Here is a 52,896-nt window from a genome sequence, read left to right as displayed (position 1 = left end):
ACGCTGTTCACCGACGTCACCGCCACCCATGTGCCGGCCGATGCCGAGCTGCACGCCTTGGATGCGGCGCTGCTGGATGTCGACAGTGACGGCGACCTGGATGTCGCGGTGGCGGTGGAGAACGGCGCCAACCGGCTGTACCTCAACGATGGCACCGGCAAGCTCAGCCACACGCCCGGTGCGTTCGGTTCCATCGCCGGCGACAACGAGCATGTGCGCGTGGCCGACTTCAATGGCGACGGCCACCTGGATGTGGTGTTCGTGGCCGAAGATACCGAGCAGCACAACCTGTTCCTGGGCGACGGCAAGGGTGGCTTTACCCGGGCCAGCGAGCGCCTGCCCGCCACCAGCCAGGCCAACGCAGTGGCGGTCGGCGATGTGAATGGCGACGGCCTGCCCGACATCGTGGTGGGCAACACCACCGAGGGAAAGGAGGGCGTGGCGCAGCCCTTCCTCTGGCTCAATGACCGTGCACGCCCCGGGTGGTTCATCGATGCCAGCACCTCGCACCTGCCCCCCATCGACGTGCAGGCACAGGGCATCGTGCTGGCCGATCTGGATGGCGATGGCGACCTGGACATGGTCATTGCCAGCCAGGATCCGAGCAACCGGCTGCTGTTGAACGATGGCGGCGGGCACTTCACCGATGCCACCGACCGGTTGGGCCCACAGATCCCGACCGAGACCCGCGAAGTGCATGCCCTGGATGCCAACGGCGATGGCCGGCTGGACCTGGTGTTCTTCAACCTCACAAGCAACAACCGGGACTGGGACAAGGACCCGCAGACGCGGTTGCTGATCAACCAAGGCAACGCGCGCTTCAAGGACGAAACCCGTACCCGCCTGCCCACCCACCGCTTCTCAAGCTGGGGCGGCACCGTGGTGGACTTCAACCACGATGGTCATCCCGACCTGGTGGTCAGCGCCATCGACGTGCCCGGCTTCGTGCCGCTGCAGGTACGTGCGTGGCAGAACGATGGGAAGGGCAACTTCAGCGACGTCACGGCCTCGGTGATTCCAGCCGCCACTGTGGGCCGCAGCTGGAGCATGGCGCGCGGCGACCTGGATGGCGATGGCAACCCTGACCTGTTCATTGGTGGCTGGCAATCCCAGGCGCGGCTGCTGCTCAGCCGCCCATAAGCCCTCGACATTCCCACGGCTTTCTTCACAGAACCTGCTCTATATTCCGGACCACGCCGCCGCTCGCTGCGGCTGGAATGGGAGCTTGATATGAAAGCCGCACGTCTGATTGGCATTGCCGCACTTACCGTTGCCGCCTTGGCCGCAGCGCCTGCCTGGGCCGATCCGCCCCACCATGCACGCGGCAACGGCCCGCCCCCGCATGCCGGCGGCCCGGACAAGCGCCACGCACCGCCGCCGGGATGGCAGAAGAAGGCCTGGCACCGCGGCGACCGGCTCAGCTGGTCGGAGGTGGACCGCCGTTACTGGGTTGACGACTACTCGCGTTACGATCTGCGCGAACCTGGCCGCGGCCATCGCTGGGTGCGGCAGTCCGACACCGAGTACCTGCTCGTTGAGATCGCCACTGGCGTGATCATCGATGCCCTGCGCCGCTGACGCGGCGCCCTCTAGAGAAGGCCTGCGGCCGGTGCCCTTCCGGCCGCGTGGCAAGGACCGTTAGCGTTCCGAGTCATCTTCCTGCGCCGTCAACCACTCAAGCACCTCTTGGTGCAGTGCCTCGCTCTCCTGCGGGGTCGCCGTTCCCCACAGGCTGTGCCGCATGCCCGGAATTTCCCGGTAACGGAACACCACGCCCGAGCCCTGCATGAGCTCGGCCAACTTCCGTGCGGACGCCACCGGCACCGACCCGTCGCGTTCGCCGTGCACGACCAATAGCGGCGCCTTGAGGTCGCGCAGCACATTGGCCTCCACCGCATCCAGGCGGCTGGCCCATGTCGCGTAGGTGTTGGATTCCCCCATCCAGTCACGCGTGGGTACCGGCGCGGCGCGGATCTCGTCCATTTCCTTGCGCAGCGGTTCGCGGCACGCAGCAGTGTCCTTAGGCCCGGAGCAGACCATGGCCTCCATGGAATCCGCCATCCGCATTCCACCGCCAACGCCCACCAGCGCCACGGCCTTGGTCTGCGGGTAGTACGCCGCCAGCTGCGCTCCAATGCGTCCCCCATCGGAGAAGCCCCACACCAGCAGCTCCCCGTTCCACCAGCTGGCATGCCGGTTAAGGTGCTGCAGCGCTCGCAGATGGTCAATCACGCGCTGGTCGATGGAATAGTGCTGCCGAAACTCCGCACTGCATTGGAAATCTTGTCCGATTTCGATATTTCCCTCGGCGTTGAGCGCCGGGATGGTTGGGCCCGGCTTCTCGGTCACGGCCAGCGCGAAGGGATGGGCACCGTCACTCTTTTCCAGCAACCAGGCAACGCTCTCGTTGTAGGTGGAGGGGATGCAGAGCGAGCCGTCGATGTAGACCAGCAGTGGCACTTTCCCGGCTGTGGACGGACGCTGCAGATGCACGTCCACCAAAGTTCCATCAACGCGCGGCACCTTCAGACTCTCGGAAAACGCTGCGCTCCCCGCTTCAGCCGGGGAAGAAACCAGCGCTAGAAGCAGCACCAAACCCATTCGGCCCACGAAGGGCGTCATGACGTGGGCGATTCCTGCAGAGGGCGCTTATGCGCCTCCTCAATGATGCGCTTATTGAGAATGCGCACCGTGCCGACCATCAGCAGCCGCATGTCGCGAACGATGTAGTCAGCAAGCGCATCATCACTGATGTCGTCGCCTTCGATATCCAGCCGGAACTCCTGGCCCTGGATACCGCCACCGTTGCTGAACTCGATTTCGAAATCAAAGCAGACACGCTTTTCCATTCAAGCCTTCCGATCCATGCGGCCGAGGTCTGCCGGATTCTCGCACGACACCCCGGCCAGGGCGACCGTCGAATTGCCCACCGCTACGTACTTCTACTGGTCCCGCCCGCACTCGCGCGCAGGTCACTTCGACTTCACCACTGCGCAACGATCCCGGCGGTACGTTTCCTGCGCCTACACCGCCTCTGGCAGGGCGCAAACACTTCAGGAATCAACCATGCGTACATGCATCGTTCTGGGTCTGTCGCTGTTGGTCGCTGCCCCTGCATGGGCCGCCGACGTCACCTGTGAATCCAAGGGCCGTGGTCGAACCGAGTGCCCCATGGACACCCAGGGGGATGTGCAGGTCAAACGGCAGTTGAGCAAATCGCCCTGCACCGAAGGGGTGACCTGGGGTTTGAGCAAGCATGCCGTGTGGGTCGAACAGGGCTGCCGTGCCGTCTTCTCGAATGCATCGGATAGCGCGGCCGCAGCTCCCGCCGCCAGCGGGGGGCTGCCGTTGTTCAACGCCACCTGCCCCGGCGGCCTGGATGTCCATGGCGACCAGGGCGGCCCGGTGTACGTCAACGGCAAGGAGGCCACGCTGAAGAAGTCCAACGACAACTACTACGAAGCCAAGGACGCCGCCACGGGTACGGTCATCTCGCTGAGCAAAAACCCGGACGGATCGCTGTCGGTGTCCTACACCGGCCGCAAGGGCGCCAACGGCATCTGCCAGCTGCGGTGACCCGCGAACCTCACGCTTTGCGGGCGGACAGCAGGATGACCACGAACACCGGCAGTGGCGAGAGCATCATGATGATGCCAAGCCCGATGTTGGCGCCGCCGCCGGTGTTCATCCATCCATCGGCGTAGTACCAGCCCCACAACACAAGCGACGCCAGTAGGCCGGCGATGAAGCCTCGGCCCACGCGAGGTGGGCGGCGAACAACTACCCAGAGAGAGAACAAGGCGAACGGTGCCAGGGCCAGAGCCGTGCGCACCCAGCGTGGCTGCAGCTCTGGCCCCATTCCAAACGTGTGTGAGCGCAGTGAATCGAGCACCCACTCAATGCCCCACACAATGGTGAGCGCGTAGACCACGGAAACCAGCAGCAGCGCTGCGCCGGAAATCCTTCTGGTATCAGACGGCATGGATGTCTCTCTGGATACATGCGGCAGCATGCGATTCCAATGAAAGCACAGGCCGAAGTCTGCTCGCCACCCGCGATGTAACTGCCCCTCGTTCAGCCATCGGTGGAGCGGGTAACGCTCTCCCAGAGCACGAGGTCATCCAGAGCAGTCATGTGCTTCTCGCGAACCAGGGCCAGGGCATCGCTGCCAAGCAGCAGGTGCGCGGGCGGCGCTTCGCTGTCCATCAGGGCCAACATGGCCTGCGCGGCCTTCCGTGGGTCGCCGAGCTGCTTTCCACTGACCTCCTGCCGACGCTGGCGGATCGGGTCGAACACCGCGTCATAGTCGCTCAGGGTTCGCGGTGAACGCACCATCGATCGGCCTGCCCAGTCGGTCCGGAACGAGCCCGGCGCCACCGCCGTCACATGGATTCCCAGGTCACGGACTTCCTTGCCCACCGCTTCGCTGATGCCCTCCAGCGCGAACTTGCTTCCACAGTAATAGGCAATGCCCGGCATGGTGATGATGCCGCCCATCGAGGTGATGTTGAGGATCCGCCCCGCGCGGCGGGAGCGCATTCCGGGCAGTACGGCCCGCATCATCGCCACGGCGCCGAACACGTTGACGTCGAACTGCCGGCGCATCTCCGCCAGTGGCGATTCCTCCATTACGCCTTCATGGCCATAGCCGGCATTGTTGACCAGCACATCGATCGGCCCCAGTTCCGCCTCCACCGCGCCGACGACCGCGCCGATGGCCTGCTCGTCGGTAACGTCCAGCAGGCGTGCATGGGCGCGCCCGGGCGCCAGCGCCTCGAGCGCCGCGATGCCGTCGGCCTGGCGCAGCGTGCCAACCACCTCGTGGCCAGCGGCCAGGGCTTCGCGGGCGAGCGCAAGGCCGAAGCCGCTGCTCACACCGGTAATCAGAATTCGCTTGGGGTGCGTCATGGGGTGCTCCATCAGGGGATGGGGTGCACAATAGTTCCACCACCCGGTCCCTCTAAGGCGCAATTCACTCCGTTTATTGCCTAATCCTATGACACCCACCAACGCCATCTCCCACTCCGCACCGGCCAGCCCCCTGCCGCTGGCACCGCTTGTGCTCGCGTTGGCACCGGTGGAGGGCTACAACTTGACCGCGCTGCCAAGCGTGCGCGTGCTCCGCTCCGACCGCCCGCTTTCGCGAACCCCGGTGCTGTACGACCCGGGCATCGTGATCGTCTGCCAGGGCTGCAAGCGCGGCTACTTCGGTCAACGCACGTACGTGTACGACGCCAACCAGTACCTGGCCGTCTCCGTGCCGGTGCCGTTCACCATGGAAACGGATGCATCGGCGGAATCCCCGCTGCTGGCGCTGTACCTGCACCTGGATTTTCCGCTCGCCGCCGAGCTGATGCTGGAGATTGACCGCCACGGCATCAGCTCACACGTGGCACAACCGCAGAGCATGATGTCCAGCCCATTGGATGACGTAATGCAGCTCACCCTGGAGCGCCTGCTCCGCGCGCTTGCCGATCCCGTGGAATCGATCCTGTTCGGCCCCCATCTGCTCCGTGAGCTGTACTACCGCGTGCTCACCGGCCCGCAAGGGGCCGTGCTGCGCGCGGCACTCTCCCAACAGGGAAGGTTCGGAAAGATTGCCAAGGCGCTTGAACGCATCCACTCGGACTACGCCCAAGCGCTGGATGTCGCACGGTTGGCCCAGAGCGCCGGAATGAGCACGCCCTCGTTCCACAGCCACTTCAAGGCGGTGACCTGCACCTCGCCCATGCAGTACCTGAAATCAACGCGTCTGCATCAGGCACGCCTGCTCATGGCGCGCGAGGGTATGACCGCTGCTGCGGCCTGCCACGCGGTAGGGTTTGAAAGCACCTCGCAGTTCAGCCGCGAGTTCAAGCGGCTGTTCGGGCTGACACCTGCAAAGGAAGCACAGCGCATGCGCGAGAGCTTCGCCATTCCGCAGGCATGGCCCGGCGCAAGCTATGTTTCATCCCACTGACGGAGAGCTCCTGGAGGCCATCCGCCGCTTCATTTGAAGGCCAATGTAAGGCTGCACAGCGAAGTGTGTCCCGCTGTACCCATCAAGGCGGTGGCCACCCGAGATGTCGGTTGTTTGGATGAAATCTTTCGATGGGTCGATGCCTTTGACTTCTTCAATCCGTATGAAATCGACGACAGACAACAGTAAGGAATCGGGGAGCTCCTTCTGAAGGCGCCGATTCAGCATCATTGCGTCATCTTGATTAATCGTTCGCGCTTTCGCTTGATCGATCGATAAGTCCATCTCCTCAGCGTACCCCTTCAACCCGGCGTCATCTGTCTTCGCATAGGCGTCAGGAGTAAGGAGGGCGGGGACGGCCAGGGCCGCAATCAACGACAGGGATAGGGTTACGTATCGCATCGGTACTCCTTTCAATTGCTTGGGAGAGCAAATCCATGTTCGCAGAGCTTTTCCCGGATGCCGTGCGGACAACTCCAACCATAGGCCTAATGACCCTCGTTGGTGGCCCCGGGTTCAGGCACTCGGCTTGGTTGCGAACCTCTCTATCACCGACTGACAAGCACGCTTCGCAGTGGGCATTGCCCATGCCACGGCCGCCTGTACGTCAGGCTCAAGCTCAGTCAGCGCCGCCTTCGACCAGTGCTGCCGATCATTGCCGATCGGTAACCCTTCGATCTCGCTGGAGATCATCGAGAAGGTGACAAAGTCGGAATCCCGCTCGTCCACCTCCACTTCCCATCGCAACGACGAGAGCAGATGGCACCCTTCCAGCACGCCGACCGACCCATCCAGAATGCCGGCGCAGGTTCTCACCGCTTCCCCGCGCACCTGGAGCACGTAATCTTCGTGACTCATGTGATCAGTCATCGGTGCATTCCTAGTCTCAGCCCTATCCATTGCTCCGCCACCCGGCAGTCACCATCGCGCTGGCGCCAGCTCCTCCGCAATCATAGCCGCCACCCGTTCTGTGGTCCTCCGGCCCCGGTCTTTCAGCCCTCCGCCTCGGCAACCACCCGCCGCACCACCGAATGGCACCCGCGTTCCGTCATGGCCCGTGCCCGAGCGGCTATCTCCCTGCCATTCGGCACCGCCTTGGCCAGCTCTTCTTCCGACCAGTACCTGCGCCCTTCCCAAGCACCCAGGCGGTCAAACTCTTCTGACATGTCAGCGAACACGGCGAAGTCCCTGTCCCATTCGTCAACGCCTGCCGCGCGCCGCAGCAACGTGAGCCGGTGGCAGCCTTCCACCACATCCACCAACCTGACCAGCATGCCGGCGCAGATGCGCAGTGCCTCCCTTCGCGCCGGCGATACGTACCGTTTCTGACGCTCGTGCTCAGCCATGGGTGTTTCCTCCCGACACGCCACCAAAGACGCTGTCTTTCCATTGGCACTGCCGCTGGTACAGCGCTTCGACATCCCGCTCGTCGCGCTGCATGTGCAGCGGCCGCGTCAGTCTCGCCACCGCTTCGGCAGCAACCGGCACGGCGTTGCCAGGCCGCCTTGCCACGGAATCGGCAGGCGCGCCCTGCACCGCCACGTACGCCTGCATCAGCTGCCGCAGCACCGTGGCTGCAGGCAGGAAATTGCGCGCCGCCGCAGCCTGGAAGTTGGCGCGCAAGGTGTCTTCCATCTTCGCCCGCATGAGTACGCGCCTGCTCATGACAACCTCCTTGTGTGGGCCAGCTCCGGCTGCACTTGGCGGGGACCCTTCGGAGCCACCGGAGGCGGCGTTTCGATCACCGTGAGGGTGATGGAGCCCTCCTTCACCTCAACAGCCACCCTGGCACCGATCTCGAAGCCGACATCCCGCAACCAGCGGCCAGTCAGCTTGAGACAAGGAACGCGTTCGTAGCGCCCCATCCCGCCAGGCAGTTCGTACCAATGCCCACACATCCTGTAAGCGCTTGGCGGGCGGGAAAAGGCTTTGCGCTTGGGGCGCAGTTCGTCTTCGTAGGGCGTAGCAGCCCGCGATCTAAGCATGTTGGACCTCCGGCACGTGTGGCTCTCGTCGGAGTGACAAGAGCGTCGGGAGGCTAGGAACCGTTAAGCAGAAGAAACGGCGGGCGTATTTCCCCGAGGGTGTTGTATTAGCCACCCTCCCGACAAAGGGACGTCCAACATTCTGCTTGTTTAGAGTTCCTAGGCTCTGCGCAACACCATGCAGGATGATGCGGATGCTGGGAAATCGTTTGTATCTCTTGATCTGGCGATCTTGGTTGACGAAACCTAATTGATGACGCAAGTGGCCTTACTTACTCATCAATCAGCGAATTCATTTCACACTTCCGCATGAGAACTGCACATCACCTAACAAGAAGAACATCAAGAAATCTACAGAGAGTGTGTCGGAAACTACCGCTTCGGACGACTCGTCATATCAAGGCCGGCCGCGATCGTGGATGCCTTGCTCCTGGCTGGATCCCTGAGTATTCGGTATGCCGCAGTCTTGGCCGCCGAGAACGTCGGGTAGCAATACCGGGGCTGAGACAAGTACAAACCCGCAGCCACTCTCGCCTTCTTACTGTTCTCCGGATCGTGCAACACCTTGGAGACTGCCATTGCCACCTGACGAGAAGTTATTTCATCTTTCACTTTGCACCTCCTGAGCATGTTTGATCAGTCCAACAGGTGAAGGATCGCGCACCGCAACGAGCACGATCAATACAAGAAGAACTGAAAAAATGGCCGCTCCAACAACGCCGGCTGCCACATTGGCAACAAACTTCGGCCAGAATCTGTTGCTTGACCGGATCTCGGCAACAACGACCCCGTCACGTATCGATGCTCTATAGCTTTCGTCGATGGAGCGCGAAACGTCCTCGGAGTAGCCGTTCAACACGCCTTCCGCAGTGCTACGCGCCCGATTCAACGCCGAAACAGGCTGCTGCTCGTACCAATTGCAGACCTGCTCGCTGGTAGGAAGACATCCCGATCTGTTTTCAACGTGACGCATCCACTCGATCCGCTCCTGCTCAAGGACAGCGAAAGCCAACAGACCTAGCAGCCAGCCCTCGGGAGCGTTATCTACCAGGGCTTTATAGGCATCTTCCGAACCTGAGAGCGTATCCATGCAATTCCTGCTTCGAAGACCGATGCATCACACTGACTCACAACGGCGACGACGGGAAATCGTTTGTTCCTGCTGATACCTGGAAATCCATCAGTTCCATCTACAGACGTGACGCGAACTGCACGCCTTGGCGATCTACTGTTCGGTCAGCTCGCGCGAGGTCGAATGCGTGCGATCAACTGGGCCAGATCGCGGCTGGCTACTTCCAGGTCATAGTTCATCTGGAGGTTCAACCACACCTGAGGGGTCGTGCCGAAATAGCGCGCAAGGCGCAACGCAGTGTCGGCGGTAACCCCACGACGACCGGCGATGATGTCCGAGATGCGGGCTGGAGTGACATCGATTGCCGCAGCCAAAGCCCGCGCAGACATGCCCAAGGGAGAGAGAAATTCCTCGGCCAGGATTTCACCAGGATGGACCGGCGGAAGCACGTGTGCAGTGCTCTTCGCGTTCGTGTTTTTCATCTGTACGGATATCGTTTTGGCTACACGCCCGTATCGTATACCGATACACGATACACACCAAGGAAAACAGTTGCGAACGCGGTCACGACCACAACAAAAAAGCCCCCGTTTCCGGAGGCTTTTTTGACTGAATCATGGTGGGCGGTGCAGGGTTCGAACCTGCGACCCTTGCCGTGTGAAGGCAATGCTCTACCGCTGAGCTAACCGCCCGATGCTGCTGAGCCGCTCATTATAGGGCGGCAAAATTTCGCGTCAACGGGTTTGCGTAAATTTCTTCACATCGTATGCGTGGGCTTGTCCGAGTTCAGGGTGCCGGCCAGCGCGGTCTCGATCTTGTTGCGCACGTTCTCGCCTTCCTGGCCATCGGCCAGCTGCACGCCGATGCCCGCCGCGCGGTTGCCCTGGGCGCCGGCCGGGGTCACCCAGACCACCTTGCCGGCCACCGGCAGGCGCTCGCTGGAGTCCGGCAGGGTCAGCAGCAGGAACACCTCATCGCCCAGGAAGTAGCGCTTGGGCGTGGGTACGAAGATGCCGCCGTTCTTCACGAACGGCATGTACGCGCTGTACAGCGACGCTTTGTCCTTGACGGCCAGCGACAGGATGCCCTGGCGGGCGTTGGTGGCGCTCATGCTCTATTCCCCTTTGCGTGCCGCTCGTTGACCTTGTTCCAGGCCAACAACAATTCCACCACCGCCAGGTCGGCGCGCACGGTGGTGCGCAACAGATCGCGGGTACGGTTGGCGGCGTCGAACCAGGCGCCCAGCTTGTGCAATCGCTCGGGATCGGTCAAGCCGCCCCCGGTGGCCTGGGCCAACGCCAGATCGGCGGCGTGGCGCAGGCGCAGCGCGGCGTGGTCATCGGCGGTCCAGCGCTGGGCCAGCTCCACCGCGCCGGCGCGCCCGGCCACCAGCGCCTCAAGGTCGCTGGCGACCTGCCGGCGCAGGGCCAGGCCGTCGTTGCGCAGCCAGTCGTCGGCCAGCCCGGGGTGGCCCCGGGCGGCATCCAGCGCTTCGCGGGCGCTGGCTTCGCTGTGGCCCTGGACCTGCAGCCAGGCCAGGCTTTCCTCGCGCGGCGGCAGTTTGAATTCCAGGCGCTGGCAGCGGCTGCGCACGGTGGCCGGCAGGCGCGCCGGGTCGCTGCTGATCAGCCACAGGTAGCGGCCGGGCTGCGGCTCTTCCAGGGTCTTGAGCAGGGCGTTGCAGGCGGCGCGGTTGATGGCGTCGGCCGGGTCCACCACCACCACCTGGGCGATGCCGTACTGCGGGGTGAGCGAGAGCTTCTGGGAGATCTCGCGCACCTGTTCGATGACAATCTCGGTGCGCAGCTTGTCGCCGGATTTGTTCGGAATGAACGACACCAGCTGCAGGTCCGGGTGGGTGCCGGCGGCGATCAGCTGGGCGGCGCGCTGGGCGGCGGCCGGCTCGCCCCGGGTCAGCACGTGGGTGGCCATGCGCAGCGCCACCTCGCGCTTGCCCAGCCCGGCGGGGCCGCAGATCAGCAGGCCATGGCCCAGCCGGCCAGCGTCGAGCGCGGCGATGGTCTGGTCATAGGCGCGCTGCTGCCAGGGGGAAAACTCAGCCATTACCGCCCTCCTTGGTGAGGTATGCGTTGATGGCATCCACCACCTGGGCGGCCACGCCGGCCTGATCCTGGCTGGCGTCGATCAGACGGAACCGCGTGGGGTCCTGGGTGGCGCGCTCGCGGAACACCGCGCGCACGCGCTGGAAGAAATCGTCCTGCTCGCTTTCGATGCGGTCCGGCCACAGGTCGCGGCCGTTGGCGCGCGCGCGGCCCACGGCCACGTCCACATCCAGCAGCAGGGTCAGGCCGGGCAGCAGGCCCACCGCGCGGCGTTCGAGCTCGGCGATCCACGCCGGCTCCAGGCCACGGCCGCCGCCCTGGTAGGCGTAGCTGGAATCGGTGAAGCGGTCGCTGAGCACGTAGCAGCCCCGGCGCAGGGCCGGTTCGATCACCTGGCGCACGTGCTGGGCACGGGCGGCGAATACCAGCAGCAGCTCGGCTTCGGCGCTGAGCGGCTCGGCGGCGATTTCCGCATCCGGGGTCAGCACCAGCGCGCGGATGCGCTCGGCCAGCGGGGTGCCGCCGGGTTCGCGGGTGAGCACCACCTCACAGCCCTGCGCCTGCAGGGCAGCGCGGATGGCGTTGAGCGCGGTGGTTTTGCCCGCGCCCTCGCCGCCTTCCAGGCTGATGAACCGCGGGTGGCGGCGCAGTGCGGGGCTCATTGCGGTGCCGCCTGCGGCTGGGCGCGCTGCTGGCGCAGCTGCTGCAGGTAACGCGCCACGGCGGCGTTGTGGTCGGTGTAGTTGGCCGAGAACACGTGCGCGCCGCTGCCATCGCCAACGGCCACGAAGTACAGCGCATCGCCTGCGGCAGGGCGTGCGGCGGCCTGCAGGGCGTCGCGGCCCGGCATGGCGATCGGCGTGGGGGTCAGCCCGGCGCGGGTGTAGGTGTTGTACGGCGTATCGGTGGTGAGGTCGCGCTTGCGGATGTTGCCGTCGTAGCTGCTGCCGATGCCGTAGATCACGGTCGGGTCGGTCTGCAGGCGCATGCCCATCTTCAGGCGGCGCACGAACACGCCGGCAATCTGCGGGCGCTCGCTGGGCAGCGCGGTTTCCTTTTCGATGATGGACGCCAGAATCAGCAGCTCATACGGGGAATTCAGCGGCAGGTCGTCGGCGCGGCTTTCCCATGCGGCGGCCAGTTCCTTTTCCATGGCGGCGTGGGCGCGCTTGAGCACGTCCAGGTCGGTATCGCCGCGCTGGTAGACGTAGGTCTCGGGCAGGAAGCGGCCTTCCGGGTGCTGGCCGGGGAAGCCGAGCGCCTTCATCAGCGCGGCATCGTCCAGTTCGTCGGTTTTGTGGATGAGCGGATCGGCGCGCTTGAGCGCGGCGCGCAGCTGGCGGATGTTCCAGCCTTCCACGATGGTGACGCGGTGCTGCAGGGTGCGGCCCTGGCGCATGCGGGTGAGCAGTTCGCGCGGGGTGAGCCTGGCGTCCAGCGCGTACTCGCCGACCTTGAGCTTGCCGGCGGCGTCCAGCTGGCGCGCGAGCAGCTGCCACTGGGTGTCGTTGCCTTCATCCACGCCGGCGTCGCGCAGCTTGCGCACGACAGTCTGCAGGCCATCGCCCGGGGCGATGACGACGCTGGGCTGGTCGGGGCTGATGGCGGTGTCGGCGAAGCCGCTCTGGCTGTGCCAGAACCATGCGCCGGCGGCGGCCAGCAGCAGTGCGCCGAGCAGCAGTACCGCCAGGACGGTGAGACAACCTCGTTTTACGCCTGCCATGCATTCCTCGGTGGGTGGTGCAGCCACGCAGGGCGTGGCTCTACGGGTTTATCGTTTCAGCGCGGACACGCATGGCGTGTCCCTACGCGTTCGCCCTACAGCATACCTTGGCTCATTCCTGGCGGCCGAGCGCGCGCATCAGGCCGCGGGCCTTGGCGCGGGTTTCGTCCAGCTCCCTGGCCGGATCCGAATCGACCACGATGCCGGCGCCGGTGCGGAAGGCGGCGTGGGTGCCGGCGACCTCGGCAGTGCGGATGAGGATGTTCAGGTCCAGGTCGCCATCGCGGTTCAGCCAGCCGAACGCACCGGTGTAGGCGCCACGCGCGGTCTGTTCCAGCTCGGCGATGATCTGCATGCAGCGCACCTTGGGGCAGCCGGTGATGGTGCCGCCGGGGAAGGTGGCGGCAATCACCTGGCCGGGGCTCACGCCCGGGCGCAGGCGGCCGCGCACGTTGCTTACGATGTGGTGCACGTGGGCGTAGCTTTCCACGCTCATCAGCTCATCCACTTCCACGCTGCCGGCGGTGCAGATGCGGCCCAGGTCATTACGCTCCAGGTCGATCAGCATCACGTGTTCGGCGCGCTCCTTGGGATGGCCGACCAGTTCGCGGATGCGTTCGGCATCGTCGTCGCCGGCGAAGCGCGGGCGCGTGCCGGCAATCGGGCGGGTCTGCACGTCATCGCCATGCACCGAGACCAGGCGCTCCGGCGAGGAGCTCACCACTGCCCTGCCCTGCGCGATGAACAGGCCGGCGAACGGCGCCGGGTTGGCCACGCGCAGCTGCGCGTACAGCGCCTGCGGTGACAGCGCCTCATCGAAATGCGCGACCCAGCGCCGCGACAGGTTCACCTGGAACACATCACCGGCACGCAGGTAGTCGATGACCTTGCCCACGCCGTCGGTGAAGCGCGTGGGCGCGTCCTCTTCCATCTGCGCCGGTGGCTGCCACTGCGGCAGCGGCGGCAGCGTGGCGGTGGCCGCCAGGTCCTGCAGCAGGGTGTCGAGCTGGGCGGCGTGGTCGGTTTCGCACACGGCGTGGAACTGGCCCAGCACGCGGTCGTGCAGCACGGCCGCCGGGCAGCGAAGCGCAAGTGCACTGGGCAGGCCGTCAGCGCGCGCCGGCAGGTGGAGCACTGTTTCGATCTGGCCGGCCAGTTCGTAGTCGAGCATCAGCGCCCAGCCGCCCCGGTACGGCAGGCCGGTTTCTTCGCGCGGCAGTCGCAGGGACTGCCAGTGCGCATCGAGCACGTCGAGGAAGCTGCCGGCGTGCGCGGCACCGACGTGGTCGCGCACCACGCCATCGGCATGCAGCGCCAGCGATTCACCGTTGCCCATCAGCAGCAGGTCCCAGCGCCCCTGCGCGGTGCCCGAGGCGGTGGATTCCATCAGCAGCGGGTAACGCTCCGGCGCCAGCCGCTGCAGCGCAAGCAGGTCGGTGGTGTCGGGCAGCAGGCGGGTCTGGAACATGGCAGGGCAACCAAAGTAAGTGCGGGGGCCAGATACACCAAGGCCGCCAAGATGGCGGCCCGGTGCGGTGACGTTGGGTGGCGCGCTCAGACGCGCTTGAACACCAGCGTGCCGTTGGTGCCGCCAAAGCCGAAGCCGTTGGACATCACCACATCCACCTTGGCCTCGCGTGCGGTGTTGGGCACGTAATCCAGGTCGCAGCCCTCGCCCGCTTCGTGCAGGTTGATGGTGGGCGGAATGATGTTGTCGCGCAGCGCCAGCACCGAGAAGATGGCTTCCACGCCGCCGGCGGCGCCGAGCAGGTGGCCGGTCATCGACTTGGTGGAGCTGACCATCATCTTGTAGGCGTGGTCGCCGAAGGCGGTCTTCATGGCCATGGTTTCGCCCAGGTCGCCCAGCGGCGTGGAGGTGCCGTGCGCGTTGAGGTAGCCCACCTGGTCCGGGGTAACGCCGGCATCCTTGAGGGCCATGGTCATGCAGCGGGCGGCGCCTTCGCCGTTCTCGCTCGGGGCGGTCATGTGGTACGCATCGGAGCTGGCGCCGAAACCGGCCAGCTCGGCATAGATACGCGCGCCACGGGCCTTGGCGTGTTCGTACTCTTCCAGGATCAGGATGCCGGCGCCGTCGCCGAGCACGAAACCGTCGCGTTCCTTGTCCCACGGGCGCGATGCTTCGGCCGGGGCGTCGTTGCGGGTGCTCATCGCCTTCATGGCGCAGAAGCCGCCAAGTGCAGTCGGCGAGGAGCCGCGCTCGGCGCCGCCCACCACCATCACGTCCGCATCGCCGTACTGGATCATGCGCATGGCAGTGCCGATGGAATGATTCGAGGTGGCGCAGGCCGACACCGCCGAGAACGACGGGCCCTTCAACCCGGTGATGATGCTCAGCTGCCCGGGCAGCATGTTGATGATGGTCTTGGGCACGTAGAAGGGCGAGATCTTCTTGCCCTCGTGGAACTCGATGGTCTGTTCCTCGATGCCCAGCAGGCCGCCGATGCCCGCGCCGAGGATGGCGCCGATGCGTTCGGCATTGCCGTCGGTGATCTCCAGGCCCGAATCGTTCAAGGCCATGAAGGCGGCACCGAGGCCGTAATGGATGAACGGGTCCATCTTCTTGGCATCCTTGCCACTGACCCGGAACTTGCCGAACTGTTCGTTGTCGGCGGTGATGTCGAAGTCCCTGACCTCACCTGCAATCTTGGTGGTGAAACGGTCCAGGTAAGCCTGCGAAACGTTGGTCAGCGGACCGATGCCGGAACGGCCTTCGGTGATGCCCTTCCAACTGGTGGCCAGATCATTGCCCAACGGCGAGACCATGCCCATGCCGGTAACGACGACGCGACGCTTCATTGCAGATTCTCCTGACCCGGGTAGTGCGGGGTTGACGCGGTGTAACGCTCAAAAGCACAGGGCCGCAAGCGCGGCCCCATGGGTTTGCTGCACGCGGTGGCGGTAAGCACCACTACCGCGCGCAAGCCGCCCGACATCACGCCTTGACGTGAGCCTTGACGTAGTCGATCGCAGCCTGGACGGTGCTGATCTTCTCGGCTTCTTCGTCCGGGATCTCGCACTCGAATTCTTCTTCCAGCGCCATCACCAGTTCAACGGTGTCCAGGGAGTCGGCACCCAGGTCATCGACGAACGATGCGGTGGTGACAACTTCTTCTTCCTTGACGCCAAGCTGTTCGACGACGATTTTCTTGACGCGTTCTTCGATGGTGCTCATTGGATATCGCTCCAGATGGAGTAGTGGTTCAAAAAGTGACGCCATCAAATGGCGATGGCCGTGGGATAGTGTAGTGGAAACCGCAGGGGCCTTGCATGGCTGCAAAACTCCATTTGGATCAACCACTTGCGGTGCAGTCCCTGCACCACATGCTTACGGCATGTACATGCCGCCGTTCACATGGAGGGTTTCGCCGGTGATGTAGCTGGCCGAGGGACCGGCCAGGAACGCCACCGCATTGGCGATGTCGGACGGCTCGCCCAGGCGTTCCAGGGCGATCGACTTGACCAGGCCGGTGCGCTGTTCTTCCGGCAACGCCTTGGTCATGTCGGTATCGATGAAGCCTGGGGCCACCACGTTGACCGTGATGCCGCGCGAGCCGATTTCCTTGGCCAGCGACTTGGAGAAGGCGATGATGCCGGCCTTGGCCGCGGCGTAATTGGCCTGGCCGGCATTGCCGGTCACGCCGATCACCGAGGCGATGTTGATGATGCGGCCCTTGCGCGCCTTCATCATGCCGCGGATGACGGCCTTGGAGGTGCGGAAGACGCTGGTCAGGTTGGTGTCGAGGATGGCCTGCCAGTCCTCGTCCTTCATGCGCAGCAGCAGGTTGTCGCGGGTGATGCCGGCGTTGTTGACCAGGATGGTGATGGCACCGAATTCCTTGGCAATGCCGTCCAGCACGGCCTCGAGCGCGGCCGGGTCGGTCACGTTCAGCGCGCGGCCGTGGCCGCCTGCGGCAGCCAGGCGCTCGCCGATGGCGGCAGCACCGGATTCGGTGGTGGCGGTACCGATCACGGTCGCGCCCTGCGCGGCCAGTGCATCGGCGATCGCCGCGCCGATGCCACGGCTGGCGCCGGTCACCAGTGCGATTTCACCCTGAAGGGGCTTGCTCATGCTCAGTTTCCTCGAACGGGACCGGTCCGCAGCGCCGGCCCGGGGGCTGGCACGTGGCGAACGCGGTCGAAAGTCATCAGGCGGCCCAGGTCTCGCGGGCCGTCTCGAAGTCGGCGGGCGTGGACAGTGTGCGCGCATCCAGGCCCTTGTCGATGCGCTTGATCAAGCCGCTGAGCACCTTGCCGGGGCCGCATTCGGCCACGCGGGTCACGCCGCGCGCGGCCAGGGCTTCGACGCAGCCGGTCCACTGCACCGGCAGGTACAACTGCTGGACCAGGGCGGTGCGGATGGCATCGATGCCGTCGTGAACGCGGGCATCCACGTTCTGTACCACCGGCAAGGCCGGCACGCGCCAGTCCAGGCCAGCCATCGTTTCCTGCAGGCGGTTGGCGGCTTCACGCATGAGCGGGGTGTGCGAGGGCACGCTGACGGCCAGCTTCACGGCCTTGCGCACGCCCTTTTCGGCCAGCAGCGCCAAGGCGCGGTCGACGGCAGCGGCATCGCCGCCGATGACGATCTGGCCGGGCGAGTTGTAGTTGGCCGGCACCACCACCTGGCTGCCGGAGGCCTGTTCACAGACTTCCTTGACGAGGGCGTCTTCGGCGCCGAGCACGGCGGCCATGGCGCCCACGCCGGTCGGGGCGGCGTCCTGCATCAGTTGGCCGCGCAGGCGCACCAGGTGCGCGCCGTCACGCAGCGACAGTGCGCCGGCGGCCACCAAAGCGGTGTACTCGCCCAGGCTGTGCCCGGCCAGCACGGCCGGCTGGGCACCGCCCACGGCCTGCCATGCGCGCCACACGCCGATGCTGGCAGCCAGCAGGGCCGGCTGGGTGTACTCGGTGCGGTTGAGCATCTCTTCCGGGCCGCCCTGCGACAGCGCCCACAGGTCCACGGCGGCGCCATCGGAGGCTTCGGTGAACGCTTCACGCACCTGCGGGTGCAGTTCAGCCAGTTCAGCCAGCATGCCCAGCGACTGCGAGCCCTGGCCGGGGAACACGAAAGCGAGATTGGAATCGGTCACGCGGAGTTCCGCCTGCAAAAATCGAACGGCGAATGATAAGGGGGAATACCGCGCTTCGTCTGTACTGGCGCGTATTGACCAGCCCCCGGCAGGTGCCGACCGTTGGTCGGCACGCCCTCAAACAAACAGCTGCAGAATGTCCAGGTCGCCATCGCTGAAGAAATCAAAGCAGATCGCCACCAACATCAACATGCCCAGCGTGGTCGCCCCGTGCACGATCACGATGGCGTGCGCCAGCGCGCGCGCCGAGCGCCCCATCTTCATGCTGTAGCGGGCCAGCCGCTGCAGCCGGCCGGAAATCTCGTGCGCATGCGCCAGCACCGGGGCGTCTTCGCCATCCATGGCCGCGGCCATCAGCGCCTGCAGCTGCTCGGGGCGGTGTTCGTAGTACTTGGCCACGCCATAACCGAACATCAGCCAGTCGCGGGCCTGGGCCTGGGCCAGGTCCATCACTTCCAGCGGATCTTCCTCGAAATCGATGAAGCCGATGGCCCGGCCATCCCAGGTCAGGTTGCGCGGCAGTGGCTGGCCGAAATAGGCGCCCTTGGCATGGGCAGCCACGATGGCCTCCATCGCCGCCGACACCAGTGCGTCGCGGCCGGCATCGTCGGCCTGGCGCAGGCAGGTGTTGAAGGAGCTGCCGTTGTCGCCCAGGACCAGGGAGGCATGGCCGCTGCCGATCACGTGCGGCACGTTCACCCCCTGCGCCTGCAGTTCGGCCAGGCGCCGCGCCTCGGTTTCCCGGGCGGCGTCACCGCCGCGGTGCGGCGGTGGGCGCAGCGCGTCCAGCTGGAAGCGGTTGGCCACGAAATTGAGCAGGCCCAGCGCGACCGCGCGGCTGCTTTCACCGTACTGCTTCAGCCAGGCGCGCTGGCCGTCGATGACAATGGGTTCGACCATGACACACCTCCAGAAATGCAAAACGGCCCCATCGGGGCCGTTTCGTGTGAACCGATTAACGTATTAATAACGCAGCAGCGCCGAACCCCAGGTGAAGCCGCCGCCGAAGGCTTCCAGCAGCAGCAGCTGGCCGCGCTGCACCTTGCCCGAGCGCACCGCCACGTCCAGCGCCATCGGCACCGAAGCGGAGGAGGTGTTGCCGTGCCTGTCCACGGTGACCACGACCTGGTCCATCGACATGTCCAGCCGCTTGGCGGTGGCTTCGATGATGCGCAGGTTGGCCTGGTGCGGAATCAGCCAGTCCAGGTCGGCCTTGGTCATGCCATTGGCGTCGAGGGTTTCATCCACGACCGAGTCCAGCGCCTTGACGGCGTACTTGAACACGTCGTTGCCCTTCATCAGGATCGCGCCGCGGGCCTGCTCGCCTTCGCCGAAGCCGGCCGAGACGCCCACCGGGTTCCACAGCAGCTCTTTCTTGCTGCCATCCGAATGCAGGTGGGTGCTCAGGATGCCGGTGTCTTCGTCGGCCTTGAGCACCACGGCGCCCGCGCCATCACCGAACAGCACGCAGGTGGTGCGGTCGTTCCAGTCGACGATACGGGTCAGGGTTTCCGCACCGATGACCAGCACATGGCGTGCATCACCGGAACGAATGAATTTGTCGGCCACGCCCAGCGCGAACACGAAGCCCGAACAGGCGGCGTTGACGTCGAAGGCAGGGCAGCCGCTCGCACCGAGCTTGGCCTGGATCAGGCACGCGGTGGACGGGAAGATCAGATCGGGGGTGGTGGTTCCCACCACGATCATGTCCAGCTGGGAAGCGTCGATACCGGCTGCTTCCAACGCACGTACCGCGGCGTGGTAGCCGAGGTCGCTGGTGGTTTCCGTGTCGGCGGCGATGTGCCGCTCACGGATACCGGTGCGCGTCTGGATCCACTCATCGCTGGTGTCGACCATTTTCTCCAGATCCTGGTTGGTCAACACTTTTTCGGGCAAGTAACTACCAGTGCCCGCGATCCTCGAGTAGATCCGCTTGCTCATTGCATTTCCTGTAACGGAAGAAAGGGTAAAGGCCGCTGCCCGACCGGGCAGCGGCCCTCACACAGATCAATCTTCTTCGACGGCCGAGTTCGACTTGGTCGTGATCACCTTCTTGCCGCGGTAGAAACCGTCAGCAGTGATGTGATGACGCAGATGCACTTCGCCGGTGGTCGGGTCGGTGGACAGCTGCTTGGCGCTCAGGGCGTCATGCGAACGGCGCTGGCCGCGGCGGGACGGGGTAACACGGGATTTCTGCACAGCCATGGGATTGCTCCAAACTCGGTTCGTTTTTGCTTCGTCGTATCGTCGCGCAGGACGCCAGCGCCCAGCACAGTCTTCGCTTTCGCCGCAGCCGCCGACGACAATCCGGCTGCTATTGTTTCTTCAGCGCCGCCAATGCCGCGAACGGATTGGCCTTGCTCTGTTCTTCTTCGGTCGGTGCCCAGTCCCGGTCCACCGCTTCACCCTCGGGCGACAGCGGCACCACCGGCACGGCCAGGACCAGTTCGTCCTCGACCAGGTCCAGCGGACGCAGGCTGCCGTCTTCGGGCACCAGCATCGCCTCGTACTCTTCCGGCAGCGACGACTCTTCGTCTTCGCTGCGGATCAGGCCGAGCCGCTGCTTGACCGACACCGGCAGCAGGAAGCGCTGCAGGCTGCGCTGACAGATCAGCGGCAGCGCGGTATCGATGGTCAGGTCCACATAGGATACCCGCAGGATGTCGTCGTGGCCGAATTCAAGCGCAAACGTGCACTTGCCCTCGGTATCGGCAACAAGGCCTTGCAGGCGGGTCATTTCTGCCAGTTCTACCTGACCGTCGAAGCACCTTCGTGCTGCGACCATCCGCCAGGCATCCAGCAATTCGGGCACGTTCGCGGACATAAGCCGCTGAATGTTAAGGATGCCGCCGGCGGTTGTCAATTACCCGCGACACGAGGGCGTGCGGTAGAGTGCCGCCCACCCCTGTCACCCCGGTATTGTCGCATGCTTCCCCTGCTGCTGGCCTCCACCTCCCGTTACCGCCGTGAACTGCTGGAACGGCTGGGCCTGCCGCTGGAGACGGCGCGGCCGGCGGTGGACGAGTCCCCGGCGCCGGGCGAAGCGCCGCGTGCGCTGGCCGTCCGGCTGGCGCGGGCCAAGGCCGCCGAGGTGGCCGCCCGCCACCCGGGGCGGTGGGTGATCGGCTCGGACCAGGTCGCGGACCTGAACGGGGCCCCGCTGGGCAAGCCCGGCGATGTGCCCGGGGCGCACGCGCAGCTGGCGGCCATGTCCGGGCAGACGGTGGCCTTCCATACCGCGATCTGCCTGGTCCGCGATGACCAGATGCTGGAGGCCTGCGACCTGACCGAGGTCCGCTTCCGGGCACTGGGCGCGGACGAGATTGCCCGCTACGTGGCGGCCGAGCAGCCGCTGGACTGCGCCGGCAGCTTCAAGTGCGAGGGACTGGGCATCACGTTGTTCGAGGCGATCGACAACCGAGACCCGACCGCGTTGATCGGCCTGCCGCTGATCGCCCTCGGCGGGCTGCTGCGGCAGGCTGGCTACACCCTGCCCTGACGCCGATCCAGGCGATCAGCGTGCCGGAACGATGAAAGATTGTTCCTGCCACTGCTCCACGCTGCCATCGTTGCCATACAGCGTCATGCCCAGCCAATGCTTGCCCGGCGCGAGCTGGCGGGTATCAAGCGTGGCATCGAAGGCCACGTGCGGGTGTTGGGGATCGGTGGAGATCTTCCACGCGGCCGTGATGTCACGCGCGCGGCCGTACACCGCATCGCCTACCGGCTGGCCATCGATCAACAGCGCCACGCGCGACAGCCCTACGCCGTCCTTGAACGCCCACCCGCGCACTTCCATGCGCTCGGCCACTTTCTCATCCTGCAGGGGCGCATCCACCCAGGCCATGGCCGGGGTCACGCAGGGGCCATCGATGCGCTGCGCAGGCAGCTTGAACAGCAGGAAGCGCTGGTAGCCATGGTCCTGGCTGACCACGCGCGGCGGCGGCAACGGCCCCACCTGCGCGCAGATGTCGTGGTAGCGCTCCAGCAGGTCGCGGTAACGCTGGTCACTGGGCGACAGCACCAGCAGCATCGGCGCATCGCGCTGGCCATCGTGCAGCAGGCCCCACAGGCCGAGCTGCGCGGTGCGGCCGTGCTTGTCGTTGAGCGGGTGGCGCAGCACTTCGATGCGTGGATCGCGCAGCTGGAAGCCCAGCTCGGCCCCTACCTTGAAGTTGCCGGCCAGTACGCGCGTGCCCGGCGGCATGCCCGCCAGCTCCTTGCGCACCTCATTGGCCAGCGGCGCCCAGCCGGCAAAATTGCGCGGGTAATACTTGTCGCCGGCCAGCTGCTCGCGAAGGCCCGGACTGGAGGCCACCAGGTAATAGGAGAACGCCAGTGCCAGCCCTGCGCCGGCCAGCCACCAGCCGGTGCGGCGGAGCCAGCGCGGCCAGCCATTGAGCACCACCGGCACCGCCACCAGCAGCGCCAGGTAGCCAGGCAACGGCCAATGGAAGCTGATGCGCTCCACGTCGGTGAAGAAGCCCAATGCGAAGATCGCCAGCGTGGACACCGCACCGACCAGGCCGAAGTAGCGCCACTGCGCACGTGCGCCACCGCCGGAACGGGTGCCGGCCAATGCCACCTTCCACATCGCGATGCACAGGATCGGCGTGACCAGCATCGGCTGGATCACCAGGAACCACAGGCCGCTCCACTGGAATGCCCACGGGTGGCGTTCGACCACCTGGAACTTCAGGCCGGCATCCTGGTTATCGGCATTCCACGCCAGCAGCGGCAGCCAGGCCATCACGCCCACCGCCAGCGCGACCCACACGCGCGGATCACGCAGTGTGCGCCGCCCCTGCGGCAACAGCAGCAGGGCAATGAAACCGACCACGATCACGCCGATGAAGCGGTAATGGCTCAGCGCGCCGATCACCAGCCCCAACGACAGCTTCACCGCCGCCGCCGCATCGACGTTGCGCAGCAGGCGCGCGCCGGCATCCAGGCACAGCACCGCCGCCAGCGCCATCGGTACATCGGGCACGGCCAGCATGCCCAGCGTGGCCGACAGGGGCATCAACACGGTCAGGCTGCCCGCCTGCCAGCCCGCCACCGCGCCAAACCAGCGGGTGGCGATGCGTGAGACCATCCACGGCAGCATCGCGCCGATCGCCAGGAACGGCAGGCGCAGCGCCAGCACGTGGTTGCCGCCCAGCTCCACGCCCAGGCGCGCCAGCCAGGCGGTCAGCCCGGGCAGATCGGAATAGGCGGCGGCCAGGTGCTGGCCTTCCTGCCAATAGAACGCTTCGTCCACGAACAGGGGCAGACGCGCGGCCACCACGAGCTTGACGGCCGTGATGAGCGTCCACAACACCAAAAAAATTGTGCGTGCGCGTTGTTCGCCCTGCATTGCTCTATAGAATCGAAGGAATCATCGACACGAGACGAACATGGATACTTCGCCCCGCGTGCCCGCCATGCTACCCGAAGAACTGCGACAGTCCCTGCGCAACGCGCAGGACCAGGTCAATGGGCTGGTGCTGGGCAAGGCCCATGAAGTCCGCCTGGCATTCGTCGCGCTGCTCTCCGGCGGGCACCTGCTGATCGAGGACCTGCCCGGCCTGGGCAAGACCACGCTGGCCCACGCGCTGGCCTCCAGCCTGGGATTGGGTTTCCAGCGCGTGCAGTTCACCTCGGACCTGCTGCCCGCCGATGTGCTCGGCGTCTCGGTTTATGAGGCGGCCAGTCGCCAGTTCCAGTTCCATCCCGGCCCGGTCTTCACGCATGTGCTGCTGGCCGATGAAATCAACCGCGCGCCGCCGCGCACGCAGAGCGCGCTGCTCGAAGCGATGGCCGAGCAGCAGGTCACCCTTGATGGCGTGACCCATCCACTGCCCGATCCCTTCTTCGTGATCGCCACTCAGAACCCGGTAGATCTTTCGGGCACGTTCCCGCTGCCCGATTCACAGCTGGACCGCTTCCTGCTGCGGCTTGCATTGGGCTATCCCAACCCCGAATCCGAACGCGAGCTGCTGCGCGGCACTGACCGCCGACACCTGATCGCACAGGCCACCGCCTGCCTGGATGACAACCAGGTGCGTGCCCTGCGCGAGGCGGTCAGCCAGGTGCATGCCAGCGAAGCGCTGATCCAATACGTACAGGCACTGCTGGCGCGCAGCCGCCAGCACGCCGGCGTGCGGGTCGGCCTGTCGCCGCGCGCGGGGCTGGCGCTGCTGCGTGCGGCCAAAGCACATGCCCTGCTGCTGGGCCGCACCCACGTGGTGCCCGAAGACGTGCAGACGCTGTTCATCGCGGTGGCCGGACACCGGCTGGTGCCCGAAGCCGAGGCCAGCACCGGACCGGCGCTGGCCCGCGCCATCCTCCAGACCGTTCCGGTGGACTGAGTGCGCAGCGGCTGGGGAGACCGCTGGCGCAGGCTGGTATTGATGGCCCGGCCACGGCAGCCGGAGAGCCTGCCGCGCCGCATGGACCGCCGCCGCATCTACGTGCTGCCGACCCGCTTCGGCCTGTTCGTGGCCCTGTTGCTGGGGACGATGCTGCTGGGCGCGCTGAACTACAACAACAACCCGGCGTTGCTGCTGGCGCTGCTGCTGGCCACGGTGGCCGTTGCCAGCGCGCTCAGCGCGCACCTGCAGTTGTCGGGCCTGCAGATCGATGCGGTGTCGGCCGAACCGGTGGTGGCCGGCGCCACGCTGCGCCTGCGCATCAACCTGTCGCGTGCCGATACCCGCGTGCGTCGCGGCCTGGTGCTGGCGCTGGGCGACAGCCAGGGTTACGGCCACCTGGTGGATACCGACCAGATCGAAGTGGACCTGTTGCTGCCCACCACGCGTCGCGGCTGGCTGGACGTGGACCGCATCCGCATTTCCACCACCCAGCCGCTGGGGCTGGTGCGGGCATGGTCATGGGTGTGGCCAGACACGCCGTTGCTGGTCTACGCCGCGCCCGAGCAGCAGCCACCGCCGCTGCCCGAGGGCGATGGCGACCCGCTGCACACCCGCGTGCATGCCAGTGGCGATGAACTGCACCAGCTGCGCCCCTACCGGCCGGGCGACCCGCAGCGAAGCATTTCCTGGAAGCACTCCGCACGCCGCGACACGCTGCTGGTACGCGAGTACGAGAGGCCGCTGGGCGTGGACGTGCTGCTGGACTGGCGGCAGATGGGTCCGCTGCCGCTGGAAATGAAGATCTCGCGGCTGGCGCGCTGGGTCGACCTGGCCGAACGCGAAGGCCGCCGTTACACGCTGCAGCTCCCCGGCCAACCGCCGCTGGGTCCCGGCCAGGGCAGCAGCCACCACCACCTCTGCCAACGCGCACTGGCGCTGATGCCGCATGGCTGACCCTTCCGCCCCGCTGCTGTCACCCGCCGCCCGCCGCTGGACCCTGGCCAGCGCGGCGCTGGCCCTGGTGCCACTGCTGCTGCAGCTGCCGCCGCTGCTGGCCAGCGTGTTCGCCGTGGCGGCGGTGCTCACCGCACTGGTGTCCGGGCAACGCGTGCTGCCCGGTCCGGTCCGCGTGCTGCTGGTGCTGGGCATGCTGGCCGCGATCTACTGGCAGATGGGCGCCCGCCCGGGCCGCGATACCGGCTGTGCGCTGCTGGCGGCGATGCTGGCACTGAAATCCAGCGAGCTGCGCAGCCTGCGCGATGCGCGCAGCCTGCTGGGCTTTGCGCTGTTCGCCCCGTTCGCTGCGTTCCTGCTCGACCAGGGCCCGCTGACCATGGGCCTGGCGGTACTGGCGGCGCTGGCCACGCTGCTCACCCTGCAGCGCCTGGCCCGCGCGGAAGGGCATGCGCCCGGCGCCGCGTTGGCCGAACAGCTGCGTGGAGTGGGCAAGCTGGTGGCGCTGGGCCTGCCGCTGGCGCTGGCCGCGTTCTGGCTGTTCCCGCGACTGAGCGAGCCGCTGTGGGGGCTGCCGGACCGGGCGGTGGGCAAGCCCGGCCTGTCCGACCACATGGAACCTTCCGAGTGGCTGGACCTGATGGCCGATGACGCCACCGCGCTGCGGGTGAGCTTCATCGGTGCCGCGCCCCCGCCTGAGCAGCGCTACTGGCGCGGGCCGGTGATGACCCGCTTCGACGGTCGGCGCTGGGACCGCGATCCCTACAGCGAGCGACGCCCGCCACCGCCGGTGACCCGCGGCGCGGCGCGCTGGGACTACCAGATCGACTACGAGCCCACCGACCGCCGCCAGCTGGTGGCGCTGGACCTGCCCCTGCAGGCACCGGCCGGCACCACGCTGGATGGCACCTACAGCCTGCGCAGCGATCGCACCCTGTCGGCACTCACCCGTTGGCGGCTGCAGTCGGCCCCGGCGGCGGCGTACACCGAGCCGCTCAGCGCGTTCCAGCGGCAGCTGGCGCTGCAGCTGCCGCCCGACCTCAACCCGCGCACGACGGCATTGGGCCGGCAGTGGCGGCAGGAGGCGGGCAGCAACGATGCCGCCATCGTGGCGCGGGCGCTGGACTGGATCCGCTCGCGCTTCGTCTACACGCTTTCAACGCCGGCACCGGGCCGGCACAGCGTGGACGAGTTCCTGTTCGACCAGCAGGCCGGCTTCTGCCAGCACTTCAGTTCTTCGTTCGTGGTGCTGATGCGCAGCGCCGGCATTCCCGCACGGGTGGTGACCGGCTTTGCCGGCGGCCAGCGCAATCCCTACGGCAACTACTACGTGGTGCGGCGCATGGATGCGCACGCCTGGGCCGAAGTGTGGCTGCCGCAGCGCGGCTGGGTACGGGTGGACCCGACCGCTGCGGTCGCCCCCGAGCGCATCTATGACACGCTGGAAGACCGCCTGGGCGACGGCGCCGGCACCACCCTGGAAGGCCGCTGGCTGCAGCTGGGCCAGGTGGGCGACTTCCTGCGCCGCGGCTGGAACGACCTGGTGCTGTCCTTCGACGCCAACCGCCAGCAGCAGCTGCTGCGTCCCCTTGGCATCGACAAGCTGGAGCCGGCGCAGCTGGTTGGCATTTTCATTGCCTTCGCAGGCGGCGCGCTAGGCTGGATGGCATGGCTGCTGGCCCGAGGGGAGCGCGAGCGCGATCCCCTGCTGCGGGCCTGGCACCGGCTGGGGCGGCGTTACGCGCGGCATGGCCTGGCCCGGGAACCTGCGGAAACCGCCACGGAGTGGGCGCAGCGCGTCCACCGGCAACGTCCCGACCCGGCGTTGATTCCGCTCAGCCAGCGTTTCGTTCACGCGCGCTACGCTGGCGCTGAGCTCGACCCTTCACTCGTGCGTGACCTGCACAGGCATCGCCCGTCCACCGGAGCAACCTCATGAACGTCAAGATCCTGCTTCCCCTTGCCGCGTCGCTGGCGCTGGCCGCCTGTGCCACGGCCCCCAAACCGCTGCAGGGGCAGTTCAGCGTGGTCAGCCCGCGCGATTCGGTCGCCACCCAGCAGGTGGGCACGCCGGTCCGCTGGGGCGGCCGCATCATCGAAACCACCCCGGGCCAGGGCCAGACCTGCTTCCAGCTGCTGTCGCGCCCGCTCAATGGCAGCGGCCGCCCGAACACCAGCTCCAATGACGCCAGCGATGGCCGCTTCGTGGCCTGCCGTGCCGGCTTCTACGATCCGGCCGTGTTCGAGGAAGGCCGCGACGTGACCTTCATCGGCAAGATCGCCGGCTACGAGAACACCCGCATCGGCGATTACGAGTACCGCCTGCCCAAGCTGGAGGCCGACGTGATCTACCTGTGGCCGGAACAGCGCCAGGTGGATGTGGTGCCGGTCTATCCGTATGGCCCGTGGGGCCCGGGTTGGGGTCCCGGCTGGGGCTACCGCGGTTGGGGTTGGTGGTAAAAAAAAATCGCCCTTCGGGGCGATTTTTTTTCATGCACTCGGCGTACCGAAGTGCCCCAACGGCGCGCCGGCCAACAGGTGCAGATGGATATGGAACACCGTCTGCCCTGCGTGCTCGCGGCAGTTCATGACGATGCGGTAGCCATCCTGCGCGAAGCCCTCGCGGCGTGCGTACGCTGCCGCCGCCAGCGCCAGCTTGCCGATTAGGTGCGCCTGCGAGGGCTGCACGTCATCCAGCGTGGGAATGGCTTCGTTCTTGGGAATGAACAGCACGTGCACCGGGGCCTGCGGCGCGATGTCCTTGAACGCCAGCACCTCGTCATCTTCGTAGACGATGGTGGCCGGAATTTCGCGGCGGATGATCTTTCCGAACAGGGTGTCTTCAGACATGGGTCACCTTGAAGGTTGCCGGCAACGCCGGTGGTCAGGTTGCTTCGGTACGGGTGCCGAATGCGTGCGAGAGCGTGCCGCGGTCCACGTATTCCAGCTCGCCACCCAGCGGCAGGCCCTGCGCCAGCCGGCTGGGCCGCACCTTGTGGGCGCGCGCCAGCTGCGCCAGGTAATGCGCGGTGGCCTCGCCTTCGACGGTGGCGCTGGTGGCGATGATCAGCTCCTGCACCTCGCCCTGCCCCAGCCGTGCTTCCAGCTGGTCCAGGCCGAGTTCGCGCGGGCCGACGCCGTCCAGCGGCGACAGCCGCCCCTGCAGCACGAAGTACACGCCGCGGAACCCGGTGGCGGTTTCAATGGCCAGCCGGTCGGCCGGCGATTCCACCGCGCACAGCTGCTGGCGTTCGCGGCTGCCATTGGCGCACACCGCGCAGATTTCGGTTTCGCTGAAATCGCGGCACTGCGCGCAATGGCCGATACGCTCGATCGCCTTGGCCAGGACCTCGGCCAGCTTATTGCCGCCCTCGCGCTCGCGCTCCAGCACGTGGTAGGCCATGCGCTGGGCGGTCTTCTGACCCACCCCGGGCAGTACCCGGAAGGCCTCGATCAGCTGTTCGAGCAGGGGTAGGCTCACGCTTAGAACGGCAGCTTCATGCCGGGCGGCAGCTGCATGCCGGCCGTGGCCGAGCCCATGCGGTTCTTGGATTCGGCATCGATCTTGTTCGAGGCGTCGTTGAAGGCGGCTGCGACCAGGTCTTCGGTCATTTCCGCATCGGACAGGATCGACGGATCGATGCGCACCTTGCGGCACTCCTTGGCGCCGGTCAGGGTCACGCTGACCATGCCGCCGCCGGCAGTGCCGGTGACTTCCAGCTTGGCGAGTTCTTCCTGGGCCTTCTGCAGGTTTTCCTGCATCTTCTGGGCCTGCTGCATCAGTTGGGCGATGTTGCCGCGCATGTCGTGTTACTCATCAAAAGGACGGATGGAATCGGTCACGACCCGGGCGCCATGCTGCTGGATCAGCAGCTGCACCGACGGGTCGGCCATGAAGGCGGTTTCGGCCGCCTGCTGTCGTTCGCCACGCTGGCGGTCGGAACGCTGGTGCAGCGTTTCGGCCTCGGCGTTGCCATGTTCGATCACGATCTTCGGGGTCATCCCGAGCGGGCCCGACAGGGCCTCGGTCAGGGCCGCCAGCGAACGGTCCGAACACAGGTACTCAAATCCGGGCGATACGGCCAGTTTCAAGACGCCGTGCTGGAACCCGATGAAGGCCGCATGTGCGGCCAACTGCCGCGACGGACCATTCAGCTGGCTCTGGGCGACCAGTTCCAGCCAGGTTTCAGCCGAGGCCAGCGCGACCGGACCGGCGTTGCCGGACGCCGGCGACGGGCTGATGGCGATGCCCTGCGGGCGCGGCGCGGGTGCCACCGCCTGGACGGGCGCGGGCGCGCGTACCGGCGGGGCTTCCCACGGCGCGGCCATGGCGGCGTCGGGGCTGGCCAGTTCCACCGCCAACGCTTCATCACGCTCGTCGCTGCCGGCCTGGTGCCACGGCGGCAGGTCGTCTTCGGCGGCGGGTTCCGCTGCCGGCGCAGGCGTCGGTTTCGGCGCGGCCGGGGCGACCACGGGCGCCGCAGGGGCCGCCGGTGCCGAAGCGGCCACAGGCGCGGCGACGGGCGCGGCCACGGCGGCCGGCGCGGCGGCCATGCCACCCTGCGCGGCACCGCGCGAACCGCTTCCCACCTCGGTCCCGGTGCCCGGGTCACGCGGCACCGGCGGCACCGCAGCGGCCGGGCGGAACGCCAACATGCGCAGCACGGCCATTTCAAAGCCGGCGCGCGGGCTGGGCGCCAGGTGCAGGTCGCGGCGGCCACTGAGTGCCATCTGGTACCAGAGCTGCACCACTTCCGGGCGCAGGCGCTGGGCGAAGGCGGCGGCATCGATGCCGTCGCCGTCGGCCTGGGCGCCGGGCACCAGCTGCTGCACCTGGATGCGGTGCAGGGCTTCGGCCAGCGCTTCCAGCACGCCGCTCCAGTCGGGCGAGAATTCGGCCAGCGCGGCCACCACCTGCAGCAGGCGCACGCCATCGCCGTCGGCCAGGGCCTCGAGCATGGCCGCCACCTGGGTGCGGTCCACGGTGCCCAGCATGGTGCGCACCACGTCTTCGCGGAGCGCGCCACCGGCATAGGCGATGGCCTGGTCGAGCAGCGACAGGCCATCACGCAGGCTGCCGTCGGCGGCCTTGGCCAGCTGCACGATCGCAGTCGGGTCCGATTCGATTTCTTCGGCGGCCAGGATGCGGGTCATCTGGCCCTGGATCTGGTCCTCGTCAAGCCGCTTGAGGTTGAACTGCAGGCAGCGCGACAGCACCGTGACCGGCAGCTTCTGCGGGTCGGTGGTGGCCAGCAGGAACTTCACGTGTTCCGGCGGTTCTTCCAGCGTCTTCAGCAGCGCATTGAACGCCGCCTTGGACAGCATGTGCACTTCGTCGATCAGGTAGACCTTGTACTTGCCGCGCGAGGGCATGTACTGGGCGTTCTCGATCACCTCGCGGACATCATCCACGCCGGTGTTGGACGCGGCATCGATTTCCAGCAGGTCGATGTAGCGCCCGGAATCGATATCCAGGCAGGCCGGGCACTGGCCACAGGGATCGGCGCTGGTGCCCTGCTCGCAATTCAGCGATTTGGCGAAAATGCGCGCGATGGTGGTCTTGCCGACCCCTCGGGTGCCGGTAAACAGGAATGCATGGTGCACCCGGCCGCTGTCCAGCGCATTGCTGAGCGCACGGACCACGTGTTCCTGGCCTACCAGCTCGGCAAAACGCTTCGGACGCCACTTGCGGGCAAGGACGAGATAGGACATCAGGCCACCGTCTTCATCGGGACGTCCATTGTGCCACGCCTGTCCAGCCCACCAGCCGGGTGATCGTGGTGCTTGTGCCAATCGCATTCCCCGGCTAGAATCTGCGCCCCTGCAGCGTCAATGCAGCAGGTCCGGAGAGGTGTCCGAGTGGTTGAAGGAGCACGCCTGGAAAGTGTGTAAGCGTCTAAACCGCGCTTCGGGGGTTCGAATCCCCCTCTCTCCGCCAGATTCAGCAAACCCCTGTTTACGCAGGGGTTTTTGCTTTTCTGGGGTGGCCCTCGGCGGGACACAACTCGGGACACATCTCACGATGCGCATCCCACACCATCTTGTTTTTCCCACCTACAGGGCTGGACAGTTCAAAGCACCGCTGGCTGACCCGAGGAAGTTCTACCCCTGACCGCCCAATGCATCAAGCGCCACGCCATTGCAGATGTCTCCTCTCTTTCTTCGTCTTCGACGGGCGTGCCGAAGCGGATTTCGGCATCTCGCGTGCTGCTCACATGAACAATGCCCGGGCGATCCTGACGACTGTCTCCGCGTCGGGGGACGCACGCCCCCCCACCCTTTCGGCGAACACTTGGGCAGAAAGGTCGCGTCTACGTGGCAGGCGCTCGCGCTCGGCCGATGACAACGCCGGACCAAGCTCTTCGTAGCTCAGGTCGGTGATGTAAACCGGAGACCCCGGCTGCTGCCGCCAGGAGCCCGAAAGCGGGCCCGCGTCGAACGCATCGAAGCCGGTGTCCTGCACCAGCGCCATAGCAACCTCACGATCCTGGGGCCGGTCGCCGGCGACGGGCAACGCTACACGCCCTGGTGCCCCTGCCGGCAAGCCTTTCATCTCGAACGACACCATTCCGATGTTGTTCCAAGCCTTGGCTATGGGTCGCCCAAAATACTCTTGGACCCACTCGGTTTCGGCTTTGCCAGCTTCCAGCTCTGGATTGACAGGGTCGCGTCCAGGGAAGTAGTTGGAGATGTCAATCACCACCACGTCCTCGGGAAGGGACGAAATAAGCGCTCGAATCTTCTCGTGTCCCGGGTGAGGCATGGCCAAGACGACGGCGTCAGCGTTGTGCACCGCGTCTTCCACGGTCGCCGCTACAGCACCCGTGCTGAGCACGTCATCATCAATGGTGCCTGGGCCACGAGAGTTGGCGGCATTCACCTGATGCCCGGCCGCAGCGAGCTTGCGGGCAAGCTGCTTGCCCATGAATCCAGTTCCAAGAACGCCGATCTTCATTGTTTGCTTCCTCTATGTCCCCACCTGCGCGTTCGGCCCTCCTTGACGCCGCGTGCAGGCAGGGGCTCACATGTTGAGCGCACGGTGGATTCGAGCAACCGACTCTGCGGTCCATTGGTCCTGACGCTCAGCAAACACCGCAGCGGTGAGTTCGCGGCGCCTGGGAAGGCGCTCTCGCTCCGCAGATGCCAGTGCGGGACCCACCTCGTCGTAGGTCAGGTCGGTGCAGTACACCGGCGCGCTGGGCTGCTGGCGCCAAGATTCGGATAGGGAGCCAGCGTCGAATCCATCGAAGCCGGTGTCGTCCATCAGAGCAATGGCTACTTCACGATCCCGCACCCGATCGCCCGAGACTGGGCCTGCGACGCGCTGAGGATCACCCTTGGGCCGTCCACGCTCGCGCAATGACATCATGAAGATCGTGTTCCAGGCCTTCGTCACAGGCCGCCCAAGAAGGTTTTGAACCCACACGCTTTCGACCTCCCCCGCCTCGATCTCCGGGATAACGACATCCCGGTTCGGGAAATAGTTGGCGGTATCGATCACCACCACCTCGTCTGGCAGAGACGCTATCAAGGGTTTCACGTCTTCGTAGGCGGTGTAAGGCATCGAGAGGATCGCGACGTCGATGTCAGTCATCGCGTCCCCTGGAGCAGTGGCACGCGCGCCGGTTTCCACCGCCTCGGCCGGAATCTCCTCAGGTAGCCGCGAGTGTGCAACCTTTACGTCATGGCCTGCGGCGGCCAGTTTGTTAGCCAACTGCTTGCCGATGTTTCCGGCGCCGAGGATTCCGATTTTCATGATCGTTCGCCCTTTTAATCCAATATCAGTTCGATGCAGGGTGTCCGAGCGCCTCGAGCGTGCGGTGGAGGTCCCTGATACCCTCCTCGGACAGCTGACAGGCAGCCTTGATTTGGCCATTGACCGCGCGGACTTGTGACTCAATCGCGCGGCTTGCGACCGTCAGGTCGACCAACACACGCCGTTCGTCTTTCGCATCCCGGGTGCGGGTCACCAAGCCCGCCGCCTGAAGCCGCTTCAGCAACGGCGTGAGGGTGCCCGTCTCCATTCCCAGCCGGGAGCCAAGCTCGCCAACCGTGCGCGGCGAGCCATCGAGCAAGTCCAGGATCACCAGATACTGCGGGAAGGTGAGCGCAAGTGGCTCCAAAAAAGGCTTGTGCAGACGGACCACGCGGCTGAAGGCGCCATACAGGGCGAACGACAGCTGTGCTCCAACCGACTCAGATTGCGTGGACATTGGTATCACCCAATTGTATTGTGCACGATATTATAGCCAGCAATAGAGGTCAGATGCACGGTCTGTCAGAGAGCAGCGGCCGGGGTTTCGGTTGGTTGCACCTTTTCATAGCAATCGGTGCCACCACGTGCAGAGCCAAGGGTCCGCTTTGCTCGGCACGAATGGGGCGGAATGGCGACCTTTACCGTAGCGCCGCGCCCTGCGTGGCTACCCTCCGTTCAGCACCGCGAAGCCACGCAGGGCGTGGCTCTACAATGGGGTACCCCCTTCAGATCCCCTACCCCCATGTCCGACTGCTGCGGCTGCGGAAAAATCGTCGACGTCGCCGCCCTTCAGGCGAAACAACGCCGCGTTCTGCGCATCGTCCTGGCGATCAATCTCGCCACCTTCGTGATGATGGCGGCCGCCGCCTGGTGGAGCCATTCCTCCTCCCTGCTCTCCGGCAGCCTGGACAACCTGGGTGACGCACTGACCTACGCGATCAGTCTGGCCGTAGTCGGCGCATCGATGCAGGCCAAGGCACGCGTGGCGTTGTTGAAAGGGCTGCTGATTCTCGGCGCGGCCATTGCCGTAGCCGTGCAGATCGGCTGGCGGCTCACCCACCCGGCCATGCCGCTGTTTGAAGGCATGGGCATTGCCGGTGCGCTGAACCTCGCCGCCAATGGCGTGTGCCTGTGGTTGCTGAATCCGTTCCGCAACGGCGACGTCAACATGGCCTCGGCGTGGGAATGCTCGCGTAATGACATTTTCGAGGGCGTGGCGGTGCTGCTGGCCGCGCTCGCGGTGTGGGCGTTCGGCGCGGGTTGGCCGGACCTGCTGATCGCCGCCGCCTTGCTGGTGATGTTCCTGCGCTCAGCGTTGCGGGTGCTGCGTTCGGCCTGGCGGGAGATGCGGGTTCAGGGTTGAACCCGCCGTCTCCTTCCGCCGTTACGCGCTCGACACCTTCATCAGCACCAGCCCGCTTACGATCAGCACCGCCGCGGCAATGCGCATCGCGCTCACCTGTTCGCCGAGGAACGCGATGCCGACGATGAACGCGCCGACCGCGCCAATACCAGTCCAGATCGTATAGGCGGTGCCCAGCGGCAGCGTGCGCATGGCCAGGGCGAGCAGCCAGAAGCTGGCAGCCATGGCGGCGAAGGTGATGAGCGACGGGGTGAGTCGGGTGAAGCCCTCGGATTGCTTCATCGAGAACGCCCAGACGATTTCCAGAACACCAGCAACAAGCAGATAGATCCAGGCCATGTGGCCCTCCTTATGGGGCCAGGTCGTCCTGGTCATTGTTGCCCGGTATGGGGGAGGCCGTTCCTCCTGGGGTGCGTGCAGCGGGGGAGAGTCCCGCTCTACGGTGAGGGCGATTCTAGGGGATGGGGCGCAGGATGGGGGTCTAAGGCGTGTTGGGGGTTACGAGGTGGTCAGGGTGGGTCGGGGGCACGCGCGGCGTGTTGCTACTCGGGAGGTTGTGCGCCAAGTGCCGAATCCGACTAACAGTCGGATCTACCGCGCCTGCGGGTCTACCGCGCTTGCGGATCTTCCGCACTTGCGGATCTTCCGCGCTTGGCTACGCCGCGCTATACTGGGTGACTGCACTTCGGTGCAACGTCTCTATGGCGGCCCCGTCGGCCCCTCGCGACGCTAGGTCGAAAATCCCGCCAGGGCCGGAAGGCAGCAACGGTATCGATCGACGCGGGCGCCGAGGTCAGCCGGCGGGGCCGTCACCCGTTTGGGCTGTCCATTCCACGTCTGGGTGATCAGGCCGTGGGCCTGGGAGCCGTTGGCTCGGCCAACGCCACGCACTCGCCCGGCATTGCGACCCGATGCCCCCGCTGGCGCAGCGCTTCGCCGTCGGCCTCGCTCGCATAGTGGTAGAGCATCATCCGCGCCTGCAGTTCGGCGCTGTACTCGCGTTCGAGATCGTCCACGCCGGTGTGCGACGGGTTGCCGTGCAGGCCGCAGTCGTGCGCGATCAGTTCGTTGTCGCCGGCGTAGCGCGCCAGCATTTCCGGAATCGGGCGGGTGTCGCCGCTCCACACCAGCGCGCCCTGCAGGCGCAGGCCGTAGGCGGTTTCGGGCCAGTGGTGGCGGACCGGGAATACTTCCAGGCGCACGCCGTCATGCCAGAACGCTTCGCCCACCACGATCAGCTGGAAGGCATCCCAGAAGTTGGCGCCACCTTCGGCCAGCACGTTGGGGTAATCGGCCACGCGCCGGTGCAGCAGCGGCACCACGGTGGCGGGTACGTACAGCCGGATGCGGCCGCGCCGCTGCGGCGAGAAGTAGGCATCCACGAACAGCCGCTCGAAGCCGGCCACGTGGTCCAGGTGCACATGGGTGACGAACAGCGCCTCGGGCATGCGCCCGTACTGGGCGAGGAACGCGGTAAGCCCCTCGCCGCCGCAGTCGATGGTCAGCCATGGCTCGCCACCGCGCTCGATCGCCGCCATCGGCGAACCCAGCTGCACGGCCGACGCGTTGCCGACCCCCATGAAGCGCAGTGCCCAGTCCATCAGTAGCCCCGGTTCCAGGCCAGGTCGTAGGCCCGGCGCAGGCGCGCGAAGTCCTTCTCGACCTCGTCGTGGCTGCGCTCGCCGCGCAGCTTCACCAGCGACCGGTGCAGGCGCTTGAGGTTCCGCTCGCGCCAGGCGGTGGCCGGGATGCGCTGCACGCCACGGTCGAAATCGATCAACCAGCCGTGGCCGTTGGCATCAAACAGGATGTTGTGGGCATTGAGATCGGCATGGTCCAGCCCGGCGCGGTGGAAACGCGCGATCAGCCGGCCGGTCTCTTCCCAGGGCGCGCCCCGCCCGGCCACCAGTGCGCGGTCGGCCAGCGAACGCACGCCTTCCAGGCGTTCCATCAGGATCGCCGCGCGGTAGCGCATGCCTTCGCGCATGTAGAACGCGGCGATCGGGCGCGGCACCGGCAACTTCAACGCGCGCAGGGCGCGCATCAGGCGGAACTCGGCGAAGCTGCGGGTGCGGTTGGCGCCCCGCCACAGGTACTGGTCGTGGCTCAGCTTGGCCGCCATGCCGCCGCGCAGGTACTGGCGCAGCACGCAATGGCCGAACGGCGCATCGACGAACCAGGCCCCGCCCCGTCCACCATCGCCGACCGGGCGCGCCCGGTCACCCCAGTGGCCCGGGGAGAACAGGCTCATCTCGGCTTGCCGCAGCCGTTCGCGGTCGAACAGAATGGCACCCATGCCGCGTCCATCGCGGCAGGGCGTCAGCGCTTCAGTGGCGTCGAATGCGACCATTCCTTCGAGTCTAACAACACCATGGCATCAGCGTCCTCTTCCTTGTGTCTTTTGCGTTTGTCCGCGCTGGGCGATGTCACCCACGTGGTGCCGCTGGTGCGCACCCTGCAGCAGGCACGGCCCGGGACCGAACTGCACTGGATCATCGACAAGGCCGGGCACAAGCTGCTGGACGGCCTGCCGGGCGTGGTGTTCCATGCCTACGACAAGAAGACCGGCCTGGCCGGCATGCGCGCCCTGCGCGCGTCGCTGCCGCCCGGCCGCTTCGAGGCGCTGCTGCAGATGCAGGTAGCCTTCCGCGCCAATGTGCTGTCGGCGTTTGTCCCGGCGGTGCGCCGGATCGGCTACGACAAGGCGCGTTCCAAGGACCTGCACGGTCTTTTCATCAACGAACGCATCCCCGACCGCCCCGGCATCCACGTGCTGGATGCGATCGGCAGCTTCTGCGAACCGTTGGGGATCCGCCAGACCGAGGTCAGCTGGGACCTGGCGATCCCGCCGGCGGCGGTGGAATGGGCGCAGGCGCAATGGCAGGACGATGGCCGGCCGGTGCTGATGATTTCGCCCTGCTCCAGCCACGTACGCCGCAACTGGTATGCCGACCGCTACGCGGCAGTGGCCAACCATGCGGTTGCACGGGGCTGGCGGGTAGTGCTGTGCGGCGGCCGCAGCGAACTGGAGCGCGGCATGGCGGACGCCATCCAGGCCCAGCTCACCACCCCCGCGCTGGACCTGGTGGGCAAGGACACCCTCAAGCAGCTGCCGGCCCTGCTGGCCCGCGCGGCGCTGGTGATGACCCCGGATTCGGGCCCGATGCACATCGCCAACGCGATGGGCACCAAGGTGCTGGGCCTGCACGCGGCCAGCAACCCACACCGCAGCGGCCCCTATTCGGACCGCCGCTACTGCGTGGACCGCTATGACGACGCGGCGCGGAAGTTCCTGGGCAAGCCGGCCAGCGAACTCAACTGGGGCACCAAGGTCGAGTTCGATGACGTGATGCAGCTGATCACGGTCGACGACGGCATCGCCGCCTTCGAACGCTACGTGGCCGATCAACCGCGCCCGCTGTAATCCTTGTAGGACTTCTCTTCGACGTAGACCGAGCCCAGCGCCAGGTTGATGTCCTTCTTGATCCGGGCGCGGGTGTCGTTCTTCTGGTAGACGCTGCGCGCCAGGGCGACGAACGCCTCATCGAACTCAGCGGCCTGGTCCTTCAGCCGGATGTTGTCCTCGATATCCCAGAGCTGCTCATTGATGTCCTTCAGCTCCATGCGCAGCTTGGCGATATCCGTGCCGCCGGCCGGATGCGCCATCCAGGTCTTCTCCAGTGCACTCAGCTCGGCGCGGATGTTGGCCAGCTTGCCCGGATCACTGATCCGCTCGGACTTGATCTGCAGAATGGAGATCTTGTCCAGCAGCTCGCCAAACGAGACGGGAACCTGGATTTCTGCGCTCATGGGGTCTCACCACTATTCTGTTGACCCCAGTTTAGCCGCAGAGCACCACCTGCGTGGCTGCCTTCGATCCGGACCGCGCCCAGCCACGCATGGCGTGGCTCTACGCGGCTTACGAAGCCTTTGCAGACGCCGTCGTTCGCTCACCACATCGAAGAGGCAAGCCCCTCTGTTGAGGGGCTGCCCCGACAGGGGCGGGGAGAGGAAGCATCGCGGGGGCAACGGCGCTACGCGCCGTTGCAATCCCCCCCTCTCCGCCAGACACGCAAAAAAGGCCACCCGAAGGGCAGCCTTTTTTGCGTGTCTGGCGGAGAGGGGGGGATTCGAACCCCCGAGGCGCTATAAACGCCTGCCTGATTTCGAGTCAGGTACATTCAACCGCTCTGCCACCTCTCCAGATGGTCCCCGGCGAACCGGGGAGCGAATAATACGGTCAGGAGCCGCCGACGGCAAGCCATTCCCGCGCTTCCGATGAATTTCTTCTGTATCGATGCCTTGCCGGATGTCCGCAGGGCCGCGATCATGCCGTTATCCCTCAGCAATGACACTCCTGGCCTGCGCACCTCCATGATCGAATTCGGACACCTGACCCACCCTGGCCTGCGCCGTGATCTCAATGAGGACACCTACTACGGGGACGGGGAGCTGGCACTGTGGCTGGTGGCCGATGGCATGGGCGGGCACGCCTGTGGCGAAGTGGCCAGCGCGCTGGCGCGCGAGACCATCGTGCGCGAGATCCGCCAGGGCGCCACGCTGGCGCACGCGATCCGGGTGGCCGATGAGGAAATCATCCGCACCTCGCGCCGCCGCAACGACAGCCTGCCGATGGGCACCACCGTGGTGGCCGCCCGGGTCCAGGGCAACCGCTATGAAGTGGCCTGGGTCGGCGACAGCCGCGCTTACCTGTGGCGCGACGGCAAGCTGGCGCAGCTCAGCCAGGACCACAGCGTGGTGCAGGAAATGGTGGCGCAGGGCAATCTGACGGCCGAAGAGGCACGCGCGCACCCGCACCGCAACGTGGTGACCCAGGCACTGGGGGTGACCGATCCGGCCCACCTGAACGTGGCCACCACCGCCGGCGAGCTGCGCCCGGGCATGCAGCTGCTGCTGTGCAGCGACGGGCTGACCGAGGAAGTGGAAGACACCGGGATCGCCCGCACCCTGGCCTACGACGACGCCAGTGCGCAGGAGTGCGTGGATACGCTGGTGGCCGCCGCGCTGGATGGGGGTGGTTCTGACAACATCACCGTCATTCTGGTGCGTTGCCATTGATGGCAGCCGTCACGACCAACGGTCGTGACCTACCGGGATACGCGTATGACCAGCGGTCGTGACATACCCGCATTCGACGGTCCGTGCCCGGCGGTAGATCACGACCGTTGGTCGTGATGCCTCTACGCGACGGCCTCTTCCACCTTCGGGCCATCCCAGATGGCATGCCCGGCCTTCTTGCGGAGCTTGGCCAGGCGCGCTTCGTGCGCCTCCCGCTCCGAGGCCGTTGCCACCACGCGCGGGCGCGGCAACAGGCGGCTGGTATCGAAGGCCTGCGCGTGTGCCGTACCCGGGCGGACGTCATCGGCCGAACCAAAGCCGATTTCCTCCTGGCCGGAGGTCAGTGCGATGTACACATCGCCCAGGATCTGCGCGTCGAGCAGGCCGCCGTGCAGCTGGCGGTGCGCGTTGTCCACGCCCAGCCGCTTGCACAGCGCATCCAGCGAGTTGCGCTGGCCCGGATAGCGCTCGCGCGCCATCTTCAGCGTATCGATCACCGTGCAGCGGTCGGTGATCTTGCCGTACTGGTCGCCCAGCAACGACAGCTCGTAATCCAGGAAGCCCAGGTCGAACGCGGCGTTGTGGATGATCAGCTCGGCGCCGTCGATGTAGGCCAGGAATTCTTCGGCCACCTGCGCGAACACCGGCTTGTCGGCCAGGAACTCCAGGGTCAGCCCGGTGACTTCCTGGGCGCCCTGTTCGAACTCGCAGTCCGGCTTGAGGTACTGGTGGAAGTTGTTTCCGCTCGGGCGGCGTTCCAGCAGTTCCACGCAGCCGATTTCGACGATGCGGTTGCCCTTGCGCCATTCCAGGCCGGTGGTTTCGGTATCGAGGATGATCTGACGCATGGGCTTAGTGTACCGGGCCGGCGGCACGGATCCGGATCGCGGCGTCGCGCGCCAGCGTATCCACCCGCTCGTTGTCCGGGTCACCGGAATGGCCCTTCACCCAGCGCCAGTCGATGCTGTGCTTCTGGGTGGCCGCATGCAGCCGCTCCCACAGGTCGCGGTTCTTGACCGGGTCGCCACCGGCGGTCTTCCAGTTCTTGCGGATCCAGCCCGGCAGCCACTGGGTCAGGCCCTGGCGCACGTACTGCGAATCGGTGAACAGCACGATCTCGCACGGTTCGGTCAGTGCTTCCAGGCCGGAGATGGCGGCCATCAGCTCCATCCGGTTGTTGGTGGTGTGCGCTTCGCCACCGCTCAGCTCGCGCTCGTGGCCCTTGTAGCGCATCAACGCGGCCCAGCCGCCGGGGCCGGGATTGCCGAGACAGGAACCGTCGGTGTGGATTTCAATGGTTTTCAATACAACTCCAGATCAGGTCGCCACGGTGCCGTGCCAACGGCGTACCGGCAGTGGCGTAGGTCCTGGCAGGGCCAGGGTACGTTTTTCGGCGGTGAACAGGCAGGCCGCGCGCAGGGCGGCGATGCTGCCGCGCTCGGGCGCGCGGTTGTGCCACATCGGGCCCAGCCAGGCCAGGTCGTCGCAGGCCAGCCCGGCCCGCTCCAGGGTGTGGCGCAGCCGCTGCGGGGTGCGCACCACCAACCCGTGCCGGCGCCACTGGCTGCGGAATGGGCTGAACGGATTGAGCGTGGACAGCCACAGCCGGCCGCCGGGCATCAGGACCCGCTCGCATTCGGCGATCAGCTGTTCGGCGTCGCGGGCGGTCACGTGCTGCAGCACGATGGCGTTGAGGCTCTCGGTCTGGAAAGGCAGCGGCAGCGCGCAGGTAACGTCGCCGGTGTAGCCACCCGCGCTGCGGTGCAGGCGCACGCCCTGCCCCGGCAACGCGGCATCTTCCAGCCAGGCCGGGGTCGGCGCGATCCACAACCAGGGGTTCAGCGGGTGAGAGGCCAGCACCGGCTCCAGGGCCTTGCGCTCCAGCTCACGCAGCGCCTGCGCCGGTTCAGTATCAAACCAGGATGCGACGGAAGCTTGACGGGGGCTCGGCGCGGCGGGCATGGTCCAATTCTATGCGACTGACTGCCCTACCCGCATTCGCGGACAACTACATCTGGGCGCTGGTCGCCGACGACGGCCGCGCGATCGTGGTCGACCCCGGCCAGGCGGCCCCCGTGGTGGCCGTCGCAGCGCAGCAGAACTGGCGCCCGCACGCGATCCTGCTCACTCACCACCACGACGACCACATCGGCGGTGTGGCGGAGCTGCAGGCCAGGTTTGCGGGGCTGGAGGTGATCGCCCCGCACGATCCGCGCATTCCCGGCGCCACCCGCCGGGTAGGGGAAGGTGAACGCATTCAGGCACTGGGGCTGGAGATCGACGTAGTATCCGTGCCCGGACACACCCGGACGCACATCGCATTTCACAGCGCTGAACATCTTTTCAGCGGAGATGCGTTGTTCAGCCTGGGGTGTGGCCGGATGTTCGAAGGTACGCCACCCCAGCTTCTGGCTTCCCTGCACAAGCTGGCGTCCCTGCCGCCGCACCTGTTGTTGTGCTGCGGCCATGAGTACACCGTGTCAAATGCCGTCTTCGCGCGGCATGTCGACCCCGCCAACGCCGCGCTTGCGCGACGCCATGAGGAGGCACTGGCCATGCGCCGCGATGAACGCCCTACGCTGCCCGTTACGTTGGCAAGCGAGCTGGAATGCAACCCGTTCCTGCGAACCGATACACCCGCTGTCCGCGCTGCCGTCAGCCGGCACCTCGGTCGTCCCGTCACCGATGAAGTCGATGTCCTGGCAGGTCTGCGGGGCTGGAAAGACGGATTCCGAACATGAGTCGGCGATGGTTGCCGCTCGCGGCAGGCCTGGCGATCGCCATCGCCGGCACCGCGGGCGCCCAGTCGCTGACTGCGGGGATGTCGCAGAACGTGGCCGGTTTGTCGCAGTTGCCGTTGGACGGCACTGCCCTGCCCCCCGCTTCCGTCCGCAATGGCCAGGACATCTTCGCCAGCTTCCGCGATGGCCTGGCCGAACCGACCTGCGACGTCGAGGCCACCAGCCCACGCTGGCAGAAACAGTTCGCCCATGCGCCCTCGCGCCTGGCCAACCAGGATGACGATGCACTGGTGCTGTTCGGCTATGTGGTCGAAGAGCTGCGCGCTGCCAACCTGCCCACTGAGTTCGCGCTGATTCCGTTCGTGGAAAGTGGTTACCGGCCCAACGCGCGCAATGGTGCCGGCCCGGCCGGGCTGTGGCAGTTCATCGCCTCCACCGCCAGGAACCACCGCGTGCAGATGACCAGCGGCTACGACGGCCGGCTGTCGGCGGCCGATTCCACCCAGGCCGCGGTGCGCTACCTCAAGACCCTGCACGGGATGTTCGGCGGCGACTGGCGCCTGGCCACCATGGCCTACAACGCTGGCGAATACCGCGTGCTGCAGTCGCTGCGCAAGGCCGGCATGAACGCGCAGAACGCGCGCCCTGCCGAGCTGCCGGGGCTGTCGCCGGTGACCTACGCGTACGTGGAGAAGCTGCACGCGCTGGCCTGCGTGCTGGAAAACGCTGAAACCACGCCGGCGGTGATGGCATCGCTGGACCGCACCGTGCCGGTGCTGAAGGGCCACACCCTGCCAGCCGGCACCAGCGTGCAGCAGTGGGCCGTACAGCGCTCGCTGGACCCGGCGCGCATCGCCCGGCTCAATCCGGCCCTGGCCAGCGGCAAGGGCCGCCCCAGCGGCCAGGTGACCGTACTGGCCCCGGCCACCCACGCGCCGGTGGACCCTTCGGTGATGCTGGCCCAGGCTGACGCGCCCGTGTCGGACACGATCAGCCCGCGTACGCAGACCCAGGTCGCCAGCCGCGCCGTTGCCAGCGCGGACCGTCCCAAGGCGCGCCGCCACACCGTGCGCAACGGCGAGTCTGCGTGGACGATTGCCAAGCGCTACGGGATGCCACTCAAGGCGCTGCTGTCGCTGAACAACCTCAGCGGCAGCAGCGTGCTCAAGCCCGGTGCGGTGTTGCGCGTCGAGGATTGAGGCGGATAAGGCGCAACAAAAAAGGCCCGGCATTGCCGGGCCTTTTTCGTAAGCGGACGCCAGCCAACCCTTAGAGGTTGGCTTCTTCGACCTGCACCTTGTAGTGCTTGCGCATGGCCTGGATGAAGGCCTTGGCCGAGGCCATGCCGTCTACCTGGTCCAGCTGGTCCTTGAACTGCTGCTTCTGCTCGGCCGGGACCTCAGCCAGGTTCGGCGGGGTCACCTTGTTGACCGCGAACACCACGTAGCGGTCCTGCACGGCGACCTTGCCATAGCTCGGCTTGCCTTCGGCCGGGGCCGGGGCGGCGAACACGGCGCGGTTGATCTCCGGGGTCGGCACCGGCTGGGTGCGCGGCAGGCCCGGCAGCGGGCTGAGCTGCAGCTTCTCTTCGGCGGCCAGCGCCTGCAGGGTCTGCCCGGCGTTGAGCTTGGCCAGCAGCGCGTCAGCGGCCTTGGCCGAGACCTGGCGGTTGCGGTCGGCGCGGATCGCGGCGATCACGCCGTCGCGGGCCTTGTCCAGCGGCAATGCCTGTTCCGGGCTGTGGTCGGTCACGCGGATCATCACGCTGTGGTCGGGCGTGATCGCGATCGGGTCGCTCACGGTGCCGTCCTGCACCAGCACATCGGAGAACGCCGCGCGCAGCACCGCCGGGTTGGCGGCAATGCCACTGGCGGTGTCGCGGGTGAACGGGCCGAGGGTCTGCACCTTCAGCTTCAGCGCATCGGCCGCGCCCTGCAGCGAGGTCGGGTTCTTGTAGACCTGGTCGACCAGGCGGCCGCTCAGTTCGGAGAACGCGCCTTCGTTGTCGGCCTTGAGCTGTTCGGCGGCGAGCTGGTCGCGGACCTCCTCGAACGGACGCTGCTGGCCACCACGGACCTCGCGCAGCTGCAGCACGTGGTAACCGAACTCGGTCTTGACCGGTGCGCTCACCTCGCCTGCCTTCATGCCAAACAGCGCGTCTTCGAACGGCTTGACCATGGAATCGCGTTCCACCCACCCCAGGTCACCACCGGTGGCCTTGGAGCCGGTGTCGTCCGAGTTGGCCTTGGCCAGCGCGGCGAAATCCGCACCCGGCGCCTTGGCCTGCGTGGCCAGTGCGGCGGCCTTTTCTTCAGCGGCCTTGAGCTTGGCCGGGTCGCTGCCATCGGCGGCGATCAGGATGTGCGATGCAAGACGGGCTTCGGGCGTGGAGAAGCGCGCCTTCTCGTCGGCGTAGCGCTTGCGCAGGGTGGCTTCATCGGCGGCGGCCGCCGGCGGCAGCGCGGCCGCGTTGATTTCCACGAACTCCAGCGACACGGTTTCCGGCTGGCGGAAATCCTTCGGGTGGCTGTCGTACCACTGCTTGATCTGTGCGTCGGTCACTTCTGCCGTATCGGCCGGCAGCTCCGGCAGCGCGGCGATTTCCACGTCACGCGTTTCGCCCAGCAGCTTCATCAGCCGCTCGGCCTCCACGCTGGTGACAAAACCCGATTCCTGCAGCGCCTGCGGAATGATCGACTGCTGCAGGCTCTCGCGCACCAGCGTTTCGAACTGCGCCGGGGTGCGCGGTGGGTTGCCGGTGGTCAGCGCCAGGCGGTACTGGTCCTGGTTGAACTTGCCATCGGGGCCGATGAAGCCCGGGATGGAGGCGATGGTTTCGCGCACGGCGGCGTCGCCGATGACGATGCCGGACTGTTCGCCGGCCAGGCGCACGACCTTCTCATCGATCATCTGGTCGAGCACGGCGCGCTTGTTCTCGGCGCTTTCGAATTGGCGCGGGTCGAAGTTCTCGCCCTGCTGCTGGCGGGCCTGCTGGCGCGCCTGCTCGAAACGGGTACGGAATTCTTCCGCACTGATTTCATGGTGCTGCCAGAGGAAGGACATCGGCCACCACGACGGCGCCGAGCGCCACCAGGTCGGCGGCGCTGCCACCTTGGCCACGTTCTGCGCGCCGACACCACCCAGGTAGCTGGAGTCGATCACGAACAGGAACGGAATCATCAGCAGCCCCAGGATCACGGTAACGATCCAGCCCGAGGTCTTGTCGCGAAGTTTCTGCAGCATGGGAGAAATCAAGGCCCGATTGGCGAATCCGGCAGTGTACCCCGCTTCGCGCCACTCCCCAACAGGGGCGCCCGGCACCCGGGCATCGCAGCAAAAAGAAAAGCCCCTGGTTTGCACCAGGGGCCTTCAAGAATTGGCGGAGCGGACGGGACTCGAACCCGCGACCTCCGGCGTGACAGGCCAGCATTCTAACCAGCTGAACTACCGCTCCACATTTCAAACTTTTACTGGCGGTGCATGGTGGGTGCTGAGGGTTTCGAACCCCCGACCCTCTCCGTGTAAAGGAGACGCTCTACCGCTGAGCTAAGCACCCCAGCAAGCCGCTTAGTTTACGGCATCCTTCAGGGCTTTGCCAGCCTTGAACGACGGATTCTTCGACGCAGCGATCTTGATGGTGTCGCCGGTCTTCGGGTTGCGGCCGGTACGGGCGGCGCGGTCGCGCACCTGGAACGTACCGAAGCCCACCAGGGTCACCGCATCACCGCCCTTCAGGGCCTTGGTGACAGCAGCGATGACGGCATCGACAGCGCGTTGCGACTCGGCCTTGGTCAGGTCAGCGGATTCGGCAACGGCGTCGATCAATTCGGTCTTGTTCATTCTGTACAGCTCCTTTGGCGGGGATTCCGCATGTTCGACAGTGAAGCATCCGGCCCGCTACGTGGCCGGACGCCAGTGAAGTTCTCGATTCGCACCCGTCAGCGTCTGCTGACTTGCGAGTGGTGCTTTTATACCAGCGCACCCCTACCCGCGCAAGCTGAAAAGCCAATAACGACGCGGGTTTCGGGCATTTCCCATGCGCGCGTCAGTGCTTGACGCGCGTTGTGGATGGTGTCTTGCTCTTGCCCCGCACTGTGACGCGTTGCCCATCCTTCTTCGGCTTGGGCGCGGTCAGCGGCGTTTCCAGGGCCAGGTCCAGCACCTCTTCAATCCACTTCACCGGAATGATCTTCAGGTCGCGGGTGACGTTGGCCGGAATGTCGGCCAGGTCCTTGCGGTTCTCTTCGGGGATGATCACGGTGGTGATGCCACCGCGCAGCGCCGCCAGCAGTTTTTCCTTCAGGCCACCGATGGCGGTGACGCGACCACGCAGGGTGATCTCGCCGGTCATCGCCACTTCGGCGCGGATCGGCACCTTGGTCAGCATCGACACCAACGAGGTCACCATCGCGATGCCGGCGCTGGGGCCGTCCTTCGGGGTGGCGCCATCGGGCACGTGCACGTGCACGTCATGCTTCTGCAGGAACTCGGCGTCGATGCCCAGCCGCTCGGCGCGCGAACGCACCACCGACAACGCGGCCGAGGCCGATTCCTTCATGACATTGCCCAGCTGGCCGGTCAGGATCAGCGCGCCCTTACCGGGGACCAGGGTGGATTCGATCTGAAGCAGGTCGCCGCCCACTTCGGTCCAGGCCAGGCCGGTGACCAGGCCGATCTCGTTCTGCTCTTCGGCGCGGCCGAAGTCGAAGCGGCGCACGCCCAGGTACTTCTCCAGGTTCCGGCCGTTGACCACCACCAGTGCCTTCTTTTTCGCCGCGGCCTTCTTGCCGGCCTTGGCCGGCTTGGCCAGCACCGCCGGACCGCCCAGCGCGATTTCCTTCACCACCTTGCGGCAGATCTTGGCTACTTCGCGCTCGAGGTTGCGCACGCCCGATTCGCGGGTGTAGTAACGCACCACGTCCTGGATGGCGTCGGCCTCGATTTCCAGCTCCTCCGGCTTCAGGCCGTTTGCCTTGAGCTGCTTGGGCACCAGGTAGCGCATGGCGATGTTGAGCTTCTCATCCTCGGTGTAGCCGGGGATGCGGATCACTTCCATGCGGTCCAGCAGCGGGCCGGGGATGTTGAGCGAGTTCGAGGTCGCCACGAACATCACTTCGGACAGGTCCAGGTCCACTTCCAGGTAGTGGTCGTTGAAGGCGTTGTTCTGTTCCGGGTCGAGTACTTCCAGCAGCGCCGAAGACGGGTCGCCACGGAAGTCCATCGACATCTTGTCGATCTCGTCCAGCACGAACAGCGCGTTCCTGCTGCCCACCTTGTTGAGGTTCTGCACGATGCGGCCCGGCATGGAGCCGACGTAGGTGCGACGGTGGCCACGGATCTCGGCCTCGTCGCGCACGCCGCCCAGGCTCATGCGCACGAACTTGCGGTTGGTGGCCTTGGCGATGGACTGCCCCAGCGAGGTCTTGCCCACGCCCGGCGGCCCGACCAGGCACAGGATCGGGCCCTTCATCTGCTTCACGCGCGACTGCACCGCCAGGTATTCCAGGATGCGGTCCTTGACCTTGTCCAGGCCGAAGTGGTCGGCATCCAGGGTGTCCTGGGCAACCTTGAGGTCCTTGCGCACCTTGGTGCGCTTCTTCCACGGCACGCCCAGCAGCCAGTCCAGGTAATTGCGCACCACGGCCGCTTCGGCCGACATCGGCGACATCTGCTTGAGCTTGTTGAGCTCGGCCTTGGCCTTGGCTTCCACCGGCTTGGGCATGCCCGCTTCGGCGATCTTGCGCGCCAGCTCTTCCAGCTCGCCCGGCGCATCGTCGAGGTCGCCCAGTTCCTTCTGGATGGCCTTCATCTGCTCGTTGAGGTAGTACTCGCGCTGGCTCTTTTCCATCTGCGACTTGACCCGGCCGCGGATGCGCTTCTCCATCTGCTGCACGTCGATCTCGCCGTCGACCAGGCCCACCAGCATTTCCAGGCGGTCGCCGACCTGCAGGGTTTCCAGCAGGCGCTGCTTGTCGGCCAGGCGCACGCTGATGTGCGCGGCGATGGTATCGGCCAGGCGCGCCGGTTCATCGATGCCGGCCAGGGTCTGCAGCAGCTCGGGCGGCAGCTTGCGGTTGGTCTTGACGTACTGTTCGAACAGCGACATCAGCGAACGGGCGATCGCCTCGACCTCACGCGGCTCGCGCGCGTCGTCCGATTCGATTTCCTCGGCCACGCCATGCAGCGAACCGTCGCGCTCGGCGACCTGGGTGACGTTGACGCGCGACAGGCCTTCCACCAGCACCTTGATGGTGCCGTCGGGCAGCTTCAGCAGCTGCAGCACCTGGGCCAGGGTGCCGACCTGGTAGAGATCGGCGGCGGTGGGGTCGTCGGTCTCGGCCGACTTCTGCGCCAGCAGCAGGATGCGCTTGTCGGCCTCCATCGCCTGCTCCAGCGCATGCATGGATTTGTCGCGGCCGACGAACAGCGGAATGACCATGTGCGGGAACACCACCACGTCGCGCAGCGGCAGTACCGGCAGGTCGAGAGTCTCAGTTGGGGAACGGGCCATGTGGGCTCCAGTTGAGCAGTGGGGATGGCCTCCGGGCAGCGTCACCCGGATACAAAAAAGCCGATGGCCCCGTTATGGGGCCATCGGCGTCCAGATGCAAGATGCTCTGAAAAAATCCCATCAATTCAAATGCTTGACGGATTATTCAGCGCCAGCGGCCTTCTGTTCAGGAGCCGGCGGAGTCTGGTAGATCAGGTAGGGCTCGGACTTGTGTTCGATCACCGATTCGTCCACCACCACCTTGCTGACGTTTTCTGCCGAAGGCAGGTCGTACATGGTGTCCAGCAGGACCGATTCGACGATGGTACGCAGGCCGCGGGCACCGGTCTTGCGCTTGAGCGCCTTGCGGGCAATGGCCGACAGGGCGTCCGGCCGGAACTCCAGCTCCACGTGCTCCATCTCGAACAGCTTCTTGAACTGCTTGGTGATGGCGTTCTTCGGCTCGGTCAGGATCCTGACCAGGGCCGCTTCGTCCAGCTCTTCCAGGGTCGCCACGACCGGCAGGCGGCCGACGAATTCCGGGATCAGGCCGAACTTGATCAGGTCTTCCGGCTCGACTTCGGCCAGCACCTTGCCCACTTCCTGCTTGCGCTCGGAGCTCTTGACCTTGGCACCGAACCCGATGCCGCCCGAATCGTTGGAGCGGGCCTGGATCACCTTGTCCAGCCCGGCGAACGCGCCGCCGCAGATGAACAGGATGTTCTTGGTGTCCACCTGCAGGAATTCCTGCTGCGGGTGCTTGCGGCCGCCCTGCGGCGGAACGCTGGCCACGGTGCCTTCGATCAGCTTCAGCAGCGCCTGCTGCACGCCTTCGCCGGACACGTCACGGGTGATCGACGGGTTCTCGCTCTTGCGCGAGATCTTGTCGATTTCATCGATGTAGACGATGCCCTGCTGCGCCTTTTCGACGTCGTAATCGCACTTCTGCAGCAGTTTCTGGATGATGTTTTCCACGTCCTCGCCCACGTAACCGGCTTCGGTCAGCGTGGTGGCGTCGGCCATGGTGAACGGCACGTTGAGCAGGCGGGCCAGGGTTTCGGCCAGCAGGGTCTTGCCCGAACCGGTCGGACCGACCAGCAGGATGTTGGACTTGGCCAGTTCGACTTCGTCGTTCTTCTGGCGGCTCTCGATGCGCTTGTAATGGTTGTACACGGCCACGGCCAGCGTGCGCTTGGCCCGGTTCTGGCCAATCACGTACTGATCCAGGACTTCGAGGATCTCGCGCGGCTTGGGCAGCGAACTGCGCGCCGACTGCGCCTTTTCCTCGAGCTCTTCACGGATGATGTCGTTGCACAGCTCCACGCATTCATCGCAGATGAACACGCTTGGCCCAGCAATCAGCTTGCGCACCTCGTGCTGGCTCTTTCCGCAGAAGGAGCAGTAGAGGATCTTGCCGGTTTCCGTGGAACGACCTTGGCGGTCTTCGCTCATGCTTCGCTTACCCAGTTACCCCACCCGCTGAACGGGGGTTCGATTCGAGAATAGCACAGGGTCGGGAGGACGCCAGTCCAGCCCGACCCTGCGGAAACAGGCCGGTTTCCCGGCCTGGCGGCACATCAGGCCGGGGTGATCGACTCTTCCGGACGGCGCTCGAGCACCTGGTCGACCAGGCCGTAAGCCACCGCATCGGCCGCGCTCTTGAAGTTGTCGCGCTCGGTGTCGCGCGCGATGGTCTCCAGCGACTGGCCGGTGTGCTTGGCCAGCACTTCGTTCAGGCGCGAACGCAGGGTCAGGATCTCACGGGCGTGGATGTCGATATCCGTGGCCTGGCCCTGGAAGCCGCCCAGCGGCTGGTGGATCATCACGCGCGAATTCGGCAGCGCGTAACGCTTGCCGGCCGCGCCGGAAGCCAGCAGCAGCGCACCCATCGAGGCGGCCTGGCCGACGCAGATGGTGCTCACGTCCGGCTTGATGTACTGCATGGTGTCGTAGATCGCCATGCCGGCGGTGACCACGCCACCGGGCGAGTTGATGTAGATGCTGATGTCCTTTTCCGGATTGTCCGCTTCCAGGAACAGCAGCTGCGCCACCACTACGTTGGCCATGTGATCGTCGATCGGGCCCACGAGGAAGATCAGGCGCTCCTTCAACAGGCGCGAATAGATGTCATAGGCGCGCTCGCCGCGGCTGGTCTGTTCGACCACCATCGGAACCATGTTCAGGGCTGTGGTTCGGTTGTCCATTGTGAGGCACCTATTTTGGGGGGAACGACCCCGCGCCGGGGCGCGGGGCGTAAAACGCGGGCCGCTTACTGGCGGATCGCGTCCTGGAACGACAACTGCTCTTCCGTGTGCTGGGCGCGCTCGGCGATCCAGTCGATCACCTGCTCTTCCATCACGCGGTTCTGCAGCCCACTCATCAGCTGGGGGTCGTTGCGGTACATCTCAATGACCTGCTCCGGCTCTTCATAGGTCGAGGCGATCAGGCGCATGGTTTCGTTCAGGCGCTTGGGATCCAGGCGCAGGTCGTTGCGGCGGGCCACTTCGCCGACCAGCAGGCCAACCAGCACGCGCTTGGCGGCCGCGTCCTTGAAGCCTTCATGGGCGTCGGCCGGGATTTCGCCCGGGTTGCGGCCGCTGCGGCGGATCTGCTCGACCTGCTGGGCCAGCATGGCGCGGGCTTCGTTGTCGACCAGGCGCGGCGGCATTTCGACCGAGGCGTAGGCAGCGATCAGCTGCTCGCCCACTTCACGGCGCAGGCGGTTCATCAGGGCGCCCTTGAGCTCGCGCTCCAGGTTGGCGCGGATGTCCTTGCGGAACTGCTCCACGTCGCCGCCCTTCACGCCGAAGCTCTTGATGAACTCGGCATCCACCTCCGGCAGCACCGGCGCGGACACGTCCACCGCCTTGACGGTGACCTTGACCTGCTTGCCAGCCAGCGCCGGCACGCGCCAGTCGGCCGGGAACTCGACGTCCAGGGTCTTTTCTTCACCCTTGGCCAGGCCGACCAGGCCCTGTTCGATCTGCTCGAACATCATGCCCTGGCCCACCACCACGCTGCCCTTTTCGGTGCCTTCGGCCGGCAGGCGCTCATCGCCGGCCTGCGACCACGTTTCCAGCGCCACCAGGTCGCCCTCCTGGGCGCCACGGTCCACCGGGCTCCAGCTGCGGCGCTGTTCGCGCAGGTTGGTGATCATCTGGTCGATGTCGGCGTCGTTGATCTCGGCGGTGTGGCGCACGACGGTCAGCTTGCTGACGTCGACGTCGCCGAAGTCCGGCACCAGCTCGACGGTGGCCACGAAGGAGAACTCACCTGCGTCGCCCTTGTCGATGCGCGGCGCGCCGGCAATGCGCAGTTCGTGCTCGCGGATGGCGGCATCGAAGGTCTCACGCAGCAGGCCGTCAACGGCTTCGCTGCGAACCTGCTGGCCGAAGCGCTGCTCGATCACCTTGGCCGGCACCTTGCCCGGGCGGAAGCCCTTGATGCGCGCGGTGCGGGCGATTTCGCCCAGGCGGCCGCTGATGTGGGTCTGCAGGCGGTCTTCCGGCAGCGAGAAGGTCAGGCGGCGTTCCAGATTGCCGGTGGATTCGATCGAAGCTTGCATGTTGACTCCTGCCAACCGGTGGCGACGCCCCCGGCACGATGTGATTGGATGAAACGGGTTGAGAACGCGGGGTCGTGGACGCGCCTGCCCGCCGCAGCCCTGTAGTTTGGCCGATAACGGCCAGCGCCGCCAGCAGGGTGCCGGGAACGTCATTCCGGGGCGTGTTCAGGGGAGTCCCCTGCCCTGTCAGCTGGTGCGAAAGGGGGGACTCGAACCCCCACGCCTTGCGGCACTGGAACCTAAATCCAGGGCGTCTACCAATTCCGCCACTTTCGCGCTGGGCGCATTGTACGTGAAGACCAGAAGCAGGTCGCAGGTCGCAACACGCCATGCGTGTCCGCGCCATGCCCGATCGCAGGCAAGAAAAAAGCCACCCGGCGGACCGGATGGCTTCTGTCTTGGTGGGCTGTCAAGGATTCGAACCTTGGACCTATTGATTAAGAGTCAACTGCTCTACCAACTGAGCTAACAGCCCGAAAATCGGGAGGCGAATTATGACGCAATGCCGCACGGCGTTGCAAGGGGTTTCTGCGGAAATCGTTCAGACGCGGACGACGGGGGCGGGCACCGCGCAGGGTCACGCCATGCGTGTCCGCGCCATACCGGATCGCAGGCAAGAAAAAAGCCACCCGGCGGACCGGATGGCTTCTGTCTTGGTGGGCTGTCAAGGATTCGAACCTTG

60 protein-coding genes, 8 tRNA genes and 1 other RNA gene (2 of these 69 running past the window's edge) are annotated in these 52,896 nt (G+C 66.1%); 17 read left to right on the top strand and 52 right to left on the bottom strand.

The annotated features are described in order from the left end of the window. Both ACQG3P_RS02275 and ACQG3P_RS02270 read left to right on the top strand, forming a co-directional pair. Positions 1–1,140, top strand: the 3' portion of a protein-coding gene (locus tag ACQG3P_RS02275) for an FG-GAP repeat domain-containing protein (RefSeq protein WP_426804075.1). It extends 90 nt beyond the left edge of the window; only the last 1,140 of its 1,230 coding nucleotides appear in the window; its start codon lies beyond the left edge, outside the window; it ends in the stop codon at positions 1,138–1,140. Between the two features lie 90 nt (positions 1,141–1,230). Further along, a complete protein-coding gene (locus ACQG3P_RS02270; protein WP_093533296.1) occupies positions 1,231–1,578 on the top strand; it encodes an RcnB family protein in 348 nt (115 codons plus the stop codon). 60 nt (positions 1,579–1,638) lie between these two features. Here ACQG3P_RS02270 and ACQG3P_RS02265 read toward each other — a convergent pair whose 3' ends face one another. Both ACQG3P_RS02265 and ACQG3P_RS02260 read right to left on the bottom strand, forming a co-directional pair. Beyond that, positions 1,639–2,622 (bottom strand): alpha/beta hydrolase family protein, encoded by a 984-nt coding sequence (locus ACQG3P_RS02265; protein WP_426804074.1) that lies wholly within the window; start codon positions 2,620–2,622, stop codon positions 1,639–1,641. Further along, complete coding sequence (locus ACQG3P_RS02260) at positions 2,619–2,849, bottom strand: cyclase (RefSeq protein WP_426804073.1); 231 nt, start codon at positions 2,847–2,849, stop codon at positions 2,619–2,621. Before ACQG3P_RS02260 ends, ACQG3P_RS02265 begins: the two co-directional genes overlap by 4 nt. Between ACQG3P_RS02260 and ACQG3P_RS02255 the strand changes: the two genes are divergently transcribed. Next, the gene (locus tag ACQG3P_RS02255) at positions 2,752–3,576 is read left to right on the top strand and encodes a DUF3011 domain-containing protein (RefSeq protein WP_426804072.1); all 825 of its coding nucleotides are present in this window, start codon (positions 2,752–2,754) and stop codon (positions 3,574–3,576) included. The genes ACQG3P_RS02260 and ACQG3P_RS02255 overlap by 98 nt on opposite strands. Positions 3,577–3,586: 10 nt before the next feature. On the opposite strand, the gene ACQG3P_RS02250 is transcribed toward ACQG3P_RS02255, so the two are convergent. Both ACQG3P_RS02250 and ACQG3P_RS02245 read right to left on the bottom strand, forming a co-directional pair. After that, a complete protein-coding gene (locus tag ACQG3P_RS02250; protein ID WP_426804071.1) occupies positions 3,587–3,982 on the bottom strand; it encodes a hypothetical protein in 396 nt (131 codons plus the stop codon). Between the two features lie 92 nt (positions 3,983–4,074). Then, positions 4,075–4,908 (bottom strand): oxidoreductase, encoded by an 834-nt coding sequence (locus ACQG3P_RS02245; protein ID WP_426804070.1) that lies wholly within the window; start codon positions 4,906–4,908, stop codon positions 4,075–4,077. 88 nt (positions 4,909–4,996) lie between these two features. Between ACQG3P_RS02245 and ACQG3P_RS02240 the strand changes: the two genes are divergently transcribed. After that, on the top strand, positions 4,997–5,959 hold the full coding sequence (locus ACQG3P_RS02240; RefSeq protein ID WP_426804069.1) for an AraC family transcriptional regulator: 963 nt from the start codon (positions 4,997–4,999) through the stop codon (positions 5,957–5,959). Here ACQG3P_RS02240 and ACQG3P_RS02235 read toward each other — a convergent pair. The 21 genes from ACQG3P_RS02235 to ACQG3P_RS02135 form a co-directional block, all read right to left on the bottom strand. Next, on the bottom strand, positions 5,948–6,361 hold the full coding sequence (locus tag ACQG3P_RS02235; RefSeq protein WP_426804068.1) for a hypothetical protein: 414 nt from the start codon (positions 6,359–6,361) through the stop codon (positions 5,948–5,950). The two genes, ACQG3P_RS02240 and ACQG3P_RS02235, sit on opposite strands and share 12 nt — an antisense overlap. Before the next feature lie 114 nt (positions 6,362–6,475). After that, positions 6,476–6,829 (bottom strand): hypothetical protein, encoded by a 354-nt coding sequence (locus ACQG3P_RS02230; protein WP_426804067.1) that lies wholly within the window; start codon positions 6,827–6,829, stop codon positions 6,476–6,478. Positions 6,830–6,951: 122 nt separating this feature from the next. Beyond that, positions 6,952–7,305 carry a hypothetical protein gene (locus ACQG3P_RS02225; protein ID WP_068849656.1) on the bottom strand — a complete coding sequence of 118 codons (354 nt, stop codon included), beginning with the start codon at positions 7,303–7,305 and terminating at the stop codon, positions 6,952–6,954. Further along, the gene (locus ACQG3P_RS02220) at positions 7,298–7,624 is read right to left on the bottom strand and encodes a hypothetical protein (RefSeq protein ID WP_143584344.1); all 327 of its coding nucleotides are present in this window, start codon (positions 7,622–7,624) and stop codon (positions 7,298–7,300) included. Before ACQG3P_RS02220 ends, ACQG3P_RS02225 begins: the two co-directional genes overlap by 8 nt. Continuing rightward, entirely contained in the window at positions 7,621–7,824 is a 204-nt protein-coding gene (locus ACQG3P_RS02215) for a SymE family type I addiction module toxin (protein ID WP_426804231.1), read from the bottom strand. The genes ACQG3P_RS02220 and ACQG3P_RS02215 overlap by 4 nt, the downstream gene beginning before the upstream one ends. 721 nt (positions 7,825–8,545) lie before the next feature. Continuing rightward, complete coding sequence (locus ACQG3P_RS02210) at positions 8,546–9,034, bottom strand: hypothetical protein (protein ID WP_426804066.1); 489 nt, start codon at positions 9,032–9,034, stop codon at positions 8,546–8,548. Positions 9,035–9,180: 146 nt separating this feature from the next. Beyond that, complete coding sequence (locus ACQG3P_RS02205; RefSeq protein ID WP_068849650.1) at positions 9,181–9,498, bottom strand: HigA family addiction module antitoxin; 318 nt, start codon at positions 9,496–9,498, stop codon at positions 9,181–9,183. Positions 9,499–9,633: 135 nt separating this feature from the next. Then, positions 9,634–9,708: transfer RNA gene (locus ACQG3P_RS02200), tRNA-Val, on the bottom strand. 65 nt (positions 9,709–9,773) lie between these two features. Next, complete coding sequence (locus ACQG3P_RS02195) at positions 9,774–10,127, bottom strand: PilZ domain-containing protein (RefSeq protein ID WP_068849648.1); 354 nt, start codon at positions 10,125–10,127, stop codon at positions 9,774–9,776. Continuing rightward, a complete protein-coding gene (locus ACQG3P_RS02190) occupies positions 10,124–11,080 on the bottom strand; it encodes a DNA polymerase III subunit delta' (protein WP_426804065.1) in 957 nt (318 codons plus the stop codon). Before ACQG3P_RS02190 ends, ACQG3P_RS02195 begins: the two co-directional genes overlap by 4 nt. Continuing rightward, the gene (gene tmk, locus ACQG3P_RS02185) at positions 11,073–11,741 is read right to left on the bottom strand and encodes a dTMP kinase (RefSeq protein ID WP_426804064.1); all 669 of its coding nucleotides are present in this window, start codon (positions 11,739–11,741) and stop codon (positions 11,073–11,075) included. The genes ACQG3P_RS02190 and tmk overlap by 8 nt, the downstream gene beginning before the upstream one ends. Further along, positions 11,738–12,802 carry an endolytic transglycosylase MltG gene (gene mltG / locus ACQG3P_RS02180; RefSeq protein WP_426804063.1) on the bottom strand — a complete coding sequence of 355 codons (1,065 nt, stop codon included), beginning with the start codon at positions 12,800–12,802 and terminating at the stop codon, positions 11,738–11,740. Before mltG ends, tmk begins: the two co-directional genes overlap by 4 nt. A 112-nt stretch (positions 12,803–12,914) precedes the next feature. Continuing rightward, a complete protein-coding gene (locus tag ACQG3P_RS02175) occupies positions 12,915–14,270 on the bottom strand; it encodes an aminodeoxychorismate synthase component I (protein ID WP_426804062.1) in 1,356 nt (451 codons plus the stop codon). An 86-nt stretch (positions 14,271–14,356) separates the two neighbouring features. Next, on the bottom strand, positions 14,357–15,619 hold the full coding sequence (fabF, locus tag ACQG3P_RS02170) for a beta-ketoacyl-ACP synthase II (protein WP_426804061.1): 1,263 nt from the start codon (positions 15,617–15,619) through the stop codon (positions 14,357–14,359). Between the two features lie 136 nt (positions 15,620–15,755). Beyond that, the gene (gene acpP / locus ACQG3P_RS02165; protein WP_068849637.1) at positions 15,756–15,995 is read right to left on the bottom strand and encodes an acyl carrier protein; all 240 of its coding nucleotides are present in this window, start codon (positions 15,993–15,995) and stop codon (positions 15,756–15,758) included. Between the two features lie 153 nt (positions 15,996–16,148). Beyond that, the gene (gene fabG / locus ACQG3P_RS02160; protein ID WP_184124992.1) at positions 16,149–16,892 is read right to left on the bottom strand and encodes a 3-oxoacyl-ACP reductase FabG; all 744 of its coding nucleotides are present in this window, start codon (positions 16,890–16,892) and stop codon (positions 16,149–16,151) included. 76 nt (positions 16,893–16,968) lie between these two features. Beyond that, entirely contained in the window at positions 16,969–17,913 is a 945-nt protein-coding gene (fabD, locus tag ACQG3P_RS02155) for an ACP S-malonyltransferase (RefSeq protein ID WP_426804060.1), read from the bottom strand. Positions 17,914–18,030: 117 nt separating this feature from the next. Beyond that, the gene (locus tag ACQG3P_RS02150) at positions 18,031–18,813 is read right to left on the bottom strand and encodes a serine/threonine protein phosphatase (RefSeq protein ID WP_426804059.1); all 783 of its coding nucleotides are present in this window, start codon (positions 18,811–18,813) and stop codon (positions 18,031–18,033) included. 63 nt (positions 18,814–18,876) lie between these two features. Further along, positions 18,877–19,854: a beta-ketoacyl-ACP synthase III gene (locus tag ACQG3P_RS02145; protein ID WP_068849631.1), complete on the bottom strand. Its 978-nt coding sequence runs from the start codon at positions 19,852–19,854 to the stop codon at positions 18,877–18,879. A 66-nt stretch (positions 19,855–19,920) separates the two neighbouring features. Beyond that, positions 19,921–20,118 (bottom strand): 50S ribosomal protein L32, encoded by a 198-nt coding sequence (gene rpmF / locus ACQG3P_RS02140; protein WP_068849629.1) that lies wholly within the window; start codon positions 20,116–20,118, stop codon positions 19,921–19,923. Positions 20,119–20,227: 109 nt separating this feature from the next. Further along, positions 20,228–20,737, bottom strand: coding sequence for a YceD family protein (locus ACQG3P_RS02135; protein ID WP_068849627.1), 510 nt, complete (start codon positions 20,735–20,737; stop codon positions 20,228–20,230). A gap of 102 nt (positions 20,738–20,839) precedes the next feature. On the opposite strand from ACQG3P_RS02135, the gene ACQG3P_RS02130 reads away from it, so the two are divergent. Next, a complete protein-coding gene (locus ACQG3P_RS02130) occupies positions 20,840–21,412 on the top strand; it encodes a Maf family protein (protein WP_426804058.1) in 573 nt (190 codons plus the stop codon). Between the two features lie 15 nt (positions 21,413–21,427). Here the strand turns inward: ACQG3P_RS02130 and ACQG3P_RS02125 are convergent, their stop codons facing one another. Continuing rightward, positions 21,428–23,269: an ArnT family glycosyltransferase gene (locus tag ACQG3P_RS02125; protein ID WP_426804057.1), complete on the bottom strand. Its 1,842-nt coding sequence runs from the start codon at positions 23,267–23,269 to the stop codon at positions 21,428–21,430. Positions 23,270–23,309: 40 nt separating this feature from the next. Here ACQG3P_RS02125 and ACQG3P_RS02120 point away from each other — a divergent pair, with 40 nt between their 5' ends. The 4 genes from ACQG3P_RS02120 to ACQG3P_RS02105 are packed head-to-tail and all read left to right on the top strand — an operon-like array spanning position 23,310 to position 27,680. Further along, positions 23,310–24,263 (top strand): AAA family ATPase, encoded by a 954-nt coding sequence (locus ACQG3P_RS02120; RefSeq protein WP_306989671.1) that lies wholly within the window; start codon positions 23,310–23,312, stop codon positions 24,261–24,263. Between the two features lie 42 nt (positions 24,264–24,305). Then, positions 24,306–25,220 carry a DUF58 domain-containing protein gene (locus ACQG3P_RS02115; protein ID WP_426804056.1) on the top strand — a complete coding sequence of 305 codons (915 nt, stop codon included), beginning with the start codon at positions 24,306–24,308 and terminating at the stop codon, positions 25,218–25,220. Next, positions 25,213–27,159, top strand: coding sequence for a transglutaminase TgpA family protein (locus tag ACQG3P_RS02110; protein WP_426804055.1), 1,947 nt, complete (start codon positions 25,213–25,215; stop codon positions 27,157–27,159). The genes ACQG3P_RS02115 and ACQG3P_RS02110 overlap by 8 nt, the downstream gene beginning before the upstream one ends. Continuing rightward, positions 27,156–27,680 carry a Slp family lipoprotein gene (locus tag ACQG3P_RS02105; RefSeq protein WP_068849617.1) on the top strand — a complete coding sequence of 175 codons (525 nt, stop codon included), beginning with the start codon at positions 27,156–27,158 and terminating at the stop codon, positions 27,678–27,680. The genes ACQG3P_RS02110 and ACQG3P_RS02105 overlap by 4 nt, the downstream gene beginning before the upstream one ends. A 30-nt stretch (positions 27,681–27,710) precedes the next feature. On the opposite strand, the gene ACQG3P_RS02100 is transcribed toward ACQG3P_RS02105, so the two are convergent. Genes ACQG3P_RS02100 through dnaX form a run of 4 tightly spaced genes read right to left on the bottom strand, consistent with a single transcriptional unit; the run spans position 27,711 to position 30,932 of the window. Beyond that, positions 27,711–28,070: a histidine triad nucleotide-binding protein gene (locus ACQG3P_RS02100; RefSeq protein ID WP_095363679.1), complete on the bottom strand. Its 360-nt coding sequence runs from the start codon at positions 28,068–28,070 to the stop codon at positions 27,711–27,713. 34 nt (positions 28,071–28,104) lie between these two features. After that, positions 28,105–28,701: a recombination mediator RecR gene (recR, locus tag ACQG3P_RS02095; protein ID WP_426804054.1), complete on the bottom strand. Its 597-nt coding sequence runs from the start codon at positions 28,699–28,701 to the stop codon at positions 28,105–28,107. A 2-nt stretch (positions 28,702–28,703) separates the two neighbouring features. Further along, positions 28,704–29,024, bottom strand: coding sequence for a YbaB/EbfC family nucleoid-associated protein (locus ACQG3P_RS02090; RefSeq protein WP_068849611.1), 321 nt, complete (start codon positions 29,022–29,024; stop codon positions 28,704–28,706). A 6-nt stretch (positions 29,025–29,030) separates the two neighbouring features. Then, positions 29,031–30,932, bottom strand: coding sequence for a DNA polymerase III subunit gamma/tau (gene dnaX / locus ACQG3P_RS02085; protein ID WP_426804053.1), 1,902 nt, complete (start codon positions 30,930–30,932; stop codon positions 29,031–29,033). A gap of 133 nt (positions 30,933–31,065) precedes the next feature. On the opposite strand from dnaX, the gene ACQG3P_RS02080 reads away from it, so the two are divergent. Beyond that, a tRNA-Ser gene (locus ACQG3P_RS02080) sits at positions 31,066–31,158 on the top strand. A gap of 273 nt (positions 31,159–31,431) precedes the next feature. Here the strand turns inward: ACQG3P_RS02080 and ACQG3P_RS02075 are convergent. The 3 genes from ACQG3P_RS02075 to ACQG3P_RS02065 form a co-directional block, all read right to left on the bottom strand. Continuing rightward, a complete protein-coding gene (locus ACQG3P_RS02075; protein WP_426804052.1) occupies positions 31,432–32,175 on the bottom strand; it encodes an NADPH-dependent F420 reductase in 744 nt (247 codons plus the stop codon). Positions 32,176–32,241: 66 nt separating this feature from the next. Beyond that, positions 32,242–32,976: an NADPH-dependent F420 reductase gene (locus ACQG3P_RS02070; RefSeq protein ID WP_426804051.1), complete on the bottom strand. Its 735-nt coding sequence runs from the start codon at positions 32,974–32,976 to the stop codon at positions 32,242–32,244. Between the two features lie 25 nt (positions 32,977–33,001). After that, on the bottom strand, positions 33,002–33,433 hold the full coding sequence (locus ACQG3P_RS02065; RefSeq protein WP_426804050.1) for a MarR family winged helix-turn-helix transcriptional regulator: 432 nt from the start codon (positions 33,431–33,433) through the stop codon (positions 33,002–33,004). Between the two features lie 285 nt (positions 33,434–33,718). Between ACQG3P_RS02065 and ACQG3P_RS02060 the strand changes: the two genes are divergently transcribed. Beyond that, entirely contained in the window at positions 33,719–34,339 is a 621-nt protein-coding gene (locus ACQG3P_RS02060; RefSeq protein WP_426804049.1) for a cation transporter, read from the top strand. Between the two features lie 21 nt (positions 34,340–34,360). Here ACQG3P_RS02060 and ACQG3P_RS02055 read toward each other — a convergent pair whose 3' ends face one another. Further along, complete coding sequence (locus ACQG3P_RS02055; protein ID WP_426804048.1) at positions 34,361–34,678, bottom strand: DMT family transporter; 318 nt, start codon at positions 34,676–34,678, stop codon at positions 34,361–34,363. A gap of 371 nt (positions 34,679–35,049) precedes the next feature. On the opposite strand from ACQG3P_RS02055, the gene ffs reads away from it, so the two are divergent. Then, positions 35,050–35,146: signal recognition particle sRNA small type (gene ffs, locus ACQG3P_RS02050), an RNA gene on the top strand. A gap of 38 nt (positions 35,147–35,184) precedes the next feature. Here ffs and ACQG3P_RS02045 read toward each other — a convergent pair. Then, the gene (locus ACQG3P_RS02045) at positions 35,185–35,940 is read right to left on the bottom strand and encodes an MBL fold metallo-hydrolase (RefSeq protein ID WP_426804047.1); all 756 of its coding nucleotides are present in this window, start codon (positions 35,938–35,940) and stop codon (positions 35,185–35,187) included. Further along, positions 35,940–36,689: a 3-deoxy-D-manno-octulosonic acid kinase gene (locus tag ACQG3P_RS02040; RefSeq protein ID WP_068849604.1), complete on the bottom strand. Its 750-nt coding sequence runs from the start codon at positions 36,687–36,689 to the stop codon at positions 35,940–35,942. The genes ACQG3P_RS02045 and ACQG3P_RS02040 overlap by 1 nt, the downstream gene beginning before the upstream one ends. Before the next feature lie 21 nt (positions 36,690–36,710). On the opposite strand from ACQG3P_RS02040, the gene ACQG3P_RS02035 reads away from it, so the two are divergent. Beyond that, positions 36,711–37,763: a glycosyltransferase family 9 protein gene (locus ACQG3P_RS02035; RefSeq protein ID WP_426804046.1), complete on the top strand. Its 1,053-nt coding sequence runs from the start codon at positions 36,711–36,713 to the stop codon at positions 37,761–37,763. Here ACQG3P_RS02035 and ACQG3P_RS02030 read toward each other — a convergent pair. Together ACQG3P_RS02030 and ACQG3P_RS02025 are read right to left on the bottom strand one after the other, a co-directional pair. Further along, complete coding sequence (locus ACQG3P_RS02030; protein WP_068849600.1) at positions 37,745–38,149, bottom strand: DUF6165 family protein; 405 nt, start codon at positions 38,147–38,149, stop codon at positions 37,745–37,747. The genes ACQG3P_RS02035 and ACQG3P_RS02030 overlap by 19 nt on opposite strands. 302 nt (positions 38,150–38,451) lie before the next feature. Next, positions 38,452–38,542: transfer RNA gene (locus ACQG3P_RS02025), tRNA-Ser, on the bottom strand. 171 nt (positions 38,543–38,713) lie between these two features. Between ACQG3P_RS02025 and ACQG3P_RS02020 the strand changes: the two genes are divergently transcribed. Next, on the top strand, positions 38,714–39,418 hold the full coding sequence (locus ACQG3P_RS02020) for a PP2C family protein-serine/threonine phosphatase (protein WP_068854556.1): 705 nt from the start codon (positions 38,714–38,716) through the stop codon (positions 39,416–39,418). Between the two features lie 122 nt (positions 39,419–39,540). Here ACQG3P_RS02020 and dnaQ read toward each other — a convergent pair whose 3' ends face one another. From dnaQ to ACQG3P_RS02005, 3 genes are read right to left on the bottom strand one after another with little or no spacing between them, the layout of a single operon-like run. After that, a complete protein-coding gene (gene dnaQ, locus ACQG3P_RS02015) occupies positions 39,541–40,266 on the bottom strand; it encodes a DNA polymerase III subunit epsilon (protein ID WP_210131926.1) in 726 nt (241 codons plus the stop codon). 4 nt (positions 40,267–40,270) lie between these two features. Beyond that, a complete protein-coding gene (gene rnhA, locus ACQG3P_RS02010) occupies positions 40,271–40,723 on the bottom strand; it encodes a ribonuclease HI (protein ID WP_068849587.1) in 453 nt (150 codons plus the stop codon). Between the two features lie 12 nt (positions 40,724–40,735). After that, on the bottom strand, positions 40,736–41,380 hold the full coding sequence (locus ACQG3P_RS02005; RefSeq protein WP_426804045.1) for a methyltransferase domain-containing protein: 645 nt from the start codon (positions 41,378–41,380) through the stop codon (positions 40,736–40,738). Positions 41,381–41,391: 11 nt separating this feature from the next. On the opposite strand from ACQG3P_RS02005, the gene gloB reads away from it, so the two are divergent. Together gloB and ACQG3P_RS01995 are read left to right on the top strand one after the other, a co-directional pair. Further along, complete coding sequence (gene gloB, locus ACQG3P_RS02000; protein WP_426804044.1) at positions 41,392–42,159, top strand: hydroxyacylglutathione hydrolase; 768 nt, start codon at positions 41,392–41,394, stop codon at positions 42,157–42,159. Then, positions 42,156–43,358 carry a transglycosylase SLT domain-containing protein gene (locus ACQG3P_RS01995; protein WP_426804043.1) on the top strand — a complete coding sequence of 401 codons (1,203 nt, stop codon included), beginning with the start codon at positions 42,156–42,158 and terminating at the stop codon, positions 43,356–43,358. Before gloB ends, ACQG3P_RS01995 begins: the two co-directional genes overlap by 4 nt. A 70-nt stretch (positions 43,359–43,428) precedes the next feature. On the opposite strand, the gene ACQG3P_RS01990 is transcribed toward ACQG3P_RS01995, so the two are convergent. The 10 genes from ACQG3P_RS01990 to ACQG3P_RS01945 all read right to left on the bottom strand — a co-directional run bounded on the left by ACQG3P_RS01990 (position 43,429) and on the right by ACQG3P_RS01945 (position 52,689). Continuing rightward, positions 43,429–45,402, bottom strand: coding sequence for a peptidyl-prolyl cis-trans isomerase (locus ACQG3P_RS01990; protein WP_426804042.1), 1,974 nt, complete (start codon positions 45,400–45,402; stop codon positions 43,429–43,431). A 134-nt stretch (positions 45,403–45,536) separates the two neighbouring features. Next, positions 45,537–45,613 (bottom strand) — tRNA-Asp (locus ACQG3P_RS01985). A gap of 27 nt (positions 45,614–45,640) precedes the next feature. Then, positions 45,641–45,715: transfer RNA gene (locus ACQG3P_RS01980), tRNA-Val, on the bottom strand. An 11-nt stretch (positions 45,716–45,726) separates the two neighbouring features. Next, positions 45,727–45,999 (bottom strand): HU family DNA-binding protein, encoded by a 273-nt coding sequence (locus ACQG3P_RS01975; RefSeq protein WP_068849578.1) that lies wholly within the window; start codon positions 45,997–45,999, stop codon positions 45,727–45,729. 205 nt (positions 46,000–46,204) lie between these two features. Beyond that, positions 46,205–48,670 carry an endopeptidase La gene (gene lon / locus ACQG3P_RS01970; RefSeq protein WP_426804041.1) on the bottom strand — a complete coding sequence of 822 codons (2,466 nt, stop codon included), beginning with the start codon at positions 48,668–48,670 and terminating at the stop codon, positions 46,205–46,207. A 141-nt stretch (positions 48,671–48,811) separates the two neighbouring features. After that, positions 48,812–50,101 carry an ATP-dependent Clp protease ATP-binding subunit ClpX gene (gene clpX, locus ACQG3P_RS01965; protein WP_068849575.1) on the bottom strand — a complete coding sequence of 430 codons (1,290 nt, stop codon included), beginning with the start codon at positions 50,099–50,101 and terminating at the stop codon, positions 48,812–48,814. A gap of 125 nt (positions 50,102–50,226) precedes the next feature. After that, positions 50,227–50,853, bottom strand: coding sequence for an ATP-dependent Clp endopeptidase proteolytic subunit ClpP (clpP, locus tag ACQG3P_RS01960; RefSeq protein WP_038690153.1), 627 nt, complete (start codon positions 50,851–50,853; stop codon positions 50,227–50,229). A gap of 65 nt (positions 50,854–50,918) precedes the next feature. Then, a complete protein-coding gene (tig, locus tag ACQG3P_RS01955; protein ID WP_068849573.1) occupies positions 50,919–52,214 on the bottom strand; it encodes a trigger factor in 1,296 nt (431 codons plus the stop codon). A 191-nt stretch (positions 52,215–52,405) separates the two neighbouring features. Further along, positions 52,406–52,490 (bottom strand) — tRNA-Leu (locus ACQG3P_RS01950). A gap of 123 nt (positions 52,491–52,613) precedes the next feature. Beyond that, positions 52,614–52,689: transfer RNA gene (locus ACQG3P_RS01945), tRNA-Lys, on the bottom strand. Between the two features lie 19 nt (positions 52,690–52,708). Here ACQG3P_RS01945 and ACQG3P_RS01940 point away from each other — a divergent pair. Further along, on the top strand, positions 52,709–52,896 hold a 188-nt coding region (locus ACQG3P_RS01940), incomplete at its 3' end, for a hypothetical protein (protein WP_426804040.1). Further along, positions 52,869–52,896, bottom strand: a tRNA-Lys gene (locus ACQG3P_RS01935); it runs 148 nt beyond the window's last position. The two genes, ACQG3P_RS01940 and ACQG3P_RS01935, sit on opposite strands and share 28 nt — an antisense overlap.

The sequence above is a fragment of the Stenotrophomonas sp. SrG genome (assembly GCF_050031795.1).
Lineage (GTDB): Bacteria > Pseudomonadota > Gammaproteobacteria > Xanthomonadales > Xanthomonadaceae > Stenotrophomonas > Stenotrophomonas rhizophila_A.
This window is presented reverse-complemented; position numbering and strand designations above follow the sequence as displayed.

Bases quoted from the DNA above. Each gene is read 5' to 3' on its own strand.
- ACQG3P_RS02270 (WP_093533296.1), top strand. From the start codon at position 1,231: ATGAAAGCCGCACGTCTGATTGGCATTGCCGCACTTACCGTTGCCGCC.
- ACQG3P_RS02265 (WP_426804074.1), bottom strand. From the start codon at position 2,622: ATGACGCCCTTCGTGGGCCGAATGGGTTTGGTGCTGCTTCTAGCGCTG.
- ACQG3P_RS02255 (WP_426804072.1), top strand. From the start codon at position 2,752: ATGTCGTCGCCTTCGATATCCAGCCGGAACTCCTGGCCCTGGATACCG.
- ACQG3P_RS02260 (WP_426804073.1), bottom strand. From the start codon at position 2,849: ATGGAAAAGCGTGTCTGCTTTGATTTCGAAATCGAGTTCAGCAACGGT.
- ACQG3P_RS02250 (WP_426804071.1), bottom strand. From the start codon at position 3,982: ATGCCGTCTGATACCAGAAGGATTTCCGGCGCAGCGCTGCTGCTGGTT.
- ACQG3P_RS02245 (WP_426804070.1), bottom strand. From the start codon at position 4,908: ATGACGCACCCCAAGCGAATTCTGATTACCGGTGTGAGCAGCGGCTTC.
- ACQG3P_RS02240 (WP_426804069.1), top strand. From the start codon at position 4,997: ATGACACCCACCAACGCCATCTCCCACTCCGCACCGGCCAGCCCCCTG.
- ACQG3P_RS02235 (WP_426804068.1), bottom strand. From the start codon at position 6,361: ATGCGATACGTAACCCTATCCCTGTCGTTGATTGCGGCCCTGGCCGTC.
- ACQG3P_RS02230 (WP_426804067.1), bottom strand. From the start codon at position 6,829: ATGACTGATCACATGAGTCACGAAGATTACGTGCTCCAGGTGCGCGGG.
- ACQG3P_RS02225 (WP_068849656.1), bottom strand. From the start codon at position 7,305: ATGGCTGAGCACGAGCGTCAGAAACGGTACGTATCGCCGGCGCGAAGG.
- ACQG3P_RS02220 (WP_143584344.1), bottom strand. From the start codon at position 7,624: ATGAGCAGGCGCGTACTCATGCGGGCGAAGATGGAAGACACCTTGCGC.
- ACQG3P_RS02215 (WP_426804231.1), bottom strand. From the start codon at position 7,824: ATGGGGCGCTACGAACGCGTTCCTTGTCTCAAGCTGACTGGCCGCTGG.
- ACQG3P_RS02210 (WP_426804066.1), bottom strand. From the start codon at position 9,034: ATGGATACGCTCTCAGGTTCGGAAGATGCCTATAAAGCCCTGGTAGAT.
- ACQG3P_RS02205 (WP_068849650.1), bottom strand. From the start codon at position 9,498: ATGAAAAACACGAACGCGAAGAGCACTGCACACGTGCTTCCGCCGGTC.
- ACQG3P_RS02195 (WP_068849648.1), bottom strand. From the start codon at position 10,127: ATGAGCGCCACCAACGCCCGCCAGGGCATCCTGTCGCTGGCCGTCAAG.
- ACQG3P_RS02190 (WP_426804065.1), bottom strand. From the start codon at position 11,080: ATGGCTGAGTTTTCCCCCTGGCAGCAGCGCGCCTATGACCAGACCATC.
- tmk (WP_426804064.1), bottom strand. From the start codon at position 11,741: ATGAGCCCCGCACTGCGCCGCCACCCGCGGTTCATCAGCCTGGAAGGC.
- mltG (WP_426804063.1), bottom strand. From the start codon at position 12,802: ATGGCAGGCGTAAAACGAGGTTGTCTCACCGTCCTGGCGGTACTGCTG.
- ACQG3P_RS02175 (WP_426804062.1), bottom strand. From the start codon at position 14,270: ATGTTCCAGACCCGCCTGCTGCCCGACACCACCGACCTGCTTGCGCTG.
- fabF (WP_426804061.1), bottom strand. From the start codon at position 15,619: ATGAAGCGTCGCGTCGTCGTTACCGGCATGGGCATGGTCTCGCCGTTG.
- acpP (WP_068849637.1), bottom strand. From the start codon at position 15,995: ATGAGCACCATCGAAGAACGCGTCAAGAAAATCGTCGTCGAACAGCTT.
- fabG (WP_184124992.1), bottom strand. From the start codon at position 16,892: ATGAGCAAGCCCCTTCAGGGTGAAATCGCACTGGTGACCGGCGCCAGC.
- ACQG3P_RS02150 (WP_426804059.1), bottom strand. From the start codon at position 18,813: ATGGTCGAACCCATTGTCATCGACGGCCAGCGCGCCTGGCTGAAGCAG.
- ACQG3P_RS02145 (WP_068849631.1), bottom strand. From the start codon at position 19,854: ATGAGCAAGCGGATCTACTCGAGGATCGCGGGCACTGGTAGTTACTTG.
- rpmF (WP_068849629.1), bottom strand. From the start codon at position 20,118: ATGGCTGTGCAGAAATCCCGTGTTACCCCGTCCCGCCGCGGCCAGCGC.
- ACQG3P_RS02135 (WP_068849627.1), bottom strand. From the start codon at position 20,737: ATGTCCGCGAACGTGCCCGAATTGCTGGATGCCTGGCGGATGGTCGCA.
- ACQG3P_RS02130 (WP_426804058.1), top strand. From the start codon at position 20,840: ATGCTTCCCCTGCTGCTGGCCTCCACCTCCCGTTACCGCCGTGAACTG.
- ACQG3P_RS02125 (WP_426804057.1), bottom strand. From the start codon at position 23,269: ATGCAGGGCGAACAACGCGCACGCACAATTTTTTTGGTGTTGTGGACG.
- ACQG3P_RS02120 (WP_306989671.1), top strand. From the start codon at position 23,310: ATGGATACTTCGCCCCGCGTGCCCGCCATGCTACCCGAAGAACTGCGA.
- ACQG3P_RS02115 (WP_426804056.1), top strand. From the start codon at position 24,306: ATGGCCCGGCCACGGCAGCCGGAGAGCCTGCCGCGCCGCATGGACCGC.
- ACQG3P_RS02110 (WP_426804055.1), top strand. From the start codon at position 25,213: ATGGCTGACCCTTCCGCCCCGCTGCTGTCACCCGCCGCCCGCCGCTGG.
- ACQG3P_RS02105 (WP_068849617.1), top strand. From the start codon at position 27,156: ATGAACGTCAAGATCCTGCTTCCCCTTGCCGCGTCGCTGGCGCTGGCC.
- ACQG3P_RS02100 (WP_095363679.1), bottom strand. From the start codon at position 28,070: ATGTCTGAAGACACCCTGTTCGGAAAGATCATCCGCCGCGAAATTCCG.
- ACQG3P_RS02090 (WP_068849611.1), bottom strand. From the start codon at position 29,024: ATGCGCGGCAACATCGCCCAACTGATGCAGCAGGCCCAGAAGATGCAG.
- dnaX (WP_426804053.1), bottom strand. From the start codon at position 30,932: ATGTCCTATCTCGTCCTTGCCCGCAAGTGGCGTCCGAAGCGTTTTGCC.
- ACQG3P_RS02075 (WP_426804052.1), bottom strand. From the start codon at position 32,175: ATGAAGATCGGCGTTCTTGGAACTGGATTCATGGGCAAGCAGCTTGCC.
- ACQG3P_RS02070 (WP_426804051.1), bottom strand. From the start codon at position 32,976: ATGAAAATCGGAATCCTCGGCGCCGGAAACATCGGCAAGCAGTTGGCT.
- ACQG3P_RS02065 (WP_426804050.1), bottom strand. From the start codon at position 33,433: ATGTCCACGCAATCTGAGTCGGTTGGAGCACAGCTGTCGTTCGCCCTG.
- ACQG3P_RS02060 (WP_426804049.1), top strand. From the start codon at position 33,719: ATGTCCGACTGCTGCGGCTGCGGAAAAATCGTCGACGTCGCCGCCCTT.
- ACQG3P_RS02055 (WP_426804048.1), bottom strand. From the start codon at position 34,678: ATGGCCTGGATCTATCTGCTTGTTGCTGGTGTTCTGGAAATCGTCTGG.
- ACQG3P_RS02045 (WP_426804047.1), bottom strand. From the start codon at position 35,940: ATGGACTGGGCACTGCGCTTCATGGGGGTCGGCAACGCGTCGGCCGTG.
- ACQG3P_RS02040 (WP_068849604.1), bottom strand. From the start codon at position 36,689: ATGGTCGCATTCGACGCCACTGAAGCGCTGACGCCCTGCCGCGATGGA.
- ACQG3P_RS02035 (WP_426804046.1), top strand. From the start codon at position 36,711: ATGGCATCAGCGTCCTCTTCCTTGTGTCTTTTGCGTTTGTCCGCGCTG.
- ACQG3P_RS02030 (WP_068849600.1), bottom strand. From the start codon at position 38,149: ATGAGCGCAGAAATCCAGGTTCCCGTCTCGTTTGGCGAGCTGCTGGAC.
- ACQG3P_RS02020 (WP_068854556.1), top strand. From the start codon at position 38,714: ATGATCGAATTCGGACACCTGACCCACCCTGGCCTGCGCCGTGATCTC.
- dnaQ (WP_210131926.1), bottom strand. From the start codon at position 40,266: ATGCGTCAGATCATCCTCGATACCGAAACCACCGGCCTGGAATGGCGC.
- ACQG3P_RS02005 (WP_426804045.1), bottom strand. From the start codon at position 41,380: ATGCCCGCCGCGCCGAGCCCCCGTCAAGCTTCCGTCGCATCCTGGTTT.
- gloB (WP_426804044.1), top strand. From the start codon at position 41,392: ATGCGACTGACTGCCCTACCCGCATTCGCGGACAACTACATCTGGGCG.
- ACQG3P_RS01995 (WP_426804043.1), top strand. From the start codon at position 42,156: ATGAGTCGGCGATGGTTGCCGCTCGCGGCAGGCCTGGCGATCGCCATC.
- ACQG3P_RS01990 (WP_426804042.1), bottom strand. From the start codon at position 45,402: ATGCTGCAGAAACTTCGCGACAAGACCTCGGGCTGGATCGTTACCGTG.
- ACQG3P_RS01975 (WP_068849578.1), bottom strand. From the start codon at position 45,999: ATGAACAAGACCGAATTGATCGACGCCGTTGCCGAATCCGCTGACCTG.
- lon (WP_426804041.1), bottom strand. From the start codon at position 48,670: ATGGCCCGTTCCCCAACTGAGACTCTCGACCTGCCGGTACTGCCGCTG.
- clpX (WP_068849575.1), bottom strand. From the start codon at position 50,101: ATGAGCGAAGACCGCCAAGGTCGTTCCACGGAAACCGGCAAGATCCTC.
- clpP (WP_038690153.1), bottom strand. From the start codon at position 50,853: ATGGACAACCGAACCACAGCCCTGAACATGGTTCCGATGGTGGTCGAA.
- tig (WP_068849573.1), bottom strand. From the start codon at position 52,214: ATGCAAGCTTCGATCGAATCCACCGGCAATCTGGAACGCCGCCTGACC.